We start from the raw sequence: 55,251 nt of genomic DNA, 5'->3' as shown, positions 1-55,251 counted from the left end.
ATGTGCACGCCCGGCGCCATCCAGCGCCAGCGCAACGCTTTCCAGCTGTTGCCGAAGTAGGGCTGCAGCGGGCGCGGCAGTGCGTCCGCATTGCGACGGCTGGAGGCAGGCGCATCGTCTGCGCGCAAGGGGGCAGCGGGCAACGGCTGCTCCAACCGCGCCAGCATGTCTTCGCGCAGGCGCTCGGCGCGCGGCTGTTCCGGCAGCACCGGCTGCTGCTGCGACAACAGCACGCCGCCCACGTGTTCGGCATCCGCCAGCTGGCGCCGGCACTGGGCGCAAGCTTCCAGATGGGTGTCGGCCACGGCCGCCATTTCCGGCGACAGCGCGCCCGCCGCATGGCTGACCAGGGTGGCAGGGTCGAGATGGTGGCGCGGGCTCATACGGCCTCCTGCACGCCCGACTGCAGGCGCAGGAAGGCACGTCGGATGGAGGATTTCACCGTGCCCAGCGGCATGCCCAACTCGTCGGCGATCTGCTGGTGGGACTTGGCTTCGAAATAGGACATACGGATCAGGCGGGCTTGGGTGGCGGACAGGCGCTCGATGCGCTCATTGAGGTCGGCATGGGCGGCGAAGCTCTCCGCGGAGGAGAACGCGGGGTTGTCGGTTTCGGCTTCGAACTCCAGCGGTTCCAGATCCACGGCGATCCACTGGTTCTCGCGGCGCAGTCGGTCGATGTGCAGGTTGCGGGCGATCCGGAACAGCCACGTGGACAGCGTGCTGCGCCCCGCGTCGTAGCTGTCGGCGCGCTGCCACAGCCGCAGCAGGGCTTCCTGCGCCAGCTCTTCGGCCACCGCTTCGCGAACGCCCAGGCCACGCAGGTACAGGCGCACCCGCGGGGCAAAGTGATCGTAGATCCGCATGAAGCAGGCTTGGTCGCGGCGGCGCGCGACCGCCTGCATCTGCCCGGACCAGTAGCCCGGTTCCCCGGGGCTTGTTTCGACGATGGACATGGCTCTGGCCGCCTCGAAGGGCGACAGGGTTCCGGGGCTGGGGTCGGGACGCATGGTAGGGCAAACACCGCCTGCGGGGAGGGACGCGGCCTTTACGCAGGTGGCGGGGGATCGGATGCATCGGGGCGGTGCGTCGTCCTGCATCCAATCCCCTTCTCACTGCGTATTGCCTGCTGACCGACACGGAAGCCCCGCGATGCCCCAGGAGCCGCTCCCCCTTTCCCCTCCGCCCGCTAGCGCCCCTGTGCGCGCCGTCGGGCGCAGTCTCCTGCAATGGTTCGACAGCGCCGCCGCCGCGGCCGCTGCCAACGACGCTGAGGCAGACCGGGTGGACTGGCTTCGGGTGGTGCCGTTCGTGCTGCTGCACCTGGGTTGCCTGGGCGTGCTGTGGGTGGGCACCTCGCCGGTCGCCGTGCTGGTGGCGGTGCTGCTGTACGCGGTGCGCATGTTCGCCATCACCGGCTTCTATCACCGCTATTTCTCGCATCGCGCTTTTCGCACTTCACGCCCGCTGCAGTTCGTGTTCGCCCTGATCGGCGCCGCCAGCGTGCAGCGCGGACCGCTGTGGTGGGCGGCACATCATCGCCACCACCACCGCCATGCAGACGCGCCGGAAGACGTGCACTCTCCACGCCACGGGTTCTGGCGCAGCCACATGGGCTGGTTCCTGACCCGGCGCGCGTTCGCCACCGACCTCAGCCGGGTGCCCGACCTGGCCCGGTTCCCCGAGCTGCGCTGGCTGGACCGCTATGACGTGGCGGTGCCTGCTGCGATGGCGCTGGGCCTGTACGTGCTGGGCGCGCTGCTGGAGCGGTTTGCGCCGACGCTGGGCACCAGTGGGCCGCAGTTGCTGGTGTGGGGCTTCTTCGTGTCCACGGTGGTGCTGTTCCACGCCACCGTCACCATCAATTCGCTGTCGCACCGCTTCGGCCGCCGCCGCTTCCCCACCGGCGACGACAGCCGCAACAACCTGTGGCTGGCGCTGCTGACCTTCGGCGAGGGCTGGCACAACAACCACCACTTCTATTCCAGCAGCGCGCGGCAGGGTTTCCGCTGGTGGGAGATCGACCTGACCTGGTACGGCTTGCGGCTAATGGCGCTGCTGGGGCTGGTGCGCGACCTCAAGCCTGTGCCCGAGTGGGTGCTGGCGAAGGCGGAGCACTGAGATGCGGATCGCCGTTGTCGGTTCCGGCATCGCCGGCCTGGCCAGTGCCTGGCTGCTGTCGCAGGCGCACGAGGTGGTGCTGTTCGAGGCCAACGACTATCTCGGCGGGCACACCCACACCCACGCCGTCGAGCAGGCCGGGCGTCCGTATCGGGTGGATACCGGCTTCATCGTCCACAACCCCGCGCACTACCCGCTGCTGACCCGGCTGTTCGACACGCTCGGCGTTGCAACGCAGCCCACCACGATGAGTTTTTCAGTGCACGGCGGGCGCACCGGCGTGGAATACAACGCGACCACGCTGGACACCCTGTTCTGCCAGCGCCGCAACCTGCTGTCGCCGCGCTTCCTGGGCATGGTGCGCGACCTGTTCCGCTTCTACCGGCAGGCGCCGTCACTGTTACAGGGTGAAGGTCCCGGCCCAGGCATCGGCGACTGGCTGGACGACAACGGTTACGGCGCGGCATTCCGGGACGACCATCTGGTGCCGATGGCCTCGGCGCTGTGGTCGTCCCCGCCCGAGCAGATCTTGCAGTTCCCGGCGCGCTACCTGGTGCAGTTCATGGCCAACCACCAGATGCTGCAGGTCAGCGGCCGCCCGGAGTGGCGGGTGGTGCGCGGTGGCTCTTCCACCTATGTCGATGCGCTGCGTGCGCGCTGGCAGGTGCAGGAACGTCTGCGTTGTCCCGTACGTTCGGTGCGCCGCGATGACTACGGCGTGGTGGTGGAGAGCGCGATGGGCAGCGAGCGCTTCGACGACATCGTGTTGGCCTGCCACAGCGACCAGGCGCTGGCGCTGCTGGCGGACGCCAGCGCCAACGAGCGCGATGTGCTGGGCGCGATCGCCTACCAGCGCAACGATGTGGTGCTGCATACCGATGCCAGCCTGCTGCCGCGCAACCGCAAGGCGTGGGCGGCGTGGAACGCCTTCATGCCCGGCAACCCCGAGGCGCCCTGCACCGTCAGCTACTGCATGAATCTGCTGCAGGGGCTGCACTCGCCCGAACCCTTCGTGGTCACCTTGAACCGCAGCGAGGCGATTAACCCCGACAAGGTGCTGCGCCGTCTGCGCTATCACCACCCGGTTTACAACGCGGCATCGGTGGCGGCGCAGCAGCGCAAGCACAGCATCCAGGGCCACAACCACACCTGGTTTGCCGGCGCGTACTGGGGCTGGGGCTTCCACGAGGACGGCATCCGCAGCGCGGTGGATGTGGCGACCGCACTGGGCGTGGCGTGGCCGCCGGACGCCGCGGCATGAGCGCGCCGCTGCACAGCGCCATCTACGAAGGCGTGGTCCGGCATCGCCGCAGCGCGCCGCAGCCGCATGCGTTCCGCTACCGCATGGCACAGCTCTACCTCGACCTGGACGAGATCGACACCGTATTCCGCGGCCGCTGGCTGTGGTCGGCCGGGCGGCGCAACTTCGCCGAATTCCGCCGCGCCGATTTCCTGGGCCCGCCGGAGCGCCCGCTCAAGGAAGCCGTGAAGGACCGCATCGAAGCGGCCATCGGCGAGCGCCCGGCAGGCCCGGTACGCCTGCTGACCCACCTGCGCTATGCCGGCATGGTGTTCAACCCGGTCAGCTTCTATTACTGCTTCGAGGACGACGGCGAAACCCTGCACAGCATCGTCGCCGAGATCACCAACACGCCCTGGCTGGAGCGGCATGCCTATGTGCTGCCGGTCGCCGCGGCCGGGGGCAGCGGGCGGATGTTGCGCTGGGACTTCGACAAGACCTTCCACGTCTCTCCGTTCCTTGACATGCAGCGCCGCTACGACTGGCGCTTCACCGTGCCGGCCGATGCGCTGCACGTGAACATGGCGGTGCTGGGCGAAACAGGCCGCGAGTTCGACGCCCACCTGCAGCTGCAGCGACGCCCGCTCGATACCGCCTCGCTGGCGCGCGTGCTGTGGCGCTATCCGCTGATGACCACGCAGATCGTCGGCGCCATCTACTGGCACGCGCTGCGCCTTTGGCTCAAGCGCACCCCTATCCACGACCATCCCCGAATCTCAGGAGGCCGTTCTTGAACGCCATCGTCCAGACCGCACCTGCCAACACGTTTGGCGCTTTCGACCGCTTCCTGCGCCAGCGCCTGCTGCAGCGGCTGGCCGGGTTCGGCCACGGCCATCTGCAGGTCCGCGACGCGCTGGGCAGCGTGGAATTCGGCCGCGCCGGCGACGGCCCCGCCGTGACCCTCGAGGTGCTGGACCCGGGCTTCTATCGCGCGCTTGCCGGCAACGGCAGCGTGGGCGCCGGTGAGGCCTACATGGACGGCCTGTGGCGCTGCAGTGATCTGGTCGGGCTGGTGCAGCTGCTGGTGCGCAACCGCGACCTGCTGGACGGTATGGAAACCGGCAGCGCCCGGCTGGGCGGGCTGGCGATGCAGGCACTGCACGCCCTGCGCCGCAACACCCGCGCCGGCAGCCGGCGCAACATCGCCGCGCACTACGACCTCGGCAACGACTTCTTCCGCCTGTTCCTGTCCGCGGACCTGATGTATTCCTCGGCGTACTGGGCGGGTGACGACGACACGCTGGAAGCGGCCTCCAACCGCAAGCTGGACCTGATCTGCCGCAAGCTGGCGTTGGGACCGGCCGACCATGTGCTGGAAATCGGCACCGGCTGGGGTGGCTTCGCCGTGCACGCCGCGCAGCATTACGGCTGCCGCGTCACCACTACCACCATCTCGCGCGAACAGCACGACCTTGCCGCGGCGCGGATCCAGCAGGCCGGACTGGGCGAGCGCGTCACCCTGCTGCAGTCCGACTATCGCGATCTTGATGGCCAGTACGAGAAGCTGGTGTCGATCGAAATGATCGAGGCGGTGGGCGCGGACTTCCAGGACAGTTACTTCGCGCAGATCGGCCGGCTGCTGACGCCGGACGGGCTGGCGCTGGTGCAGGCGATCACCATTGAGGACCACCGCTACGAGCAGGCGCTGCAGTCGGTGGACTTCATCAAGCGCCACGTGTTCCCCGGCTGCTTCATTCCCTCGGTCAGCGCGATGCTGGCGTCGAAGACCCGCAGCAGCGACCTCGCACTGGTGGCGCTGGAGGATTTCGGCCTGTCCTATGCGCGCACCCTGCATGCCTGGCGCGAGCGCTTCCTGGGCCAGCTGGCTGCGGTGCGGGCGCAGGGCTTCGATGATCGCTTCATCCGCCTGTGGGAGTTCTACCTGGCCTACTGCGAAGGCGGGTTCCGCGAGCGTTCCATCGGCGTGTCGCATTTGTTGATGGCCAAGCCTGGCTGGCGACCGGCCGCTGCGGCGAGTCGGCTGGAGGGGGACGCATGACGTTCTGGCTGACATTGGCGGGCTACCAGGCCACCTGGTTTGCGGCGGTGATCGGCGCCGGGCACGGGCTGTGGTGGCCGGGTGTGGCGGCCGCCGCGCTGTTCGCGCTGTGGCGGCTGTCCGTGTCGCCGCAGCGGGTGCTGGAGACGCGGCTGCTGGTGGCGGCGCTGGCGATCGGCCTGGTGCTGGAAAACCTGTGGGTCCGCAGTGGGTTGCTGGACTACGCAGCAGCGTGGCCGTGGGCCGGTTCGCCGGCCTGGATCCTGGCGCTGTGGTGGGCGTTCGCACTGACCCTCGTGCCGCTCTTGGGCTATCTGCACCGGCGCCTGTGGCTGGCCGCGGTGCTGGGTGCGATCGGCGGCCCGCTGGCCTACCTCGGCGCCGCCCAGGGCTGGGACGTGGTGCAGTTCGCCAGCCCGCAGTGGCACAGTCTGCTGGCATTGGCGGCCGGTTGGGCGATGGCGATGCCGCTGCTGGCCTGGCTGGCCCGGCGCGGCCTGCAGGCGAACCTGCAGGGAGGCGTGGCATGAACCTGCCGCAGCAACTGTCGTGGATCTGGCTGCTGGCCGCAGTGCTGATGGTGCTGGGCTGGCAGTGGCAGCGCCGGCGCGACAACGCCGGCATCGTCGACGTGCTGTGGTCCGCCGGGCTTGCCGGTGCGGCACTGCTGTTGGCGTTCACCGGCAACGGTACGTCCAACGCGCGCCTGCTGGTCGGCGTACTGGCCACCGCCTGGGCGTTGCGTCTGGCACTTCACCTGTGGGCCCGCGTGCGCAGCGAAGCCGAGGATGGCCGCTACCGCGCCCTGCGCGAACACTGGCAGGGCAGCCAGGCGAAATTTTTCGGCTTCTTCCAGTTCCAGGCGCTGCTGGTGGTGCTGTTCTCGCTGCCACTGGCGGTGGTCGCCTCGAATCGGAACCTGGCGGCTTGGCAGCTGGCCGTCGCCATCGCCATCTGGGCCGTATCGGTGGCCGGTGAGTCGCTGGCGGATGCGCAGCTGGCGCGCTTCCGTGCCAATCCCGCCAACCGTGGCAAGACCTGCCGCAGCGGCTTGTGGCGCTATTCGCGCCATCCCAACTACTTCTTCGAATGGCTGCACTGGTGCGCCTACGCGGTGGCCGCGATCGGCGCGCCGATGGCGTGGCTCGGTTTGCTGGGGCCGGTGGTGATGTACCTGTTCCTGCGCTACATCAGCGGCATCCCCTTTACCGAACAGCAGGCGCTGCGCAGCCGCGGCGACGACTACCGCGCCTACCAGCGCAGCACGCCGATGCTGTTCCCGTGGTTCCCGAAATCCTGACCTTGCAACAAGGAGCGCGCGCATGACCACCGCCACCCTGGACGCCAACCAATTGTCACGAGACGTCCCCGCACCCGGCCTGCTGGGGCTGGCGGAGCGCGGCCTGCTGCCCGACGCCGCCATCCGCGCCGGCATCCGCCGGCTGTGCGCGCTGCGCCTTGAGGAGGAGCGCGCTAGCGGCGTCGAAGGCCAGTCTGCGCGCCGGCAGGCACTGCTGGAGCTGCTGCGCCACAGCCCGCTAGCCATCGAAACCGAGGCTGCCAACGCACAGCACTACGAGCTGCCCCCGGCATTCTTCACCCATTGCCTGGGCCCGCGCCTGAAGTACTCCAGTTGCTACTACCCGCGTGGCGACGAAACCCTGGCCCAGGCCGAGGAGGCGATGCTGGCGCTGTACTGCGAACGCGCCGGGCTGGCCGACGGCCAGGACATCCTGGAGCTGGGCTGCGGCTGGGGCTCGCTGACCCTGTGGATGGCGCAGCGCTACCCGAACGCCCGCATCACCGCGGTGTCCAACTCCAACGGCCAGCGCGGCTTCATCGAAGCGCGCTGCCGCGAGTTGGGCCTTTCCAACGTGCAGGTGCTGACCCGCGACGTGAACACCCTCGCCCTGCCCGCCGCCGGCTTCGACCGCTGCGTCTCGGTGGAGATGTTCGAGCACATGCGCAACTACGACAGCCTGCTGGGCCGCATCGGCAGCTGGCTGCGCCCGGGCGGGCGGCTGTTCGTGCACATCTTCGTCCATCGCACCCTGCTGTATCCGTTCGAAACGCAGGGCGAGGACAACTGGATGGGCCGGCATTTCTTCACCGGCGGCCTGATGCCGGCGGCCGACACCCTGCTGCATTTCCAGGGCGCGCTGGCGATCCGCCAGCAGTGGCTGCTGGAGGGCAGCCACTACGAGAAGACCGCCAACCACTGGCTGCAACAGCAGGACGCGCACCGCGACCTGGTGATGGCGATCCTGCGCGAGGCCTACGGCGACGCCGCCGGCCTGTGGTTCCAGCGCTGGCGCATGTTCTGGATGGCCTGCGCCGAGCTGTTCGGCTACGCCGACGGCCAGGAGTGGATGGTGTCGCACTACCTGTTTGAGCGTCCCTGACCGGAGTACCACCATGCGCCTGCGACTGCCTGCACGACAGTGGTGGTTATCGGCCGCGCTGCTGTTCATCGGCAGCGTGGTGGCCAACCTGCCCGCCATCCGCCCGGTTCCCCACGTGAATCTCGCCCGCTTCATGGGTACCTGGTACCTGGTGGGCGGGATCCCCACCCGCTTTGAGCGCGATGCGTGGAATGCGGTGGAAACCTACACGCTGCGCCGCGACGGCAGCATCCGTACCACCCTGACTTTCAACCATGGCGGCGCCGACGGTCCGCGCAAGCACATCGAGGCGCCGGCACGGGTGCGCCCCGGCACCGGCAACGCGGTCTGGGACGTGCGCGTGTTCGGGCCGATGAAGGCGCAGTACGTGGTGGCCTGGCTGCGCGACGACTACAGCCTGATGGTGGTGGCCCGCGATGCCCGCGACTATGCGTGGGTGTTCGCCCGCTCGCCCGACGTGGCGGACGCGGAGCTGGAACGCGCGCGCCAGCGCCTGCGCGGACTGGGCTATGACCTGTCGAAATGGCGCACGGTGCCGCATTCCGCCACCACCTTCGCGGACAACCGCTGACGGCGGCAGGCATTCCACGCCAGATCAGTAACCCCCGCAAACCGCGCGCACCTGTGTATCCAGTGCGCTGAGCTGGTCATAGCTGCGCTTCAGGCCGAGGCGCTGCAGCGAGGCTTCGCGCTTGGCTTTGCCGATGCGGCAACGCTGGCTGGCGGTGGCGCTGCTCGCGCGCACGATGCGATTCCCGCCGCTGCCGTTCGAGTAGCGACGCGGCTGCCGGCGCGATACCGCGGGCGCAGGCCCGGAGCGTACCGTCACCGGCTCCGGCTGGTATTCCACCACCCGGTCCAGCCGCTGCCGTGCCGCGCAGGGTTGCGACTGGTAGCTCACCGCGCCGTCGCGGCCGACGCAGCGGTACAGGCTCTCCGCCTGCGCGTGCGGCAGCAGGACACACAGCAGGCCGATCAGCAGCAGCAGGCGCATGGCGTGGCTCCACGGGGCGATGCGGGCAGCCTCTTGCAACCGCGTTGCCCGGCCAATCGCCGAAGGGCGCGCGCACGGGTCGGTGAATGCCGCATCCCGGCGACGGACTTCCCGCTTGCCTACGGCAGGCCGCGTCGCCGCGTCAACGCAACCGGTCAGGACGCCAGGTCGTCCAGGATCGGACAGGTCGGCCGGTCGTCGCCGTGGCAGCGCCGCGCCAGCGTTTCCAGGGTGCGCTGCATGGCCTGCAGTTCACGGATCTTCTCGCCCAGCTCGGCGGCGTGCGTGCGCGCCAGCTGCTTGACCTCGGCGCTGGCGCGGCGGGGATCGTCCCACAGCGCCAGCAGCGCCTCGATCTGCTTGACCGCAAACCCCAGCGAGCGCGCGCGCTTGATGAAGCGCAGCCGGTGCAGGTCGGCCTGGTTGTACAGGCGATAGTTGGCGAAGGTGCGCGCCGCCGGCGCGATCAGCCCGATGCTTTCGTAGTGGCGGATCATCTTGGCCGACACGCCGGTTTGCGCCGCAGCCTGGCCGATGTTGTGCAGGCCCGCCTCCAGCGCATCGGCCAGCTCGGGGCGAACGGGTTTGGAGGCCATGTCGTGCTCCTTGGGGATCAGTCGCGCGCCCGCGGCGACCAGCGCCGCAGCAGCAATGCATTGGTCACCACGCTGACGCTGGACAGCGCCATCGCCGCGCCGGCGATCATCGGGTCCAGCAGGCCCAGCGCCGCCAGCGGAATACCGATGACGTTGTAGATGAAGGCCCAGAACAGGTTCTGGTGGATCTTGCGCACGCTGCGGCGGGAGATGTCGATGGCGTCGGCCACCAGCCGCGGGTCCGGCCGCATCAGGGTGATGCCGGCGGCATGCATCGCCACGTCGGTGCCGCTGCCCATCGCGAACCCTACCGTCGCCGCGGCCAGCGCCGGTGCGTCGTTGAGGCCATCGCCCACCATGCCCACCGGGCCCTGTTCCGCCAGCTGTCGGATGGCCTCCACCTTGTCGGCCGGCAGCAGCTCCGCGCGCACCTCGTCGTCGGCCAGCCCCAACTGGGCACCCACCGCGCGGGCGGCGGCGCGGTTGTCGCCGGACAGCATCAGCGGGCGGATGCCCATCGCGTGCAGCGCGTCGATGGCCTCCGCCGACTGCGGGCGCAGCGCGTCGCCGAAGGCCAGCAGGCCCAGCAGGCGCCATTCGCCGCCGGTTTCCCGGGCCAGCCACGACTGCGTCTGCCCGGCGTTCGATGCCGCATCCGCCTGCGCCTGTGCGGGCGACAGGTCGATGCCCAATTCGCCCATCCAGCGGGCATGCCCCAGCACCACGCGGGACCGCCCCGCCCGGCCTTCGACGCCGCGGCCGGTGACCGCCGCAATGTCGGTGACCTCGGCCGTCGCGATGCCGCGCTCGCTGGCGGCGGCGAGCACCGCCTTCGCCAGCGGGTGTTCGCTGCCCTGCTGCAGGCCCGCGGCCAGCGCCAGCAGCGCCGCCTCCTCACCGTCCAGCGCGTGCAGCTGCATCAGCGCGGGCTTGCCCATGGTCAGCGTGCCGGTCTTGTCGAAGGCCACGCTGCGCAGCTGGCGGGTGGTTTCCAGCGCTTCCACGTCCTTCACCAAAATGCCGGCGCGTGCGGCCACGCCCGTGCCGGCCATCACCGCGGCCGGCGTCGCCAGTCCCAGCGCGCACGGGCAGGCGATCACCAGCACCGCCACCGCATTGAGCAGCGCCTGCGCCCAGTCGCCCTTGGCAATGCCCCAGCCCAGCAGGGTGACCAGCGCGATGGCGATGACCACCGGCACGAATACCGCGCTGACCCGGTCCACGATGCGCTGGATCGGCGCCTTCTTCGCCTGTGCGTCCTCCACCAGCCGCACGATCCGCGCCAGCACCGATTCGGTACCCACCGCGGTGGTGCGCACCAGCAGCCGGCCCTCGCCGTTCACCGCGCCGCCGGTGACGGCATCGCCGGGCGCCTTCGGCACCGGCAGCGACTCGCCGGTGAGCAGGGATTCATCGCCGTGGCTGCGACCTTCCATCACCACGCCGTCCACCGGCACGCGCTCGCCGGGGCGGATCACCACCACGTCGTCCACCGCCACCTCGGCCAGCGCCAGTTCCACCTCCGCGCCATCGCGCAGCACCCGCGCGGTGGCCGGCCGCAGCGCCTGCAGGGCGCGGATGGCGTCGCTGGCCTGGCGCTTGGCGCGCTCCTCCAGCCACTTGCCCAGCAGGATCAGGGTGATGACCACGGCCGAGGATTCGAAATACAGCGCCGGCGCGTGGTGCTGCGACCCGGCCGCCAGCAGCTGGAACAGGCTTAGGCCGTAGGCCGCGCTGGTACCCAGCGCCACCAGCTGGTCCATGTTGCCGCTGCGCGCCCGCAGCGCGGCGAACCCGGCGCGGTAGAAGCGCGCGCCCAGCCAGAACTGCACCGGCGTGGCCAGCAGCCACTGCACCCAGCCCGGCAACTGCCAGTGCACCCCCAGCGGCATCAGCAGCATCGGCAATACCAGCGGCAGCGATAGCGCCCCGGCCAGCAGCACATGCCGCAACTCCTTCGACATGCCGGCAGCCGGCGCCCCCTGCGTCGCCTCCTCGCGCACCCGGTAGCCGGCATTCACCACCGCTGCCTGCAGCGCCGACACCGGCGTGCTGGCCAGATGCCGCACCTGCGCGGTTTCGGTGGCCAGGTTCACGCTGGCGGACAGCACGCCCGGCACCTTGCCCAATGCCTTTTCCACCCGCCCCACGCAGGACGCGCAGGTCATGCCCTCGATGGCCAGGTGCGTCTCATCGGCGGCCACGCCGTAGCCGGCGCGCTCCACCGCCTGCACCAGCTGCGCCAGCGGCAGGCCTGGTGCGCTCACCGAGGCCACCTCGGTGGCCAGGTTCACCGACGCCTCTTCCACCCCGTCCAGCTTGCGCAGCGCCTTCTCCACCCGGCCCGCGCAGCTGGCGCAGGTCATCCCGGTGATGCCCAGCTGGATTGTGGAGTCGGTAGTCATGACGGCCTCGCTGCGATGATGTCCGCGGCCAGCTTCCACCTTCCCAACATGGGAAGGTCAAGCGCGCAGCCTAGGCTTGACCTTGCCACCGTGGCAAGGCCGACACTGCCCGCTTCCACCACACCGGGAGACATCCATGCTGTTCAAGGTCGAAAACATGAGCTGCCAGCATTGCGTCAACGCCGTCACCCGCGCCCTGCAGGCGCTGGACCCCGCCGCGCAGGTGCGCGTGGACCTGGCCAGGGGCGAAGTGGAAGCCAGCGGCGCCTTCAGCGCCGACGCCGCCATCGCCGCGCTGGCGGAAGAGGACTACCCGGCGCAGCGCCTCGACGCCTGAGCCTTACGCGGGGAGCGGCCGGCAACGCCTCCCGCCCTCGCCCGCTTCATGGTCAGCACACCGTCCGCCGGCACATTGCCCGCCTGCAAGACAGGAGACATAGATGACGCCGAAGACCCTGAAAACGGTATCGCTGGTAGTGGCCGCGCTTGGCCTGGCGCTGCTGGTGATGATGGTCACCACCGAAGGCGAACCGGGGGCGTTGCCGCTGGGGCTGGTGTTGCTGGGGGCGATTGGCTACGGGGGTGCGCGATGGCGGGCGCGCGCTCGATCCGTGGTATCGGAAACTCGACGTTGATCGCGAGTGCCGCGCACCTAGCGCCATATGCCCAAAGGAAGATTGTGATCAGGGGTGGGCGCGACATACTCCCCGTTAGTGCATGCAGGGTGGCTGCGTGCAACGTCAGGCGCATCCTCCGCCCACATCAGGAGCAGGCCATGCCAAGCACCCACATTGCCATTCACGAATATGGAAATACGACGAGGAGCTACGTCATTCCGGCCGGCGTGGTGGCCTCGGGCAGCATCTGGGAGGACTGCCTGAACGCGATTTCCGCGTCCGGTTTTCGTCCGGCGCAGTGGCCGGGGCAGACCATACGCCGCCCGAATGCATGGTCGAATCCTGCCAACAATGTGGGGAATGCCGCGGCATCGCAGGCGTTCGTGGAGAGCGTCAAGAAGAATCCCCACGTGCATGGCGGCGTTGGCGTGAACCACAGGGCTGCCATCGGCTGTCGATTGACGCCGCAGGTCGTCCCTGCCGGTTCGACGTATCAGTTCATGAAAATCTATATTGGACAATTCAGTTGATGCCCGAAAGCCGCGCGATGGTCAGGAAGCCGCCTGACGTTTGATCCGGGCCGTGCCCACGCAACGCGGGCAGACCGATGCGGGGCGCTGGCGGCGGCACCGCCCCATGCCGAAAGACACTCCCCACCCCGCCCTGGCCTGCCGAGAATCCAGCGTTGGCAGCGCGATCAGCGCTGCGGGGAGAGACAGATGCAACGACGCGAATTCCTGGCGCTGTCCGGCTTCGGCCTGGCCGGGCTGATGCTGCCGCACGCGCGGCTGATCGCCGCCGAGCAGCTGCTGGCGCCGGCCGATGCGGCGCGCAACAAGGCGCTGGCGGATGCGGTGCTGGCGCAGGCGCGGGCGGGCGGGGCCAGTTATTGCGACGTGCGGATCGGGCGCTATCTCAACCAGGCCATCCAGACCCGCGAGGACCGGGTGTTGAACGTGAGCAACAGCGAATCGTCCGGGGTCGGCATCCGGGTGATCGTGGATGGTGCGTGGGGCTTTGCCGCCACCCATCGGCAGACTGCCGACGGCGTGCGCGAGACGGTGGCGCGGGCGCTGGCGGTGGCGCGGGCCAATGCGCGGTTGCGCGAGCAGCCGGTGCAGCTGGCGCCGCAGGCCGGCGTGGGTGAAGTGCGCTGGCAGACGCCGATCCGCAAGAACGCGATGGCGGTGCCGGTCAAGGACAAGACCGCGCTGCTGCTGGCGGTGAACGCCGCTGCGCGCAATGCCGGCGCCGACTTCATCAATTCGCAGCTGTTCCTGGTCAACGAACAGAAGTACTTCGCGTCCAGCGACGGTTCGTGGATCGACCAGGACGTGCACCGCATCTGGCTGCCGTTCACCGTCACCGCCATCGACAAGGCCAGCGGCAAGTTCCGCACCCGCAACGGGCTGTCCTCGCCGATGGGCATGGGCTGGGAGTTCCTGGATGGCGATGCCGCCGGCAGGTTCCAGCTGCCCGGCGGCGTGGTCGGCTACGGCCACTCCTACGATCCGGTGGAGGACGCCATCGCCGCGGCGAAGCAGGCGCGGGCCAAGCTCAAGGCGCCGTCTGTCAAACCCGGCAAGTACGACCTGGTGCTGGATCCGTCCAACCTGTTCCTGACCATCCACGAGAACGTCGGCCACCCGCTGGAGCTGGACCGCGTGCTGGGCTACGAGGCCAACTACGCCGGCACCAGCTTCGCCACCCTGGACAAGCGCGAGGCCGGCTTCCGCTGGGGCAGCGACATCGTCAACTTCACCGCCGACAAGACCGAGCCCTACAGCCTGGGCGCGGTGGGCTACGACGACGAGGGCGTGAAGACGCGCAAATGGGATCTGGTGAAGGACGGCGTGCTGGTCAATTACCAGGCCACCCGCGACGAGGTGCACATCCTCGGCGAGGACGCTTCGCACGGCTGCAGCTATGCCGATTCGTGGAAGAGCGTGCAGTTCCAGCGCATGGCCAACGTGTCGCTGGCGCCGGGCAAGGCGCCGCTGACCCCGGCGCAGATGGTCAAGGACGTGGAGGACGGCCTCTACATCCACGGCCGCGGCTCCTACTCCATCGACCAGCAGCGCTACAACGCGCAGTTCGGCGGCCAGCTGTACTACCGCATCCGCAACGGCGAGATCAAAGAGATGGTGGAGGACGCCGCCTACCAAATCCGCACGCCGGAATTCTGGAACGCCTGCAGCGCGATCTGCGATGCGCGCGACTTCCGCCTGGGCGGTTCGTTCTTCGACGGCAAGGGCCAACCCAGCCAGGTCTCGGCGGTGTCGCACGGTGCCGCCACTGCCCGCTTCGACGGCATCAACATCATCAACACGGCGCGCAGCCTGGGTTGAACCGGGGGCCGTGCCAAAAGTCATTTGCGCGGCCCGCGCCCGGCCCGCAAGAATCGGCTTGGATCCATCCTCCCCCTCGCCGCACCGCCCATCCCGTTTCCACCAGGAGAGCTGCCTTGCAACGACGTGAATTCCTCGCCCTGTCAGGGCTAGCCGCTGGTGGCCTGCTGCTGCCCTCGTTGTTCGGCAATGCGATTGCGGCGGAACAGCTGCTGATCCCGCTGGACCCGGCGCTGAAGAAACGACTGGCCGACGTCGCCTTGACCGCAGCCAGGCAAGCGGGCGCCAGCTATTGCGACGTGCGCATCGGCCGCTACCTGCGCCAGTTCGTGATCACCCGCGAGGACAAGGTGCAGAACGTGGTGAACACCGAGTCCACCGGTGCCGGCATCCGTGTGATCGTCAACGGCGCCTGGGGTTTCGCCGCCACCAACACGCTGACCGCCGAGGGCGTGGCCGCGGCCGCACGCCAGGCCGCCGCGATCGCCAGCGCCAACAGCAAGACCCAGAGTGCCCCGGTGCAGCTGGCCAAGGCGCCCGGGTTTGGCGAGGTGTCGTGGAAAACGCCCATCAAGAAGAACGCGATGGAGGTGCCGGTCAAGGACAAGGTCGATCTGCTGCTGGGCGTCAATGCCGCCGCGATCAACGCTGGCGCCGATTTCGTCAACTCGATGATGTTCCTGGTCAACGAGCAGAAGTACTTCGCCAGCACCGACGGTTCCTATATCGACCAGGACGTCCACCGCATCTGGCTGCCCATGACGGTCACCGCCATCGACAAGACCAGCGGCAAGTTCCGCACCCGCGAAGGCCTGTCCTCGCCGATGGGCCTGGGTTACGAATATCTGGACGGCGACGCAGGGCAGAAATTCACCACGCCCAACGGCGTGGTGAACTACGGTCTGTCCTACGACATGAAGGAGGACGCGATCGCCGCGGCACGGCAGGCGCGCGCCAAGCTGACCGCGCCTTCGGTCAAACCCGGCAAGTACGACCTGGTGCTGGACCCATCGCACACCTGGCTGACCATCCACGAGTCCGTGGGCCATCCGCTGGAGCTGGACCGCGTGCTGGGCTACGAGGCCAATTACGCCGGCACCAGCTTCGCCACCCTGGACAAGCGCACGCAGCGCTTCCAGTACGGCAGCGAGCTGGTCAACATCTTCGCCGACAAGATCCAGCCCGGCAGCCTGGGCGCGGTGGGCTTCGACGACGAGGGTGTCAAGACCAAGCGTTGGGACCTGATCCAGGCCGGCAAGCTGGTGGACTACCAGACCATCCGCGACCAGGCGCACATCCTCGGCAAGACGGAATCCGACGGCTGCTGTTACGCCGATTCCTGGAGCAGCGTGCAGTTCCAGCGCATGGCCAACGTCTCGCTGGCCGCCGGCAAGGCCAAGCTGTCCGTGGCGGACATGGTGAAGGACGTCGAGAACGGCATCTACATCATCGGCGACGGCTCGTTCTCGATCGACCAGCAGCGCTACAACGCGCAGTTCGGCGGCCAGCTGTTCTATGAGATCAAGAACGGCAAGATCTCCCGCCAGATCGAAGACGTGGCCTACCAGATCCGCACACCGGAATTCTGGAACGCCTGCGCCGCCGTTTGCGACGAGAGCGACTACCGTCTGGGCGGCTCTTTCTTCGACGGCAAGGGGCAGCCCGGCCAGGTGTCCGCGGTCTCGCATGGATCCTCCACCGCGCGCTTCAACGGCATCAACGTCATCAATACCGCCCGCAGCCTGGGATGAAACCGATGCAGCCGGGCCTTCCCGGCTGCACCGGATCGTAGGCCCTGCCAAACAACGAAGAGCTGCGGAGCAAACTCCGCTCCATCAGGAGAACATCCCACATGAGCATCCTTACCGAAGCGCAAGCCAAGGCCATCCTGGACAAGGTCATCGCGCTGTCCACCGCCGACGAATGCACCGCCTCGCTGACCGGTTCCGTCGACGGCAACATCCGCTTCGCCCTGAACAACGTCTCCACCAGCGGTATCGTCAGCAACACCGATCTGGCCGTGCAGGTGGCGTTCGGCAAGCGCGTCGGCGTCGCGACGATCAACGAGTTCGATGACGGCGCACTGGAGCGCGTGGTTCGCCGCGCCGAAGACCTCGCCCGACTGGCGCCGGAAAATCCCGAGTTCATGCCGGCCGTCGAAAAGCAGACCTACACGCCCAGCGCCACCTTCAGCGAATCCACTGCTGCCATCACCCCCGAATTCCGCGCCCAAGTCGCTGCCGACTCGATCGCTCCCTGCAAGGCGGAGAAGCTGATCGCGGCCGGCTTCCTGGAAGACGGGCAGAGCTTCGTCGCCTTTGCCAACAGCAAGGGCAATTTCGGCTACCAGAAGGCCACCGGCTTCAACTACACCTGCACCGTGCGCACCGAAGACGGACGCGGTTCCGGCTGGGTCGGCCGCAACCTCAAGGACGCCAGTGCGTTCAAGGCCGAAAGTGACATCCGCATCGCCATGCGCAAGGCCAGTGAATCGGCGGAGGCCAAGGCCCTGGAGCCCGGCAAGTACACGGTGATCCTGGAGCCGGCCGCGGCTGCAGGCCTGATCAGCTTCATGATGAATTTCTTCGACGCGCGCCAGGCCGACGAAGGCCGCAGCTTCATGTCCAAGAAGGGCGGCGGCAACAAGCTGGGCGAGCAGGTCTACGACCCGCGCGTGAACATCAGCGCCGACCCGTGGCACCCGGGCGCCGAAGTGATGCCGTGGGATGGCGAAGGCCTGCCGCGCGAGAAGATGGCCATCGTCGAGAACGGCAAGGTGGTCAACCTGGAGTATTCGCGCTACTGGGCGCAGAAGCAGGGCAAGCGCGCGGTCGGTTCGCCGGGCAACCTGCTGATGTCCGGCGGCACCAAGTCCACGGCGGAACTGGTCGCCGGCACCCAGAAGGGCATCCTGGTCACCCGCACCTGGTACATCCGCATGGTGGATCCGCAGACCGTGCTGCTCACCGGCCTGACCCGCGATGGCACGTTCTACATCGAGAACGGCCAGATCAAGCACCCGGTGAAGAACTTCCGCTTCAACGAGTCGCCGGTGATCATGCTCAACAACATCGACGAGCTGGGCAAGCCGGTGCGCGTGGCCGGCGACGAATCCAGCTTCGTGATGATGATCCCGCCGATGCGACTGCGCGACTTCACCTTCACCTCACTGTCGGATGCGGTCTGATCCGGGCCATGCCATGACCCGCGCCGGGTTCCTGCGGCTGCTGCTGGGTGCAGCCGCGGGGGCCCTGGTGCCGCCGGTGTTCGCCCAGTCCGGCCGCTACGATTTCTGGTTCACCCGCCTGAAGTACGACTCCGGCGACTGGGACGTGGACGCACGGATGCCGTCCAACCTGATCACCTCGCTGATCGACTACACCTCGCTGCGGGTGGACCCGAAGGAGCACGTGGTCGAACTGGCCGACCCGAAGATGCTGCAGGCGCCGTTCTGCTATCTCGCCGGGCACAAGCTGGTGGAGTTCAACCCGGCCGAGCGGCGCAATTTCGAGCGCTACCTGCGAAACGGCGGCTTCGTGTTCGTGGACGACTGCAACCACGACATCGACGGGCTGTTCGCCAAGTCCTTCGAGGCGCAGATGGCGTCGATCTTCGGCAAGGCCGCGCTGAAGAAGCTGCCCAATGCGCATCCGCTGTACTCGAGCTTCTTCATGTTCCCGGAAGGCCCGCCGGCCACCGGCTTCGAGCTCAACGGCTGGGGCGACGACCTGGTCCACGACTACCTGAAGGGCCTCGAGTTCAACGGCCGCCTGGGCCTGCTCTACAGCAACAAGGACTACGGCTGCGAGTGGGACTACGACTGGCGCAACAAGCGCTTCCTGGCCGAAGACAACACCCGCTTCGGCGTCAACATCGTGATGTATGCCCTGCTGTCCTGAACCGGAAACCGACATGACCCTTGCCGCAAGCGAAGCCAGCCTCCAGCAGCAGTTCCAGCGCCTCGAACGGCTGCGCGGGGCCATCGGCCAGGCCGTGGTGGGTCAGCAGGCGGTGGTCGAACAACTGCTGATCGGCCTGCTGGCCTCCGGCCACTGCCTGCTGGAAGGCGTTCCCGGCCTCGGCAAGACCCTGCTGGTGCGCTCGCTGGGACAGGCGCTGGCGCTGCAGTTCCGGCGCGTGCAGTTCACCCCGGACCTGATGCCCAGCGACATCCTCGGCACCGAGCTGCTGGAGGAAGACCACGGCACCGGCCGGCGCGCGTTCCGCTTCCAGCAGGGCCCCGTGTTCACCAACCTGCTGCTGGCCGACGAACTCAACCGCACCCCGCCCAAGACGCAGGCCGCGCTGCTGGAGGCGATGGCCGAACGCACCGTCAGCTATGCCGGCACCACCTACCCGCTGCCGGCGCCGTTCTTCGTGCTGGCCACGCAGAACCCGCTGGAACAGGCCGGCACCTATCCGCTGCCGGAGGCGCAGCTGGACCGCTTCCTGCTGCACGTGAAGGTGGACTACCCGGACGCCGCCGAGGAGCGCGCGATCATCGCCCAGACCACCGGCAGCGCCAGCGCGCAGGTGCCGATGGTGATGGAGGGCAGCGAGGTGCTGGCGCTGCAGGCGCTGGTGCGCGAGGTGCACGTGGGCGACGACTTGCTGGACTGGATCACCCGGCTGGTGCGCGCCAGCCGCCCACGCGATCCCGGCGCGCCGGAGGACGTGCGCAAGTACGTGCGCTGGGGCGCAGGTCCGCGCGCCGGGCAGTCGCTGGTGCTGGCCTCGAAGGCACGGGCGCTGCTGCACGGCCGCCTGGCCGCCACCCGCGACGACGTGATCGCGCTGGCCGCGCCGGTGATGCGCCATCGCCTGCTGCTCTCGTTCGTGGCCGAAGCGGAGCAGAAGTCCGCCGACGACGTGGTCGCCCTGCTGCTGCGCGACGTGCCCTACGCCGCCTGACCGCCTTCGATGGTCGCGCCGCTGATTCCCCCCGACCTCCGCAGCCGGCTGCAGTGCCTGCGCCTGCAGGCGCGGCGTGCGCGTGGCGACCGCGGCATCGGTGCACACCGCAGCCCCAGCCGCGGCGCCGGGCTGGAGTTCGCGCAGTACCGCGGCTACGAGCCGGGCGACGAACCGCGCCAGATCGACTGGAAGCTGTACGCCCGCGCCGACCGCTTCTTCGTCCGCGAGGCCGAACGCGAAAGCCCGCTGACCGTGTGGCTGCTGCTGGACGCCAGCGCCTCGATGGCGCAGGCCGACCAGACCAATCCCGAATGGCGCCGACTGGACGCTGCGAAATCGCTGGCTGCCTGCATCGCCGAACTCGCGCTGGCGCAGGGTGACCGCTTCGGCCTGGTGGTGCTGGCCGCAGACGGCCTGCAGCTGCTGCCGCCCGGCCACGGCCCGCGCGGGCGCGACCGCCTGTGGCTGGCGCTGCACGCGGTGCAGGCGCGCGGCGGTTTTCCGCAGGGCGACCGCCTCAACCCGTTGTGGGAACGGATCGGCAGCGATGACCTGGTCGTGCTCCTCAGCGACGGTTTCGACGAAGGCGCGGTGGCGCTGGCCGAAACGCTGGCCAAGGCCGGCCGCGAGGTGCTGTTCCTGCAGCTGCTGACTGCGGAAGAGCGCGACTTCCCGTTCACCGATGGCCACCTGTTCCGCGACCCCGAAACCGGTGAACAGCTGCCCGGCGACGGCCGCCTGCTGCGCGAGGATTATCTGCGCCGCTTCGCCGAGGCCCAGCGCCAGCTGGATGCGCGCCTCGACGCCGCCGGCATCGTCCACGCCCGCCACGTGCTGGACGAGCCGCTGGACCAGCCGCTGCGGCAGCTGTTCGCGTCGGGGCGGCCGTGAGCCTGTCCCTGCTGCTGCCCGCCGCGCTGGCGGCACTGGCCAGCCTGCTGCTGCCGCTGCTGCTGCACTTGGCGCGGCGCGACAACGTGCGCCCGCTGGACTTCGCCGCGCTGCGCTGGCTGCGCGCCCGCCCGCGTCCGCGCCGGCGGCTGCGCTTCGACGAATGGCCGCTGTTGCTGCTGCGCCTGCTGTTGCTCGCGCTGCTGGCGCTGTGGCTGGCGCGGCCGGTGCTGCACGGCGCACCCGACCTGCGCCCGATGGTGGCGGTGATGCCGGGCGTGCCGGCTTCCGCGCTGTCCGCGCAGCAGCTGCCGGAAAACGCGCGTCGCCACTGGCTGGCGCAAGGGCTGCCAGCGCTCGATGCGCCACCGCCCGCCACGCCGCAGCCCATCGCCAGCCTGCTGCGAGAACTGGATGCCGACCTGCCGGCCGGCGTGCCGCTGGTGGTGCTGGCCACCGCCCGTTTTGACGGCGCGGATGGGCGCGTTCCGCAGCTGTCGCGCGAATTGGATTGGCGGGTCGTCGATGCGATGCCGGCCGCATCGAAACCGGCCACCGGACAGTCGCCGCCGACGCTTTACCTGCATGCCGATGCCGGGCACACCGCAGCGCTGCGCCCGCTGCGCGCTGCGGCGCGTGCGTGGCAAGTGGAGGTATTCGATCTCGCCGCCGGGGCCACGCCTCCCGCCACTAGCGCCATCGCCGCATGGCTGTCTTCGACACCGATGCCGAGCGCGCTGCGCGATTGGATCGCGCGCGGCGGCAGCGTACTGCTCGCGCACGACGCGCCGCTGCCTGCCAACACCGCGCTGCCTGCCAACACCGCGCTGGCGCCGGCCCTGCGCGACGCCGCCGGCACACCGCTGCTGGAAAGCGGCAGCCTCGGTCGCGGGCGCCTGCTGCGCTTCCGCCAGCCGCTGCGCCCGGCGGACCTGCCGCTGCTGCTGGAAGCCGAGTTCCCGCAGCGCCTGCGCGAGGCGCTTGCGCCGCCGATGCAGCCGCCCGCCCGCGCCGATGCCCGCGCCTTCGCGCCCACCACCGGCGCCCGCGCGCAGCCAACGGCGCCGCGCGACCTACAGCTGTGGCTGGCCTTGCTGATCGCGCTGCTGTTCGCCATCGAACGCTGGCTGGCCACCGCCCGCCGCCGCGGAGCCAATGCATGAGTGCCGACGCGCTGCCGCATGCAGCCTGGCGCGCCGCACGGCTTCGCGCGCTCGCCATTCTTGCCGCGTTCGCGTTGCCGTGGTTGGTTGCACTGGCGGCGTGTGCGCAGCGTTTCGGCGGACGCACGTCGGCGCTGCTTGCAGTCGGCATCGGCCTGTTGCTGCTGGGTTTCATCGCTGTCGTGCAATGGCGGCATCGCGACGTGCGCTGGCTGCTGCGTGCGCTCAACGCGCGCAGCGACATGGAAGACAGCGCCGACCTGCTGGCCGCCCCGCCCGCAGGCGGCGCGCTGCGGCAGCTGCAGCGGCAGCGCCTGCAGCAGCGGCTGGCGGCACGGCCTGCGGACCTGCGCCTTGGCTGGCCATGGCCGCGGCTGGCGGCATCGACGCTGGCGGCTGCATTGCTGCTGGCAAGCGCCCTGCTGTGGCCGCCGCCGGCGGCGGAAGTGTCGGACGGCGTCGTGCCGGCCACTCCGGCCGCGCGCTCACCTCTGCGCCTGACATTCAGCCAGCTGCAGCTCATTTCCCCGCGCTATACCGGCCTGCCGACGCGCCGGGTCAGCGCACTGTCGGCCTCCGCGCCGCAGGGCACGCAGCTGCGCTGGACGCTGGCATTCAACGGCACGCCGGATCGCGTCGCGCTGATCTTCCTCGATGGTCGGCGCCTGCCACTGCAACCGCGTGACGGCGGCTGGCAGGCCGATCTGCGGCTGGATGCCTCGGCGCTCTACCGCATCGAACTCGACGGCCGCCTGCAGGACGCCGGCAAGCCGTACCGCCTGGATGCCCTGCCCGACCGCCCGCCGCAGCTCAAGGTGCTGGCGCCGGATCGCAGCCTGAGCATCGCGCCGCCCGGGCAGCCCGGCTGGGAGCTGGCCTTCGAGGTGGAGGACGACTACGGCGTCGCCACGCAGGCCACGCTGCAGCTCACGCTGGCACAGGGCAGCGGCGAGGACATCACCTTCCGCGAACTCAGTCTGCCGCTGCAGGGGCAAGGCGCGTCGCTGCGCCGCCGCTTCAGCCATCGCGTGGCGCTGGCCGCGCTGGGCCTGCAGGCAGGCGACGACCTGATCGCCCGACTGGTGGCGCGGGACAACCGCGGCCCGCAGCCGCAGCTCGTGCGCAGCCCCGCGCTGATCCTGCGCCTGCAGGCCGCCGCCAGCGAGGAGCCCAGCGGCATCGAAGGCGTGGTCAAGCGCGTCCTGCCCGCGTACTTCCGCAGCCAGCGGCAGATCATCCTCGACGCCGAAGCGCTGCTGAAGCAGAGGCCCAAGCTCGCCGCCGAGCGCTACCTGCAGAAGTCCGATGCGCTCGGCGTGGACCAGCGCATCCTGCGCCTGCGCTACGGTCAGTTCCTCGGCGAGGAGGCCGAAGACGGCCCGACGTTGCCCACCGCCGATGCGAGCGGACACGACGCGGAGGATGGCGGCGACCATGCCGGCCACGACCATCCGGCGCCGGCGCCCGCCACCACCTTCGGCCAGGACGTCGACCTGCTGGAAACCTACGGCCACACCCACGACCACGCCGACGCCGCCACCCTGCTCGACCCGCAGACCCGCGCCACCCTGAAGCTGGCGCTGGACCAGATGTGGCAGTCGGAACTGCAGCTGCGCCAGGGCCATCCCGAGCGAGCGCTGCCGTTCGCTTACAAGGCGCTGGGCTACATCAAGCAGGTGCAGCAGGCCGAACGCATCTATCTGGCGCGGGTGGGCCCGCAGCTGCCGCCCATCGACGAGGGCCGCCGCCTCGGCGGCAAGCGCGAAGGACTGGCACCGCGCCCGGACCCGCTGCGCGCCGCGCCGCCGAACGATGCCGACATCGCGGCGCTGTGGCAACAGCTGGACGCCGCGCCGGCGCGCGCGGTGCCCACGCAGTCGCTGGCCGCGCTGCAGGCGGGGTTGCGCCGGCACGGCCAGCGCGCCGCCGATCCGCTGGCACTGCAGGCCGCGCTGGACGCGCTGCAGCGCGACCCCGCCTGCGCCGCGTGCCGCGACCACCTGCGCGCCCTGCTGTGGCCGCTGCTGCCGACGCCGCCGGCAGCGGTCGCGCGCCGGCCGGCGCCGGACGCGCAAGGGCAGCGCTATCTCGATGCGCTGGATGCGGAGGCGAAGCGATGACCGCGGCCACAGCCGAAATCCTCACCGCTGGCGTGCTGGCGCTGGCCGTGCTGCTGGCCTGCACGCGGTTGCTGCACGGCCACCTGCGCCGGGATCGCACGCAGCATGCGCCGCGCTGGAAGCTGCCGCTGCTGCTGATGGCCCAGCCGCTGCTGGCGGCGCTGCTGTTCTTCGGCCTGTTCCCCCCGGCGCGGCCGATCGCTGCTGGGGTGATGACCGTCTATACCGCCGGCGCGAATCCCGCTGCGGCCGATGCCGGCACGCTGCGCATCGCGCTGCCGGAAGCGCCAGCGAACACCGACGCGGAGCCCGCGCCTGATATCGCCACCGCCCTGCGCCGCCATCCCGGCGTCCGCAGCCTGCGCATCGTCGGCAGCGGGCTGGACGTGCGCGACCTGGATGCCGCCGGCGGCCTTCCGCTGCGCTTCCATCCCGCATCGCGTCCGATCGGAATTGCTGGCGTGCAGGCGCCGACGACGGTTGCGCCAGGCAATGCCTTCCGCGTGCGCGGCCGGGTTGCCGGCATCGAGGCCGGCACGCTTGAACTGCTGGACCCCGCCGCGCGTGTCATCGCACGCACGCCCGCCTCTGCAGACGGCAGTTTCGCCCTGCAGGGCGTGGCGCGCAGCGTCGGCGCGTTCTCTTTCCAGCTGCGCCTGCGCGATGCGAGGGGCCAGGTCCGCGACAGCCTGCCGCTGCCGCTGCAGGTCATCGCGCCCGCCGCGCCGCGGCTGCTGGTGCTGGCCGGCGCGCCCGATCCCGAACTGAAGTACCTGCGCCGCTGGGCGCTGGATGCCGGCGTCGGCCTGCACACGCAGGTCAGCGTCGGTGCCGGGCTGGTGCTGGGCGATGCGCCGCTGGCGCTGGACGATGCCAGCCTGCGACGGTTCGACGCGGTGCTGCTGGACACCCGCAGCCTGCAGGCACTGGGCGATGCCGAACTGCGCGCGCTCACCCGCGCCGTCCGCGACGGTTTGGGCCTGCTGCTGCGGCTGGATGCGCCGCTGTCGCCGGCGATGCGTTCCCGCCTGCGCGGTTGGGGTTATGTGGTGGATGCGGGTGCGCGCAACACATCCGTGCAACTGGCGAACACGTCCCAGCGAACCGCTGGCGAGACCGCCCTGCCGGGCCTGGGCCGAACCGTGGCGGCCGTGCAGGCCGGCGATGCATTGCCGCTGCTGCGCGACGTGCAGGCGCAGCCGCTGGCGTGGTGGCGTCCACTGGGGCGCGGCCGGGTCGGGCTGGTGGCACTGACCGACAGCTACCGGCTGCCACTGGCCGGCCACGCCGCTGTGCATGCGCGCCTGTGGAGCGACCTGCTGGCGGGCATCGTCCGCTCAACTACTGCTGCCACGCCGGCACCGCCTGCCGGCCCGATCTGGGCAGGCCAGCGTGCGCTGCTGTGCGGCGTCGATGAGGCCGCTGCGGTGATCGCCCCCGACGGCAGCCGCACGGCGCTGGCCATCGATCCGTCCAGCGGCGTGCGTCGCTGCGCCGCGTTCTGGCCGCGCATCCCCGGCTGGCACCGGTTGCAGGCCCGCAGCACGCAAACCGCATTCGCGGTGCTGCCCGCCGGCGCGGGACTGGCCTGGCAGGCGCAGCGGCGCTTCGATGCCACCATGGCGCTTGCCGCGCAATCGCCCACCGTGCAGGCAACGCGTTCCGCGACCACGCAGCGCGGCGCGACGTGGCCGTGGCTGGCCGGGTGGCTGATGCTGGCAGTACTGGCGTGGTGGCTGGAACGGCGGCGCGCATCGCCGCAGGCGCGGTGACTCAGCGCTTCTTGCGCACGTACAGCACCAGCGCGTGGTCGGCGATCTCGTAGCCGTGCTCGGCGGCGATCTTCTGCTGCAGCTGCTCGATCTCGTCGCTGTGGAACTCGATCACCTTGCCGCTATCCAAATCGACCATGTGGTCGTGGTGTTCGCCGCGGTCCAGTTCGTAGACGGCGGTACCGCCCTCGAAGTTGTGCTTGAGCACCAGTCCGGCCGACTCGAACTGGGTCAACACGCGGTAGATGGTGGCCAGGCCGATTTCCTCGGACTCCGCCAGCAGCTGGCGGTAGATGTCCTCGGCGGTCATGTGCCGCGGCTTGGCGTGCTCCAGCAGTTCCAGGATGCGCAGCCGCGGATGGGTGACCTTGAGCCCGACCTTGCGAAGATCCTGCGACATCGACATCTCTCCGTGAATCAATCCAGTGCCGCATGCCGGCATGTGAACGCAGCCGTCGCGCCAAGCGCGAACGCGGATTGGGCGGGTCGATGCGGCGTGCCGGGAGTGTATCATCGGCACTTCCGCCACTGCCCCGCCCTGCCGATGCGCAAGCTGCTCCTTCTTCTCCTTGCAACCCTGCTGGTCAGCGGCTGCGGCCTGCTGTACCGCCAGCCGGTGTTCCAGGGCAATCTGCTCGACAAGGGCGCCGTCGATCAGCTGCAGGCGGGCATGGACCGGCAGCAGGTGATGGTGCTGCTGGGCACGCCGTCGATCCGCGACCCGTTCCACCACGACCGCTGGGACTACGTTGCCAGCCAGCGCATCGGCCGCACTGGCGCGCCGGAGGTGAAGACGATGACGCTGTGGTTCGAGAACGGCCAGCTGTCGCGTTGGGAAGGCGAGTATTTCCCGGAGCAGGATTCCGAGCTGTCGCGCAACGCGATCCGCTACTTCGGCCCGAACCTGGCCAAGGACAAGAACAAGCGCCGCCGCTGAGGCGGCGTCAACTGCGCTGGTGCCCGCGTGGCGCCGCGCTCCCGGCGCGCCGTCTGCGCGCCTGCTTGGGATCGCACCGCAGGGCGCGCAGAAGTTCGATCCGGTCGCCTGCATGCAAGCGCGCGTGCAGCGTCGCCGTCTGCCCGAACACCGCCAGCGCGACGAACTCGCCTTCCAGCCGCCAGCCGGCCGCCTCCAGCGCATCGCCGACGCAGGCACCCACCGCCAATTCCAGGTCAATGTGCTCGGCGCGGTGCGGCCAGGCGCGCAGCAGCTGCACGCGCATCAGTCTTGCCTCTTGTCCGCCTCGCGCACGAAGTCGTCCACCATGCGGTCGGCCAGTCCCTGCATGCCCAGCTGCAGCGCCGGTGCCAGCAGCCGGTTCTGCGGCTCGAAGTCGAGCCGCAGCGTGACCTTGCAAGCGGACTCGTCCAGCGCATGGAACTCCCAGCGCCCCTGCAGGCGCCGGAACGGCCCGTCGCGCAGCGCCATGTCGATGTGGTGCGGCGGGCTGAGCAGGTTCTCGGTGGTGAACCAGGTATGGAAGCCGCCGACGCCCAGATCCAGCCGCGCCAGCAGGCGGCCTTCGTCCTGTTCCAGCAACAGCGCCTGCCGGCACCACTCGAACCGGCGCGGATAGGCGGCAACATCATTGACCAACGAGAACATCCGCGACGCGGAATGTTCGACCAGGGCGCTGCGCAGAATGACGGGCATCGAAAGATCCGGGCCGGGCGGACGCACGCGGCGCGTCCGGATCGGCGAGAATGACGGGATGAGCAAGAAGAACGGCAAGGATAAGCCAAACGGCGGCGGCACCATCGCCCTCAACAAGCGCGCGCGTCACGAATACAGCTTCGAACAGAAGTTCGAAGCCGGTCTGTCGCTGCAGGGCTGGGAGCTGAAGGCGATCCGCGCCGGCCGCGCCAACATCGGCGACGCCTATGCGGTGGTGCTGCAGGGCGAGCTGTTCCTGATCGGCGCGCAGATCACCCCGCTGATCCAGGCCTCCACCCACGTCATCGCCAACGATCGCCGCACCCGCAAGCTGCTGCTGCACCGGCACGAGATCGACATGCTGATGGGCCGCATCCAGCGCGACGGCTTCACCATGGTGCCAACAGCGCTGTACTGGAAGGGCAACAAGGTGAAGGTCGAACTGGCGCTGGCCAAGGGCAAGCAGACCCATGACAAGCGCGAAGCCAGCAAGGAGCGCGACTGGAACCGCGAGAAGCAGCGCGTGATGCGCCGGCACAACAAGGACGCCTGAGCCGCGCGCCGCGGGGCGCGCGCATCAATGCGCGCCGGTTCACGCGAAGAAAACGCACAAACGAAAACGGCCGCCACTGGGGCGACCGCTTGCGTGTGTTGCGACGTTTACCGATTCCGAAGGTGGCGTCCCCACGGGGATTCGAACCCCGGTCGCTACCGTGAAAGGGTAATGTCCTAGGCCTCTAGACGATGGGGACAGAACCGGAAACGCTTTGAAACGTGGTGGAGCCAGGCGGGATCGAACCGCCGACCTCCTGCATGCCATGCAGGCGCTCTCCCAGCTGAGCTATGGCCCCACGGGGCTGGAAAGACGCGCATTCTGGGGGTGAAATCGGGAACCGTCAAGCGTTTTCTCAATAAATTTTCAGCACGTCTTCATCGGCGTGCAGCGTGGCCACGCCGTGCCCGCGTTCGGCGAGGTATTGCAGCCATTTGCCGAGGAATGTGTTCATGCGCAGGCGATGATCGAGGATGCGCTGCGGTGGCGGATACATGCCGATCACGTCCTGCCAGCGGCTGCCGGCATAGCAGTGCGTGGCTTCCACCTGGCGCGCATCGCGGTACAGGCGCAGGCTCGCCGACGGATCGGCCATGCCGGTCTGCGGATCGATGAGGCCATAGCTCATGCGCAGCTCGCTGGTGTAGGCGTGCCGCTCCATCACTTCCAGCCGCACGTCGAGGCCGTCACCGATCGCAGAGACATATGTGCCGCAGCCGAGGTCGGCCACTTCGAACAGCCGCTGCAGGCGCGCATGGTTCTCCGAATACAGGCCCATCAGCCAGCCGAAGCGGCTGATGGCGGGAACGCGGGCGCGGCGTGCAAGTGCGGTGGTCATGGATCGATCGTACACGCGCGCCGACGCGTGCGGCAGGATTGACGCGGGCATCGCGCGGGCGGAGGCTGATGGAGTTTCCCGCGCCCTGAAAACCGCTCAGTACATCTCGCGGTTGATGCCCAGGTGCTTCATCACCCGGCTGGCGATTTCCTCGATCGAGGCATTGGTGGTGCTGAGCAGTTCGATACCCTCGCGGCGCAGCATCGTCTCCGCCTGCGCGACTTCGCGACGGCAGGTGTCCAGCTGCGCATAGCGCGAATCCGGCCGCCGCTCCTGGCGGATCTGGTGCAGCCGCATCGGGTCGATGGTCAGCCCGAACAGTTTGCCGCGGTACTGGCGCAGCCTGGCCGGCAGGCGCTCGCCTTCCAGGTCTTCGGGCGTCAGCGGATAGTTGGCCGCCTTGACCCCGTGTTGCAGCGCCAGGTACACGCAGGTGGGCGTCTTGCCGGCGCGCGAGACCGCGACCAGGATCACGTCGGCATCCGAGTAGTCCGGCTTGACCCCATCGTCGTGGGTCAGCGCGTAGTTCATCGCGTTGATGCGCTGGTGGTAGATCGCGAAATCCACGATCCCGTGCGCGCGGCCGATCTGCGCCTCGCGGCTATGCCCCAGCTCCTGTTCCAGTGGCGCGATGAACGGCGCGAACACGTCCAGCATCAGCGCCCCGCTTTCGGCGAGCAGATGGTTGAGGTTGGGGTCGACGCAGGAATTGACCACGATCGGCCGCAGCCCCCGCGCCTCGCCGGCGGTACGGATGCGCTCGGCGGCCTCCACGGCCTTCTCCGGCGTGTCCACGAACGGCAGGCGGTCGCTGGAGAAACGCACCCCGCTGAACTGCGTCAGCAGGCTGTGGCCGATGGTTTCGGCGGTGATGCCGGTGCCATCGGAGACATAGAACACGGGACGAACGGCTTCCATCGGGATTCCTCGGGGGCGCTCGGGGTAAAATAACGGACTTCCGCGCGCCTGCGCCGCCACGCCCCCACGGAGCCACTCTTGAGCACCCCCGCCTCGACCAGCAACGTCCTCTGGTTGCACGACCTGCGCCTGTCCGACCTCGCCCAGGTGGGCGGCAAGAATTCCTCGCTCGGCGAAATGATCGGCCAGCTGGCCGAGCTGGGCGTCTCGGTGCCGGGCGGCTTCGCCACCACCGCCGATGCGTTCAAGGACCTCATCGCCCACAACGACCTGCATGCGCGTATCTACGACAAGCTGGCGACGGTCGATGTGGAAGACGTGCCGGCGCTGACCCGCGCCGGTGCCGAGATTCGCGGCTGGGTGATCGACGCACCGCTGCAGCCGCAGCTGGATGCCGATATCCGCAGCGCCTACGCGCAGCTGTGCGCGGATGCGGGCAGCGAGGACATCGCGGTTGCGGTGCGCTCCTCCGCCACCGCCGAGGACCTGCCGGATGCGAGCTTTGCAGGCCAGCAGGAAACCTTCCTCAACGTGACCGGCGCCGATGACGTGGTGCGCAAGGTCAAGGAAGTCTTCGCCAGCCTTTACAACGACCGCGCCATCGCCTACCGCGTGCACCACGGCTTCGCCCACGAGGACGTGTTCCTGTCCGCCGGCATCCAGCTGATGGTGCGTTCCGACGTCGGCGCGTCCGGCGTGCTGTTCACCCTCGACACCGAATCCGGCTTCCGCGACGTGGTGTTCGTCACCGCCAGCTATGGCCTTGGCGAGATGGTCGTGCAGGGCGCGGTCAACCCGGACGAGTTCTACGTCTACAAGCCCACGCTGCAGGCCGGCAAGCCGGCGATCCTGCGCCGCTCGCTGGGCAGCAAGCAGCTGCGCATGGTCTATTCCGATGCGCCGGGCGAGCGCGTGCGCACCGAGGACACGCCAGCCGATCTGCGCGGCAGGTTCTCGATCAGCGACGCCGACGTGCAGGAGCTGTCGAAGCAGGCGCTGGTCATCGAGCAGCACTACGGCCGGCCGATGGACATCGAATGGGGCAAGGACGGCCACACCGGCAAGCTGTACATCCTGCAGGCGCGACCGGAGACGGTGAAGTCGCGCGCGAGTGCCACCCAGATCGAGCGCTACACCCTGGGCGGTCGCGGCAAGGTGCTGTCGGAAGGCCGCGCCATCGGCCACAAGATCGGCAGCGGCACCGCGCGCGTGGTGCGCTCGCTGGACGACATGAACCGGGTGCAGCCCGGCGACGTGCTGATCGCCGACATGACCGACCCCGACTGGGAGCCGGTGATGAAGCGCAGCGCCGCCATCGTCACCAACCGCGGCGGCCGCACCTGCCACGCGGCGATCATCGCGCGCGAGCTGGGCGTGCCGGCGGTGGTCGGCACCGGCGATGCGCTGGATTCGATCCGCGATGGCGACATCGTCACCGTCAGCTGCGCCGAGGGCGACACCGGCTTCATCTATCAGGGCGCCCTGCCCTTCGAGCGCACCACCACCGACCTCGGCAACATGCCGCCGGCGCCGCTGAAGATCATGATGAACGTGGCCAACCCGGACCGCGCCTTCGACTTCGGCCAGCTGCCCAATGCGGGCATCGGCCTGGCCCGTCTGGAGATGATCATCGCCAGCCACATCGGCGTGCATCCCAAGGCACTGCTGGAATACGCCAGCCAGGACGCCGACACCAAGGCGAAGATCGACGCCCGCATCGCCGGCTACGAAGGCCCGGTGGAGTTCTACATCGAGCGCCTGAAGGAAGGCATCGCGACGATCGCGGCATCGGTGTATCCGAAGCCGGTGATCGTGCGCCTGTCGGACTTCAAGTCCAACGAATACGCCAACCTGCTCGGCGGCTCGAAGTACGAACCGCACGAGGAAAACCCGATGATCGGGTTCCGCGGCGCCTCGCGCTACATCGACCCGAGCTTCAAGGACGCCTTCGCGCTGGAGTGCGTAGCGGTCAAGCGCGTGCGCGAAGCGATGGGCCTGGACAATGTCTGGGTGATGATCCCGTTCGTGCGCACCCTGGACGAAGGCCGCAAGGTGGTCGAGGTGCTGCGCGAGAACGGCCTGGTGCAGGGCGAGAATGATCTGAAGATCATCATGATGTGCGAGGTACCGTCGAACGCGCTGCTGGCCGACGAGTTCCTGGAGATCTTCGATGGCTTCAGCATCGGCTCCAACGACATGACCCAGCTGACCCTGGGCCTGGACCGCGATAGCGCCATCGTTGCCGGCCTGTTCGACGAGCGCGACCCGGCGGTGAAGAAGATGCTTTCGATGGCGATCAAGTCGGCACGGGCCAAGGGCAAGTACGTCGGCATCTGCGGCCAGGGGCCCAGCGACCATCCGGACCTGGCCCTGTGGCTGATGGAACAGGGCATCGAATCGGTGTCGCTGAACCCGGACACCGTGGTCGATACCTGGCTGGCGCTGGCCAAGGCCAAGCACTGACGCGGGCGGCTTGACCTTGCCCCCTGGGCAAGGTCGATACTGCGCGCATTCCGTCCAGACCCACTTCAGCGACCAGATTCCCGCATGAAACCGCTGCGCCACCGCCTGCGTCTGCGCATCGCGATCTTCGCGATGCTGGCGCTGCTGTGGTCGCAGACGGCCTTGGCCTGGCATGCGGCGCAGTGGAGCTGCCGTTGGCGGTCGCGCAGGTGATGCCGATGGCGGGCCACGGCAGCAACTGCCACGAAGCGCCGCCGCCGGCTGATGACGGCGCAGGCCTGTGTGCGGCGCATTGCGACCAGGACGTGCCCAGCCCTGACACCGCGCGGGTGCCCGCGTTGCCGGCGCTGCCCGCGCTGGTGCCCGCCTTCGTTTCCGCGTTGACCCCGCGCGAGCCGGCAACGCTGCGTCGGGCGGATTCGCCGCCCACTGTTCCCTGGCACCGACCGACTGCGCATCCCGCGGCGCTGCTGCTGATCTGATCGCCGATCCCCGCTTTCGGCGGTGATGCCCCGCGCATCGTCGTCGTCCTGCCGCGTGCACCCTCGCGCCGCGGCTCCACGGGTTTGATCGAGGTCGAACATGCGATTCCCATTCCCTGCAGGCAGGCGCTGGCTGGCGTTGCCCTGCCTGCTGCTTGCCTTCTCCACGCCGGCCCGCCCGGCCGACGACACCCCACCCGGCGCCGACGTGGCCTCTGTTCGCGCCTGGCTGCTGCAGCACAACCCCGAGCTGCGCGCCCGCGAAGCGGAGACCGAGGCCGCGCGCGCGCAGGCCGTCGCCGCCGGCAGCCTGCCCAATCCCAGTGTCGGCATCTCGCTGCAGGGCATCTCTCCGGATCATCCCAGCCTGCTGCCGGCCAATGTCGGCGGCACCAGCTACCAGCTGCGCCAGCGGATTCCGCTGTGGGGCAAGCGCGCGCTGGCGCACGGGATCGCCGAACGCACTGCCGACGCCATCGGCGCCGGCCGCGAGGCCGCGGCGCTGGAGCTGCTGGCGCAGGCCGAAGCCGCCTACGTGCGCTACTGGCATGCCGGGCAAGCGCTGCGGCTGGTCGATGAGCAGATCACCCTGCTGCAATCGCTGGAGGAAATCGCCGGCGTGCGCTACGCGCTGGGCATGGTGCCGCAGCAGGACGCCATCCGCGCGCAGGTGCAGACCACGCGCCTGCGCGGTGAGCGCATCGCGCTGGAGGAAACCGGCAACGAGGCCGGCATTTTGCTCAACCTGCTATTGGGCCGCCGCGCCGATGCACCACTCGCACCCGCGCTGCAGGCACCGCAGCTGGCGGTGGCCAGTGCCAGCCTGGGCGATGCGCTGGCCCGGCTCGACAAGGGCAGCCACCCTGCCCTGCAAGCCGCGCAGGCGCAGGTGGAGGCGGCGCAGGACAGCCTGCGCCTGCGCCAGCGCGAACGCTGGCCGGACATCTCGATGGGAGTCGGCGCGATGCAGCGCGGCCACCGCATCGACGGCTATGAGCTGATGCTGGAGGTGGAGCTGCCGCTGCAGCGGCGCGCACTGGCGGCGCGCGAACGCGAAGCGCGGCGACTGGAAGATGCGGCGCTGGCGCGCGCCGATGCACAGCAGACGTCGCTGGGCGGGCAACTGGGCATCGCCTGGGCGCAGTGGCGCAGCGCGCAGCGCCAGCGCGCCCTGCTGGGTTCCACCCGCATCCCGCAGGCGGAGGCCAACTACCGCTCCGCGCTGGCCAGCTACCAGGTCGGCGAGGTGGATTTCAACGCCCTGCTCGACGCGCTGACCGACTGGCAGGACGCCAGGCTCGCAAACCTCGATGCCACCCGCGACGAACTGCTAGGCGCCGCCGGCGTGCGCGCCCTCGAAGGAGACACCCCATGAAGCGTTCCCACGGCATCCTGATCGCCACCGGCCTGATCGTCGCGCTGGCTGGCGGCATCGCACTGGGGCGGCTGACAACGCCCGCCGCAGCCACTAGCGCCGCTGCGCCAGCCGCGCGCAAGCCGCTGTACTACCGCAACCCGATGGGCCTGCCCGACACCTCGCCGGTGCCGAAACAGGACGAGATGGGCATGGACTACATCCCGGTGTACGCCGAGGACGAAGCCAATGCCGCGCCCGGCACCGTGGCGCTGTCGCCGGAGAAGATCCAGACCCTCGGCGTGCGCACCGAACCGGTGCGGCGTCAGCCGCTGGCCACCGGCCTGCAGGCCAGCGGCACGATCGCCGTCGACGAAACCCGCCAGCACGTGATCGCCCCGCGCTTCGACGGCTGGGTGGAAACCCTGCAGGCCAACCAGACCGGCATGGCGGTCAAGCGCGGGCAGACGCTGGCGACGGTGTACAGCCCGCAGCTGCTGGCGGCGCAAGAAGACTACCGCGTGGCCGACGCGGCGCTGCGGCAGCTGCGCGGCGGCGACGCCGCCAGCCTGCAGTCGATGCAGCGCCTGCGCGACGCCGCCAAACGGCGCCTGCTGAACTGGGGCATCAGCGCCGGCCAACTGGAGCACATCGCCCATCTGCCGCCGGGCAACCTTGCCCTCACCGCGCCAGCCAGCGGCGTGATCGTGGAAAAGCCCGTCGTGCAGGGCGCGCGCTTCGTCGCCGGCGACACCCTCCTGCGGCTGGCCGACCTGTCCACGGTGTGGGTGACGGTGAACGTGCCGGCAGCGCAGATCGGCCAAGTGCGGCTGGGCCAGCCCGCTCGGTTCACCACGCCTGCGTTGGCCGGGCAGACGTTCGACGGCCAGGTGGGCTTCCTGCAGCCCGTGTTGGATGCCGCCACGCGTACGCTGGCAGTGCGGGTGGCGCTGCCGAACCCGGACGGCCGGCTGCGGCCGGGCCTGTTCGGAACGGTGGCGCTGGCCGGCGACGATGGCCGCGAGGGGCTGACCATTCCGCGTTCGGCATTGATCGATTCCGGCCAGCGTCAGATCGCGCTGGTCGAAGTGGCGACGGGCCGCTTCGCGCCGCGGCAGATCAGCATCGGCCAGCGCAACGGCGACCGCATCGAAGTGCTGGATGGCCTGCGCGAAGGCGAACGCGTGGTGGTGGAAGGCAACTTCCTGATCGACGCCGAAAGCAACCTGCGCGCCGCCCTGCAGGACATGACGCCGGAGCAGGCGGCGGCGCATGCCGGGCACGACATGGGCAGCCACGACATGTCCGCGGCATCGAAAGCGGAATCCGACCCGCACGCCGGTCACGCGATGCCCGCAACGGCAGCGCCGAAGCCTGCCGCGGCCGATCCGCACGCGGGCCACGTGATGCCCGCCGCGCCCAGGCCCGATCCGCATGCCGGCCATGCGATGCCCGACCAGCCGAAGGCCGACCCGCACGCCGGCCACGGCATGTCCGACATGGAGCACTGACATGCTGACCCGGATCATCGAATGGTCGGCGCGGCACGTGTTCCTGGTGCTGGCACTGGCGCTGGCGCTCACCGCCGGTGGCGTCCATGCGCTGCTGCACACGCCGCTGGACGCGCAGCCGGACCTGTCCGACGTGCAGGTCATCGTCTATACCGAAGCGCCCGGACAGGCGCCGCAGGTGGTGGAAGACCAGATCACCTACCCGCTGACCACCGCGATGCTGGCGGTGCCGGACGCGAAGGTGGTGCGCGGGTTCTCCTATTTCGGCTCGTCGTTCGTGTACGTGATCTTCGAGGACGGCACCGACATCTATTGGGCGCGCTCGCGGGTGCTGGAATACCTCAACTCCGCCGGCCGCCAGCTGCCCGCCGGGGTCACCCCCACGCTGGGGCCGGACGCCACTGGCGTCGGCTGGGTGTACCAGTACGTGCTGGAGAGCAAGCGCCATTCGCTGGACCAGCTGCGCGCGCTGCAGGACTGGTTCGTGCGCTATCCGCTCACCGCCGCGCACGGGGTAGCCGAAGTGGCAAGCATCGGCGGCTTCGTGCGCCAGTATTCGGTGACCGTGGACCCGGTGAAGCTGCGCGAATACGGCATCCCGCTGCAGCGCGTGGGCGAGGTGATCGCAGCAAGCAACCGCGATGTCGGTGGGCGTTCGCTGGAATTGGCCGAAACCGAATACATGCTGCGCGGCCGCGGCTACCTGCGCGGTATCGGCGACATCGAGGAACTGGTGGTGAAGGCCGACGGCGGCGTGCCGGTGCTGGTGCGCGACATCGCCAATGTCGAGCTGGTGCCGGACGAACGTCGCGGCATCGCCGAACTCGATGGCGAAGGCGAGGCGGTGGGCGGGATAGCGATTGCCCGCTACGGCGAGAACGCGCGCGCAGTCATCGTCTCGGTGAAGGAAAAGCTGCAGGAGATCCAGTCCGGCCTGCCGGAAGGCGTCAGCATCCGCAGCGTGTACGACCGCTCGCAGCTGATCGACCGCGCCATTGCCACCCTGCGCACCACGCTGCTGGAGGAAAGCCTGATCGTGGCGCTGGTCTGCGTGCTGTTCCTGTTCCACGTGCGCAGCGCGATGGTGGCCATCATCATGCTGCCGGTCGGGGTGCTGATCGCCTTCATCGCCATGCGCGCGTTGGGCATGAACTCCAACATCATGAGCCTGGGCGGGATTGCGATCGCCATCGGCGCGATGGTGGATGCCGCCATCGTGATGATCGAGAACGCGCACAAGCACCTGGAGCGCGACGACGGCAGCAAGCCGCGCGCGCGGATCATCGTCGAAGCGTGCCGCGAAGTGGGGCCGGCGCTGTTCTTCAGCCTGCTGATCATCACCGTCTCGTTCCTGCCGGTGTTCGCGCTGGAAGCGCAGGAAGGCCGCCTGTTCAAGCCGCTGGCGTTCACCAAGACCTTCGCGATGGCCGGCGGCGCGCTGCTGTCGGTGACGCTGGTGCCGGTGCTGATGCTGCTGTTCGTGCGCGGGCGGATCGTGCCCGAGCGCAAGAACCCGGTGAACCGCCTGCTGATCGCGCTGTACCGGCCGGTGATCCACGGGGTGCTGAGGCACCGCGCGCTCACCCTCGGCGTGGCCGGACTGGTGCTGCTGGCCTCACTGTGGCCGGCATCCAGACTTGGCAGCGAGTTCATGCCCACGCTCAACGAAGGCACCCTGCTGTACATGCCCACCACCCTGCCCGGCCTGTCGGTCACGCAGGCGCAGAAGCTGCTGCAGCAGCAGGACCGCATCATCAAGTCGTTCCCGGAGGTGGAATCGGTGTTCGGCAAGGCCGGCCGCGCAATGACTGCCACCGACCCGGCGCCCCTGGAGATGTTCGAAACCACCATTAACCTCAAGCCGGAAGGTCAGTGGCGCGACGGCATGACGGTGGACAAGCTGATCGCGGAAATGGACAAGGCGCTGCAGTTCCCGGGCGTGGCCAACTCGTGGACGATGCCGATCAAAGCGCGCACCGACATGCTCTCCACCGGCATCCGCACGCCGGTGGGGATCAAGGTGTTCGGCAACAGCCAGAGCCAGCTGGAGCAGGTCTCGCGCGCAATCGAATCCGCGGTGCGCAAGGTGCCCGGCACCACCAGCGCCTACGCCGAGCGCCTCACCGGCGGCTACTACCTCGACATCGCGCCGCAGCTTCCGCAGCTGGCCCGCTACGGGCTGTCGGTGGGCGACGTGCAGGACGTGGTCGCCAGCGCGCTGGGCGGGCAGCTGGTGACGACCACGGTGGAGGGCCGCGAACGCTTCGGGGTCATCGTGCGCTACCCGCGCGAACTGCGCGACACGCCCGAAGAAATCGCAACGCAGGTACTGGTGGCCACGCCGGCCGGCGCGCAGGTGCCGCTGGGCGAACTGGCCAGGCTCGAGATCCGCAAGGGCGCGCCGTCGATCCGCACCGAGAACGCGCAGCTGGCGGCCTACATCTACGTCGATACCCGCGACAGCGACCTCGGCGCCTACGTGCGGCGCGCGCAGCAGGCGGTGGCGGAAGCGGTGCGCCTGCCGCCCGGTACTTACGTGAGCTGGAGCGGCCAGTACGAATACATGCAGCGGGCCAAGGCGCGCATGCAGGTGGTGGTGCCGGTGACGCTGGCGCTGATCTTCCTGCTGCTCTATCTCAACTTCCGGCGCATCACCGAATCCCTGATCGTGATGCTGTCGGTGCCGTTCGCGCTGGTTGGCGGGGTCTGGCTGCTATGGCTGCTGGACTACCAGCTCAGCGTGGCGGTTGCGGTGGGCTTCATCGCGCTGGCCGGCGTGGCCGCGGAAACCGGCGTGGTCATGCTGCTCTACCTCGACCATGCGCTGGAAGACATCAGGGCGCGCTGCGCGGCGGAAGGCCGGACGTTTTCCGCCGCCGACCTGCAGCGCGCCATCGTCAGCGGCGCGGTGGAACGGGTGCGGCCGAAGATGATGACGGTGGTGGCGATCATGGCCGGCCTGCTGCCGATCATGTGGAGCCACGGCAGCGGCTCCGAGGTGATGCGCCGGATCGCCGCACCGATGGTGGGCGGGATGGTGTCGTCCACCGTGCTGACGCTGGTGGTGATCCCGGTGATCTATGCGCTGGTGAAGCAGCGCGGCGCAGCGCCGGCCAACTGACCACGCCGGCAGGCCGCGGGGCACGCTGATCGTGCCTTTGCGGCCTGCGCGTTATCCTGCCGGGCCGTATCGCAGCCGCGGCACGGATGCACATTCAACATCGGAGCCATGATGCAGCCCAGCATTCCCGCCGCCACTCCGCAACACGACCAGGCCGCCCAGCTGGCGCGCGAACTGCGCGGCATCGACTGGCTGCAGCTGCTCGAGACCTGGGGACTGCGGCTGCTGGCGGCGCTGGCGATCTTCATGGTTGGCCGCTGGCTGGCGCGGCGGATGAGCACCGGCCTCGGGCGCGCGCTCGGGCGCGCCAACGTGGACGGCACGCTGAGCGGCTTCCTCGGCAACATCGCCTACGCGGTGATGCTGGTGCTGGTGATCATGACCGCGCTGGCCGCCATCGGCATCCCCACCACCTCGATGTTCGCCGTGCTGGGCGCGGCGGGCCTGGCGGTGGGCCTGGCGCTGAAGGATTCGCTGTCCAATATCGCCTCCGGGGTGATGCTGATCGTGCTGCGTCCTTTCCGCGCCGGCGACCACGTGGTGATCGCCGGGCAGGAAGGCACGGTGATGGAAATCCGCGTGTTCCAGACCCGGCTGCGCGCGTTCGACCACCGCGTGGTGATCCTGCCCAACAGCGAGATCACCACTGCGCCCATCGTCAACCACTCGCAGCTGCCGCAACGCCGCTTCGACATCACCGTGGGGGTGGGCTACGACGACGACCTGCACAAGGCCCGCGGCGTGCTGCTGCAGATCGCCGCCAGCCACCCGAAAGTGCTCAAGGACCCGGCGCCGGTGGTGCAGGTGGTGAACCTTGGCGAAAGCAGCGTTGACCTGACCCTGTTCGCGTTCGCCCGCAACGAAGACTACGGTGACGCGCGCAGCGGCGTCATCGAGGCGATCCGCAACGAACTGATCGGCAACGGCCTGAACATCCCCTACCCGCAGCGCGACCTGCACGTCTACCATCGCGACGCCGACGGCCGGCCAATCGCCGACATCCTGCTGCGCGGCATTGCCGATGATGGCGACCGTCCACGCAAGCCGCCCACGCCAACCGCGACCAGCTGAGACCGGGTTGAGACCGGGTTGAGGCAATCAGGCTTGCAGAATCAGCCCGGCGTCAGCCCGGCCAGCGTGCCCATGTAGGCCCGGTAGTGGCGCAGCTCGGCGATCGAGTCGTGCACATCGCTCAACGCGGTGTGCGCGGAGGTTTTCTTCACGCCATCCAGCACCGCCGGCGACCAGCGCCGGGCCAATTCCTTGATCGTGCTGACATCGAGGTTGCGATAGTGGAAATACCGTTCCAGCGCCGGCATCAGCCGATGCAGGAAGCGCCGGTCCTGGCAGATCGAATTGCCGCAGATCGGCGAGGTGTTGGCCGGCACCCATTGCTGCAGGAACGCCAATGTGCGCGCCTCGGCATCGGCCAGCGGCACGCCTTCCTCCAGCACCCGCCGCCACAGCCCGGATCCACCGTGCTGGTTGCGGTTCCAGTCGTCCATCGCCTCCAGCGTGGCCAACGGATGGGCGATGGCCAGTTCCGGGCCTTCCGCCAGCACGTTGAGCTGGCCATCGGTCACCACGGTGGCGATCTCGAGGATGCCATCACGCTCGGTATCGAGCCCGGTCATTTCCAGGTCGATCCAGATAAGGCGGTCTTGGGAGGGATCGGCAGACATGGGCTCGCGCACTTGTGTTGGTGACGGCATGATAGCCGCTTGCCGACGGGACGCCGCATGCTGCAGACCACCGCCAACGCCATTGCCCACCACGCGATCCTGAGCGCGATGCTGGCACCGGCCTTCTTCCTCACCGCCACCGCCGGCCTGCTGGCCTCGGCCAATACCCGGCTGGCCCGGGTCGTGGACAGGCTGCGCGTGCTGATCGCCGGCTGGGAGCACGATGCGTCCGATGCCGGCGAGCGTCGGGAGCAGATCCTTCGTCACCGACAACGCGCGCACCTGGTACTGCGCGCCTGCCGGCTGCTGTACGGCGGGCTTGCCAGCTTCGTCGGCACCAGCCTGGCGCTGGCCGCGGATGCATTGCTGGGATTCAGGATGGGCGCCCTCCCAACCGCCATGGCGGTATTGGGCGTGCTGTTCCTGCTGGCTGCCAGCATCGCGATGTGGCGCGAGGTCAGCCTGGCGGTGAAGAGCTTCGATCTGGAAATCGATTACAGCATGGACAAGCCGCAGCGTGCGGCCGGCGCGCCGCCCACCGGCGACCACTGACACGGCCCGGGCATCAGCCGCTGGCGCCCTTGCCCCGGCGGGCGCGGAAATACGCCGTCAGCATCGGCCCGGAAACCTCCGCCAGCACGCCACCGATCACTTCGACGCGATGGTTGTGGCGGGGATGGGCCAGCAGGTCGAACACGCTGCCGGCGGCGCCGGTCTTGGGATCGAAAGCACCAAACACCACCCGCGCCACCCGTGCATGCACCATCGCCATCGCGCACATCGCGCACGGCTCCAGGGTGACGTACAGCGTGCAGCCGATCAGCCGGTGATTGCCCAGCGCCTGCCCGGCGCGGCGCATCGCCACGATCTCGGCATGCGCGCTGGGATCGCATTCGGCGATGTTGCGGTTCCAGCCCTCGCCGACCAGATTGCCGCCGACATCCACCACCACTGCGCCGACCGGGATCTCGTCGTCCTCATCGCGCGCGCGTTCGGCCAGCGCGAGGGCGTGGCGCATCCACGCGTGGTCGCTGGTGGTGGTCGAATCCGGATCAGTCACGGGCAGACCTCGTTTCGTTCGGGGTTCATGCGGCCGTCCATGACGCGACGTTCCTGCCTTCGGATCGCCCGGCCCGGCCATCCATGGCCTGTCAATGAACCGTTTGCGCACCATGGCGCGCAAACAAGCGGTTCATTCCCATTCGATCATCAACAGGTCTCGCAAGCCCGCGTGGTTAAAGGGATTTGCGATGATCGACATGGGCCTCTACCGTCGCTTTTACCGTCATCCGACAAGAGCTTTGTCTGGTGCGGAAGATGTAGGGATTTGAGGGGCGACGACTCTGGCAACTCCATCGTCAATCACCCTCTAGGATAGCGCAGAAAGCACAGCGGTCTTCCTCCAAGCCTCACTTCGCTGCAACCTTTGGAGCCTCCCGCCCTCCCCTCCTGAACCCACGATCTCCCGCCATGAACGCTTCCAGCATGTGCGGGATCAGAGTCATGGCATCGACCGCCTCGCCATACGTCTGCGCGTACAGCGCGGCGTAGCGGTCGAGGTCGGCTTTCAGGCTGGCCGGGCAAGCGAAGGTCAGCTTGACGCTCTCGGTCTTAGGCAGCGGCCCGAGTCGCAGCGTCTTGGTCGTTCTCATTGCGAAGCTCCCCGATTGAAGAACAGCGGCTGGTAGGGCCGCAGCACCAGATCCCGATTGACGATGATCCGCACCGGCAGGCCCGGCCGCGTGGTCAGCGTCGGCTGGATGTTCATGTTGCGCCGAGTGATCTCCTGGCCGACCTGATTGATGCTGTCCTGCGCGCTGTCGCGCCCCGCGATCACGATGCGATTGCCGTCCTGGCGGCTCTCCGGCGCGGCCAGCTCGGCGCCGACACCCAGCAGCGTCGTCAGCACCGCGCCAGCGACGATGCGATTCCAATGCCAGTCCACATCGTCTTCCAGGCCCGCGTAGCCTGCGGGATCGGTGCCAACAAGGTTGTCGAGCGTCAGCGAGGACGTGTCGGGCAGGATGATCCGGTTCCAGACGACTTGGACACGGCTCTGCCCGTAGCTGACCTGGCTGTTGTAGCGCCCGAGGATGCGCGATCCCTGCGGGATCAGCAGGAATTTGCCAGTGGCCGTGTCAAAGACCGGCTCCGTCACCGTGGCGATCACGTCGCCCGGAAGATCGGACTTGATGCCTGTCACCAGCGCCCCGGCGATCACCGTTCCGGCCATCACCTGATATGGCGATGCCGGCAGCGCCAGATTGCCGGAATTGCGGGTTTCCGTAGAACCACCTTTCAGGAAAACCTCTTTCTGGTCTTGCCGGTTCTGCACGGCGGTCGGGTCGGCGGGCTGGGCCGCCGTCGAGGCCGGTCCGGCGGCCATCGGGTCGAACGCTGCATTGGCGGCGAAGCCCGGCGCGGCGGCGACCCGCGACTGCGCCACGGGAGCGGCCGCCTGCGCACCTGAACGGAAGAACACGGACGAGGCTGCGGCCGCTTCGGCTTCCTTGCGCAGCGCATCGTTCGGATCGTGGCCGGGGGCCGTGTAGGCGGCCGTAACCGGCTGCTGCGATTTCACGATGGCCGGGCCGAGATCGCCCGGCAGCGGCGGCCCGAGTTCGGGCACCTTCGGCAGCTTGGAATAGTCGGACGGTAGGCCGTCCAGCCCTTCAGACTTCGACACACGATCCACGTTGTAAAGCTCGGTCTGTTCGCCTGCGCCGCGCCGATGCGGCTGCAATGACCAGATCGTGGCCCCGAGCACGGCGACCGACAGGCCGCCGGTGAGCATGGCCAGCGTCCGCCGGTTCAGGCGCGTGACCGGGCGCGGCTGGGCGCGCAGCGCAACCGCCTCGGGCGCGACCTTGCCCGCCTGCGGCGTGGCGAGGTCGGGGGTGTCGTCCTGGCTCATGGTCAGTTCCTCCGTGCCACGCCATCCGTGCGCTCGATCCGCACCACGTCGCCCTTGTCACCACCCAGGCGCAGTTCGGCAGCGCCAAAGAGGCGATCCACAATGTAGTACGGCGCGCGGAAGCGGTAATTGACCAGTTGCCCGTCACCTTGCGGCCCAATCACGAACAGCGGCGGCAATTCACCCTGAGCGATACCGGGAGGGAACTGGATATAGACCTTCGCGCCATCATCGAAGGCACGGAGTGGCTTCCAGGGCGGATTGCTGCCGCTGATCGCGTAGCGGAAGCGCAGGTTCTCCAGCGACAAGCCGGAATCCACCGGCGCGGCGGCGCTGGCAGCCTGCGCCTGGCGCTGCAAGGCCAGCACCCGGTCGCGCGGGTATTCCCACGACACCGATGCCATCCACGTTTTTTCCGTCGAAGCCAGCTCCAGCAGGTACGTCCTACGGCTGGTGGTGATAACCAGATTCGTCTTAAGGCCCGAGCGGATCGGCTTGACCAGCACGTTCACGCGCAGGTCGGCACCGCTGCCGCTGGACGTGTCGCCCACGATCCAGCGCACGGTATCGCCGGCGGCCACCGTCACCAGCTCCTCGCCCGGCTGGAGCGAAACCACGGTAACGCGGCCCACGGCCGCATAGACCTGATAGAGCGCGCCATCGGTGAAGGGCCAGACCTGAATCGCATTGACGTAGCCCTCGCGCGTGGGCGCGACGCGCGCCTCGGCATTGGCGCGCGAGACGCGCACCTTCTCGTCTGCAGGCTCCGGCGTAGGCTTGGCGTCCTCGGCTTCGGGCAACGGCTTCAACTGCGCCGGCATCGGGAGCACCTCGGGTACGGCCACCACCTCCACCGGCGCAGGCGGCTCCGGCAGCGGCTGGGCCTGCACCGGCTCATCGAGCGAGATCACGGGCGGCGGTTTACCCTGTGTGGCGCAGCCCGTGGACAGAACAGTCGACGCAAGCAGGATCACCGGCAAAGCGGTTTTACGGAAAAGATCATTCATGGCTTGGCTCCTTCGGAAGAATCCAGTTCGCGGCTCCACGACAGGCCATTGACGTAGATGCCCAGGGGGTTCTTGCGCAGACGTTCTTCGGTGCGCGGCGGCTGGAGCACGATGGACACCACGGCCGTCCACCGCTCCAGGCCCGCCGCGGCACCGTTGACGTAACGGCGTTCCGTCCAGCGCACGTTGAAAGACGTGTCGCTGGCACGCACGACGCTGGTGATCTGCACCGTCACCGATTCCTTACCGATGCGCGCGAACGGATCGTTCACGCGCGCGTAGTCGTTGAGTACGACTGCGCCCTTGTCGGTCGTGTAGTCGTAGGCATCGAGCCAGTTCTGGCGCACGACGATGGGGTCGATGGACAGCGAGCGCACTAGGCCGATAAATCGGCCCAGGTGGTAAGCCGTCTGCGCGTCGCTGGGCTTGTAGGGCGTGGCGGCTTCGCCGACCGCTCGCACCTGGCCCGCGTTGTCCACCTCCACCACATACGGCGTCACGATGGACTGCGCCGAGCGCCATACCAGGCCACCGGCCATCAGCAGCGCGAGCGTGAGACACCCGAAGGCCATCAGCCGCCAGTTCTTCGCCTGCACGCGCGGCGAGCCGATACGTTCGTCCCACACCTGGCCGGCAGCTTGGTATGGCGTGGCAGGCGGCGGCGTGTCGGCGTAGCGCACCTGCGGTTTCTTGAATCGCATGGTCAGTTCTCCTTATGAATCGGAATCGCGCAGGCTCGGCCCCTGGCCGGAGCCGCCACCATCGCCACCGCGCAGCGCGTGGGCAGTGGTGGTCGCGGCATGGGTGAGTTGCTGGCGGCGGTGCAGCCGCTTGGCCCAGGCGGGTTGCTCTGGTGTCTGTGCAGCGGTGCCGCCTGCGGGGGCTTCGCTTGTGGCGGGCTGACCGGCTGACGCACCAGCGTCGCCATTCCAGCCAGCGCGGAACGGCGCAGCCATGCGCTGCCCGGCGGCGGAAGCGCGGGATGCCGCCGCGCGTCCTGCCGACTGCGCGCCGGTCTTGGCGACATTGCCCAGGCCCGCCATTGCACCCTTTGCACCACCGCCTGCGGCGGCGGAACCGGCCTGGAACGCCGATTTCGCGCTGCTGGCTGCCGACGTGGCGGCGCGCGCACCGCTGCCGGCCAGCTTGGCGGCAGCCGGGGCCATGCGCGCCCCGGCCATGACGGCACCACCTACGCCCGTTGCGGCGGCACCGACGGCCACCGCCGTTCCTGCTGCGCCGATAGCAGCGCCGGCCATCGCGCCCGCACCGAGCTGCGGCGCACCGGACACAAGACCCGTGGCGATGCCGGGGCCGAAGATACCCAGCGCCAGCAAAGTGAGCGAGGCCAGCATGATGACCAGCGCATGGTCGATGGACGGCTCGGCGGGATGGACTTGGAACTGCGCGAACAGGCCCGAGCCGATACCAACGATGACGGCCAAGACCAAGACCTTGACGCCGGCGGACACGACGTTGCCCAGCACCTTTTCCGCCAGAAAGCTCGTCTTGTTCCACAGCGCGAACGGCACCAGCACGAAGCCGGCGAGCGTGGTCAGCTTGAACTCGATCAGCGTGATGAATAGCTGGATCGCCAACACGAAGAAGCACAGCACCACGACCAGCCACGCGAGGAACATCACCACGATGGGGTCGAGGTTCACGAACACTTCGGGGAACCCCGCCATATCGCCGATCTGCTTCAAGATCGGCGCCCCTGCGTCGATGCCGGTCTTCGCCAGCCGACCCGGCTGCAAGAAGGTCTCCATCGTGATGGCCGAGCCGGTGGCGGTGATGCCCAGCCCCGCAAACGAGCGAAACACGATGCTGGCCAGCCAATTGAAGTTGTTGAGGATGTAGGCGAAGGCGCCGACGTAGAGCACCTTGCGCAGCAGCTTGGCGATCACGTCCTCGCCCTGGCCGGTGGCGTGGCTCATGGCCCAATACAGCCCGGCGAGAGTCATGTCGATGACGATTAGCGTGGCCGTGAGGAACGCCACTTCGCCCCGCAGCAGCCCGAAACCCGAGTCGATGTAGGTAGCGAAGGTGTTAAGGAACTGGTCGATGATGGTCACGTCATTCATGGCGTGCCCTCCGGTTCGGCGGGAAAGGCTGGCGCCACGCCATCGGCCGGTTCCTTGAAGCTGGGCGGGATCGACGGCAGATCGGACAGCGTCTGGTGTTCATCCAGCCCGGCCCCGCCGGAAACGAAGCGCCGCCGGAAGGCTTCGGCGGCGTCGCGACAAGCGTCCTCGCCCGTGGCCCGCCCGTCGGCTGCGCATTGCGCGCGCAATGCCTTGAGCCGCACGGGATCGACTGCCAAGGCATCGGTAAGGTTGTCGGCCGGCTGCTTGCCGCAAGCGGCCAGCAGCGCGGCAAGCACCGCAACAGACAGGGCGAGGACGCATCGCATGGCGGCCTCCCGTCAGTTGCCGTAAAAGTTCACAGACTGCGGCGTATACGGCGTACCTTCGCCGAGGAAGCGCCGTCGCACCTCGCGGGCACGCTCCGTGGCCGCCGCCTGCCGCGCCAGCTCTAGCGACGCTGCCCGGTCTTGCGTGATCTGGAGCCGCTGGGTCTGAATGGACTGCTTGGCCTGCAAGGCCAACAGTTGGTTCGTGGCTTGCATGGCTTGTAGCGCACCGACGGCAGATTGGCTCTTGCTGACCAGATCCGTCAGAACACCTTCATCGTCATGGAGGTTCTGCGATGCCTGGGCTTGCATCTGCATCGTGGTCTGCAAGCCATTGAGCGTGTTCTTCCAACGCTCCTGCGCATCGCGGTACATCTGGTCGCCGCTGATCGTGGCGGCGTACTGTTCGGGATACAGGCGCGCGAACTCCCGATCCAGATTCGTCACGTCGTAGGCCAAGCCCCTGGCTTGGGCAATCAGCCGTTCGGTCGTCGCCAGGTTAGCGCGCAACTGGCCGACCACGCTGGACGGCAGGCTTGCGAGGTTGCGCGCCTGGTTCATCAGCATCTGCGCTTCGTTCTGGAGCTGGCGAATCTGGTTGTTTATCTGTTCGAGGGTACGGATTGCAGTCAGCGTGTTCTGCACATAGTTGGTCGGATCAAAGACAATGCGCCAGGCCAGTGCTGGTGAAGGAGTCAATGTCGTCAGCGATAGCGCGGCAGCGAGAGAAATGGAAAGCGCACGGATCTTCATTGCGGGTTCTCCTGTGGGTAGTCGGTAGCACGGAGGGAACCCGGCGCAAGGCCGGGGAACGAGGGCAGCAGGTCGGCCGCCCAATCGAGGCCGCGATGGCGCAGCCAAGCGCCCGCGAAGCCAGGCACGCCGGTGTCCGGCGGCAAGCGGCCAAGAACTTGATCAATGGCGCGCTGGTCCTGCGGCGTGGAAGCGCCAGCGAAGGCCAGCGTCGCAGGCCCCAAGTCGAGGTCGAACAGGCGATTGCCGAGGCGGGATTGGTAGTAGTAGTCGCGCTTCGGCTGCGCCGTGGCAACGATCTCGATCTGCCGCCTGTTAAGCCCGAAGCCCTCGTAGATCGTGCGAATCTGCGGCTCGGTCGCCTGCGGGTTCGGTAGAAAGATGCGGCTGGAGCAGCTTTCGACAATCGCGGGCGCGATGCTCGAATCCTTGATGTCGGCAAGGCTCTGTGTGGCGAATATGACACTGACGTTCTTCTTGCGCAGCGTCTTGAGCCACTGGCGGATGCGCGCGGCAAACACCGGGTCATCGAGGAACAGCCACGCTTCATCGAGGATCAGCAGCGTGGGCACACCGTCAAAGCGTTCATCGAAGCGCGCAAAGAGGTAATGCAGCACGGCCATGACGGCGGCCTTGCTGTGCATCAGCTCCTCCATCTCGAAGCACTGCACGCCCGCTGACCCCGCATCGGTGCTTTCCAGCCGGTCGTGGTCGGCGTCCAGCAGCTTGCCGTGGGCGCCGCCGAGCACGTAAGGCGACAGTGCCTGCCGCAGCGCGTTCGATTGCAGCAGCACTGACAGGCCCGTCATCGTGCGCTGCTCCATGGGCGCACCGGCCAGGCTTCCCAGCGCCGACCAGATGGCCGCTTTCTCGTCGGGGCCGGTCGCCACGCCTTCGTGCATCAAGCGGCCTTCGATCCATTCGGCTGACCATGTGCGGTAGCCCGCGCGGTCGATGCGGGCCAAGGGCTGGAAGGCGATTTCGCCATCCGTCCCGAGGTCGTAGTGCTCGCCGCCCAGACCGAGGATCGTGGCGCGCATCGAGCGGCCCATGTCGAACGCGAAGATGCGCGAGCCGCGATAGCGGCGGAACTGCATCGCCAGCGTGGCGAGCAGCACCGATTTGCCCATGCCCGTGGGGCCAGCCACCAGCGTGTGGCCCACGTCGCCGATGTGCGTGACGAGCCGGAAAGGCGTCGCGCCATCGGTGCGCGTGACGATCAGCGGCGGGCCGTCAAGATGGGCATTGCGCTCGGGGCCGGCCCACACCGCCGACACCGGCATCATGTGCGCCAGGTTCAGTGTCGAAAAGATGGGCTGGCGCACGTTCGCGTAGGCGTTGCCAGGGATCGATGACAGCCACGCATCCACGGCGTTGAGCGTTTCGGGGATGGTGACGAAGCCTCGGCCCTGGATGACACGCTCCACCATGCGCAGCTTCTCGTCGGCCACGGCCGGGTCGGCATCAAGCACCGTTACCGTGGCGGTGAGGTAGCCGAAGGCGACTTGATCGCTGCCCAGCTCCTGCAAGGCGGCGTCGGCGTCGGCCGCCTTGTTGCTGGCGTCGGTATCAACCAGCGGGCTTTCCTGCTGGAAGATCGTTTCGCGCAGCAGCGCGATGACGTTCTTGCGCTTGGCGAACCACTGGCGGCGCAGGCGTCCCAACTCCCGTTCCGCTTCGGCTTTGTCGAGGCAGAGAAAGCGCGTGCTCCAGCGGTAAGCAAAGCCGAGCCGGTTGAGGTCGTCCAGAATCCCCGGCCACGTCGATGTCGGGAAGCCCCGCACCGATACCACGCGCAGGTGCTGGTCGCCCAGCATGGGCGCCAGGCCGCCTACCAGCGCAGAATCGGTCAGCAGCGAGTCGATGTGGAACGGCACCTCGGGCACGCCCACGCGGTAACGCCGCGTCGAGATGGTGGAGTGCAGGTAGGTCAGCGTCTGGCTGTCATCGAGCCAGGCGATTTCCGGCATCACGCCATCGAGCAGGTCAAACACGCGATCCGTCTCCGCCACGAAAGCATCGAGCCGGCCGCGCCAGTCCACGCCTTCGGTCGGCCGGTTCTCGTACAGCATCCCCGCCGCGCGGGCGCGCACTTCCTCGGGCGGCAGGTACACCAGCGTCAGGTGATAGCCGCTTTCGAAGTGGTTGCCCGAGTCCTCGAAGGTGGCCCGGCGTTCCTCGTCCACTAGCCACGACAGCGGCTCGGGAAACTCCGAGTGCGGATAGTCGGCGGCGGGCCGGCGCTCTGCCTCAATGAACAGCGCCCAGCCCGAACCCATGCGGCGCAATGCGTTGTTCAACCGCGCCGACGTGGCGATCAGCTCGCCATGCGTCGCGCTGTCGAGGTCAGGCCCGCGAAACCGGGCCGTGCGCTGGAAACTGCCGTCCTTGTTCAAGACGACGCCCGGCGCAACCAATCCAGCCCACGGCAGCCAGTCGGCAAGCAATGCGGGTCGCTGGCGGTATTCGGCAAGGTTCAGCATGGCGGCGTCCCCTCACACGTCCAGCAGCGGGCGGTGCTTGATGTGCCGGGCGAACACGGCCATGAACTGCGGATCGGCGCGCGCGCCCCATACCGCCAGCGAATGGCCGACGATCCAGAGCACCACGCCCGGAATCCACAGTTGCAGCCCCAGCCCGACAGCGGCGGCCAGCGTGCCGTTCGCAATGGCGACCGTTCGCGGTGCGCCGCCCAGCAGGATCGGCTCGGTCAGCGAGCGATGCAGCGGCACCTCGAACCCAGCCGCGAAGATATCCGGGCCGCTCATACGACAGCCCCGCCGGAGAAGCTGAAGAACGACAGGAAGAAGCTAGAAGCCGCGAACGCGATGGACAGGCCGAACACGATCTGGATCAGCTTGCGGAAGCCGCCCGACGTGTCGCCGAAGGCGAGCGCGAGGCCCGTGGCGATGATGATGATGACCGCGACGATGCGCGCCACCGGCCCTTGAATCGACTCCAAGATCGACTGCAACGGCCCTTCCCACGGCATCGAGGAGCCGGCGGCTTGCGCGGTTCTGGCCAGGAACAGCAGCAGCGCGGCCAGCAGTAGCCCTTGCCCCGCAGGGCGGGCGAGACTGCGCAGCCGTGCAAGGCGTAAAGCCGGATTTACGGAAACACGGAAAGCAGGAATGGTCATCTGCGTCATGGCAGTTCTCCAGGTTGGTCAGGGGACGAGGAAGTCGCCGCAGCGGGTGCGGCATCGGGGATCGGCGGCAGCTCGGGAAACGGCGTTTCCAGCGCGTCCGCCAGTTGGTAGCCCACGCCGTCGAAGCCGACGACGCGGGCGATGTTCTCGATGCGGCGCTTGCGCCCGCGCCCGGCGATGTGGATCACCACGTTGACTGCCTCGGCGATCAGCGCACGGGGCGGGTTCACGGCTACTTCGAGAATCAGTTGCTCCAGGCGCAGCAGCGCGCCGAGCGCGGAGCCGGCGTGGATCGTGGCGATGCCGCCGGGGTGGCCCGTGCCCCAGACCTTGATGAGATCCAGCGCCTCGGCGCCGCGCACCTCGCCGACGACGACGCGATCCGGTCGCAGGCGCATGGACGAACGCACCAGCTCGGTCATCGACACTACGCCTTGCTGCGTGCGCAGCGGCACGTGGTCGCGGGCCGCGCATTGCAGTTCCACCGTGTCTTCGAGTACGAGCACGCGGTCGCCCGTGGCGGCGATCTCGGCCAGCAACGCATTGGCGAGCGTGGTCTTGCCGCTGCTGGTGGCGCCGGCGATCAAGACGTTCTGGCGTTCGCGCACAGCGTGCACCAGAAAGCCCGCCTGGGCGCTGGTAATCATTCCGTCGATGACGTACCGCACCAGCGGGATCACGCCGATGGCGCGCTTGCGCAGCGCGAAGGCCGGCCCCGGTGCGGCCGGCGGCAAGATGCCCTCGAAGCGTTCTCCCGTTTCCGGCAACTCGGCCGACAGCAGGGGTTGGCCGCGATGCACCTCCGCACCGACGTGGGCCGCGACAAGGCGAATGATGCGTTCACCATCGGCCTCGGGTAGCTCCACACCCATTGGTGCGCGGCCTGACGAAAGCCGGTCGATCCACAAGGTGCGATCAGGGTTCAGCATTACTTCCACCACGTCCGGGTCTTCCAGCGCCGCGGCGATCAACGGCCCCATGGCCGTGCGCAGCATCTGGATGCGACGGTCGAGCGACGAGGCGCTCATGGACTGCCGAGCGGCGCTCATGACGCACGCTCTTGCGCTTGCGCTTGCGCTTGCGCGGCTGCCGCCGCGTCTTCCATCCGCATTGGGTCGGGATGCAGCTCCTCCACCACGTCGCGCACTAAGCTCCGGCCCCGCAGCAGGTGGCGGCCGAGTTGTTCGATGAACTGCTCGAAGCGCGCTTTGCCCTGGGCGCGGGCGGCCTCCTGATGGGCCTCGGGAACCGGCGTGCTCACGGTCAGGTAGTAGCGGATGAACAGCGCCAGCGTCTCGATGGCGATGTTCTGGTCGCGCTCCATGCGCTCGGCCTGCCGTGACAGGCGATCCAGCCGCTTGGCGATGGCCGCCTCGCGCTGGTCTGCTGCGTCCGGCGACAGCCAGGACGCCAAGGCAGCGGCGACGATGGACGACTTGGACACGCCTTTCTTGGCGGCCAGCTCGTCCAAGCGCTTGGCGTGCTCGGGCTGGATGAACAGATTGAGGCGGTAGTGACTCATAGCTCGATTCCGTCGCTGGGGTCGAGGGAAGCCAGCCGGGCCACGCTCTGCATGGCCGGATCAAGCTGGCGCGGAAGGGGAAGCGGCAGGTCGTCGTCGTCATCGAACAGCGCCAAGTCGGCTGCGGGCGCGGCCAGTTCGGGGTCATAGGCGACGGTTTCGGAAAGCTCGGGCTGACGGCGCGGGCCGCCGTCATCGCTGGCCAAGTTCCCCAGGCCATAGGCGGATGCCGTGGCCGATGCAGCCTGAACGGCAGGAATTGCCAGCCCGCTCCAGTCGTCAGGCCGCGACGGCGGCGCGTCGGCGTACTGCCTGTCCGCAAGCGCAGGCGGCCGCAGCACGCGGTGCTTGAAATTGCTGTCCGCGTAGTAGCGCAGCTTTTTGGCTTTGATCGGCGCCACGCTGGACACCATGACCACAGCCTCGTCGGGCGGAAGCTGCATGACTTCGCCCGGCGTCAACAGCGGGCGGGCCGTCTCCTGGCGCGACACCATCAGGTGCCCCAGCCATGGCGCCAGCCGGTGGCCCGCGTAGTTGCGCTGTGCACGTAGCTCAGTCGCGGTGCCGAGTGTTTCGGAGATACGCTTGGCGGTGCGTTCGTCGTTGGTGGCGAACGTCACGCGCACATGGCAGTTGTCGAGGATCGAATGGTTCTGGCCGTAGGCTTTGTCGATCTGGTTGAGCGACTGCGCGATGAGGAAGCTGCGGATGCCGTAGCCCGCCATGAAAGCCAGCGCCGTCTCGAAGAAGTCCAGGCGCCCCAGTGCCGGAAACTCGTCGAGCATCAGTAGCAGCTTGTGGCGGCGCTCGATGCCGTCGGAGCCGTCGAGCGATTCGGTGAGGCGCCGGCCGATCTGGTTGAGGATCAGGCGGATGAGCGGCTTCGTCCGCGATATGTCCGAAGGCGGCACCACCAGGTACAGCGACACCGGATGCTCGGCCGCGATCAGGTCGGCGATGCGCCAGTCGCAGCGCGACGTGACTTCGGCCACCGTGGGGTCGCGGTACAGGCCGAGGAACGACATGGCGGTGCTCAACACGCCGGAACGCTCGTTGTCGCTTTTGTTCAAGACCTCGCGCGCGGCGGAGGCCACTACCGGATGCGGGCCACCTCCTTCCTCCTTGACGAGGTGCGGCGTGGTCATCATTCGGTGCAAGGTCAGCTCGAAGGGGCTGGCCGGATCGGACAGGAAGTTGGCGACGCCGCGCAGCGTCTTGTCTGCACCCGCGTAGAGCACATGCAGAATGGCTCCGACCAGCAGCGCGTGCGAAGTCTTTTCCCAATGGTTGCGCTTCTCCAGCGCGCCTTCGGGATCGACCAGAATGTCCGCGATGTTCTGCACGTCGCGCACTTCATGCGCGCCGCGCCGAACCTCCAGCAGCGGGTTGTAGGCCGCCGACTTCGCATCGGTCGGGTTGAACAGCAGGCAGTGCGAGAAGCGCGAGCGCCAACCGGCGGTGATCTGCCAGTTTTCGCCCTTGATGTCGTGGATGACGGCCGAGGCTGGCCAGGACAGCAACGTCGGCACCACCAGGCCCACGCCCTTGCCCGAGCGCGTGGGCGCGAAAGTCAGGACGTGTTCCGGGCCTTCATGGCGCAGGTATTGGCGGTCGTGCTGGCCAAGGAACACGCCGGACGGTTGTGTGAGACCCGCCTTGCGAATGTCCTGCGCGTTGGCCCATCGCGCAGAGCCGTAGGTTGTGACCAGGCGCGACTGTCGCGATCGCCAGATCGACATGCCGATAGCGACGACCACCGCGAGCAGGCCGCTGCCGCCCGCGATGGCGCCGCCGGTATCAAACACGCGCGGCGCGTAAGCATCGAAAACGAACCACCACTCAAACAGCTTCCACGGGTGGTAGATCGGCGTGCCAAGAAAATCGAACCAGGGCGAGCCGAGGCGTAGTTGGTAGCCAAGGGCTGCTGCTGTCCATTGTGTGGCACCCCACACACCGGCGATCACGATGCCGAATACCACGGCAATCTGACCGAACAGCACGTTCGTTCCTTGCATGACCTGGCCTCCGATTTCTCCTGCGCTGATTCCTCATGGAAAAAGCGGCACAAAGACGTGCCGTAGGCGTCAGGATCGGTGCCGGGTCAGTGCCGGTCAAAGGCCGTTATGGCAGGAATTGAGGCTAAAAAAGCAGGAGTTCTTGCTGTAGCGAGGGCAATAAATGCGTTGCAACCACGAGCGCATTTCAGCGTGGCGAGGTAACGGACGGATTTTTCCAAAGCGAAGCGAGTGCGCGGGTGACTACCTGGGCTTCTGCTCCGGCCGATCACCGTAGAAACGCCGCTTTGCGGCTTCTGCGGCGCGTCGGCAAAGTTCATCATCGACCTTCGCGCGATCTTCCTTGCACAGGCGTTGAATCTCCTTGATGCGTTCGGGATTGGCTGTAAGCGCGTCTACCGTTTCCGAGAGTTGAGAGGGTCCACATGCAGTCAGTGTGGCAGCCAGCATCAGCAGCATCACCTTATGCATGGTTCCAATCCTTTCATCGGGTGGGTCGGATATTTTTGGCATTGCTCAGATTACCTGCCGAGTCAATGAAGGCCACTCGTTCAATGAACCGGGTCAACATTTCTGGAGTCTCCGCATCACGACGCAGCAGATAGGTTGTCAGCATCGGCGGTTTACCCGCCAAGGGTCGAGCCACAACACCAAGCTCGCGACTGGAGCTGATGTGCGCCGCGCCAGCCAGGCCCAAGGCCAATCCGGCGGAGACCAGAGTCATCATGAGGTCAAAGGTGGAAACGTGCTGGACTATCAGCGGCTCCTGCTCGTGCTTGCGCAGGATGCGCTCGACCTGACGTGCATGGCCTTCGCAGATTGCGGGATCGCCCAACACCAGCGGATAGTGCAGCACTTCCTCCAGCGGAACCTGCCTGAAGGAGAGCACGGGATGGCGAGCAGGTACTGCGACCATCAATTCGTCCTCCCAGGCAGATGTGGCCACGATGCCATCGCCCACATCATCGGCCATCGAAAAACCGGCATCGTATAGGTCATCGTGCAAGCCTTTGATCTGCTGGGCCAGCGGAACCTCGAATAATCGAACCTCGACCTCGGGGTCTTCTTCACGGCACTGCGCAAGCAGCGCCGGCAAGCGTGATGGCGTGATGCCATCGTGACCTGCCCCCACTGAGCCGTACCACTCGAAGCTAGGTAGAGTCCGTCATCCAGAGAGGACGGACATGCGCAAGAGTCGCTTCACCACGGAACAGATCATCGGCTTCATCAAGCAGGCCGAGGCCGGCATGGCGGTATCGGAG

The 55,251-nt window shown here is 68.3% G+C and carries 58 protein-coding genes, 2 tRNA genes and 1 pseudogene (1 of these 61 only partly in view); 32 read left to right on the top strand and 29 right to left on the bottom strand.

The genetic code is table 11. The annotated features are described in order from the left end of the window. Positions 1 to 383 carry the 5' portion of a ChrR family anti-sigma-E factor gene (locus tag G582_RS0109740; protein WP_028839681.1) on the bottom strand. It extends 295 nt beyond the left edge of the window, so only the first 383 of its 678 coding nucleotides appear in the window; the start codon lies at positions 381 to 383; the stop codon falls past the left edge of the window. Continuing rightward, positions 380 to 1,009 carry a sigma-70 family RNA polymerase sigma factor gene (locus G582_RS0109735; RefSeq protein WP_028839680.1) on the bottom strand — a complete coding sequence of 210 codons (630 nt, stop codon included), beginning with the start codon at positions 1,007 to 1,009 and terminating at the stop codon, positions 380 to 382. The genes G582_RS0109740 and G582_RS0109735 overlap by 4 nt, the downstream gene beginning before the upstream one ends. A 142-nt stretch (positions 1,010 to 1,151) precedes the next feature. Here G582_RS0109735 and G582_RS0109730 point away from each other — a divergent pair, with 142 nt between their 5' ends. The 8 genes from G582_RS0109730 to G582_RS0109695 are packed head-to-tail and all read left to right on the top strand — an operon-like array spanning position 1,152 to position 8,392. Next, complete coding sequence (locus G582_RS0109730) at positions 1,152 to 2,120, top strand: acyl-CoA desaturase (protein ID WP_051247099.1); 969 nt, start codon at positions 1,152 to 1,154, stop codon at positions 2,118 to 2,120. Position 2,121: 1 nt separating this feature from the next. After that, positions 2,122 to 3,381, top strand: a complete 1,260-nt coding sequence (locus G582_RS0109725; protein ID WP_028839678.1) for an NAD(P)/FAD-dependent oxidoreductase — start codon at positions 2,122 to 2,124, stop codon at positions 3,379 to 3,381. Continuing rightward, a complete protein-coding gene (locus G582_RS0109720) occupies positions 3,378 to 4,154 on the top strand; it encodes a DUF1365 domain-containing protein (protein WP_028839677.1) in 777 nt (258 codons plus the stop codon). Before G582_RS0109725 ends, G582_RS0109720 begins: the two co-directional genes overlap by 4 nt. Next, positions 4,151 to 5,419 carry an SAM-dependent methyltransferase gene (locus G582_RS0109715; RefSeq protein WP_038053637.1) on the top strand — a complete coding sequence of 423 codons (1,269 nt, stop codon included), beginning with the start codon at positions 4,151 to 4,153 and terminating at the stop codon, positions 5,417 to 5,419. The genes G582_RS0109720 and G582_RS0109715 overlap by 4 nt, the downstream gene beginning before the upstream one ends. Further along, entirely contained in the window at positions 5,416 to 5,949 is a 534-nt protein-coding gene (locus tag G582_RS0109710; protein WP_028839675.1) for a DUF2878 domain-containing protein, read from the top strand. Before G582_RS0109715 ends, G582_RS0109710 begins: the two co-directional genes overlap by 4 nt. Further along, positions 5,946 to 6,719, top strand: coding sequence for a DUF1295 domain-containing protein (locus tag G582_RS0109705; protein WP_028839674.1), 774 nt, complete (start codon positions 5,946 to 5,948; stop codon positions 6,717 to 6,719). The genes G582_RS0109710 and G582_RS0109705 overlap by 4 nt, the downstream gene beginning before the upstream one ends. A gap of 22 nt (positions 6,720 to 6,741) precedes the next feature. Continuing rightward, positions 6,742 to 7,821 carry an SAM-dependent methyltransferase gene (locus G582_RS0109700; protein WP_028839673.1) on the top strand — a complete coding sequence of 360 codons (1,080 nt, stop codon included), beginning with the start codon at positions 6,742 to 6,744 and terminating at the stop codon, positions 7,819 to 7,821. A 13-nt stretch (positions 7,822 to 7,834) separates the two neighbouring features. After that, positions 7,835 to 8,392 (top strand): lipocalin family protein, encoded by a 558-nt coding sequence (locus tag G582_RS0109695; RefSeq protein ID WP_051247097.1) that lies wholly within the window; start codon positions 7,835 to 7,837, stop codon positions 8,390 to 8,392. A gap of 24 nt (positions 8,393 to 8,416) precedes the next feature. Here G582_RS0109695 and G582_RS0109690 read toward each other — a convergent pair whose 3' ends face one another. The 3 genes from G582_RS0109690 to G582_RS0109680 all read right to left on the bottom strand — a co-directional run bounded on the left by G582_RS0109690 (position 8,417) and on the right by G582_RS0109680 (position 11,816). Further along, entirely contained in the window at positions 8,417 to 8,815 is a 399-nt protein-coding gene (locus tag G582_RS0109690) for a DUF4124 domain-containing protein (RefSeq protein WP_028839671.1), read from the bottom strand. Positions 8,816 to 8,970: 155 nt separating this feature from the next. After that, a complete protein-coding gene (gene cueR, locus G582_RS0109685) occupies positions 8,971 to 9,411 on the bottom strand; it encodes a Cu(I)-responsive transcriptional regulator (protein WP_051247095.1) in 441 nt (146 codons plus the stop codon). Between the two features lie 17 nt (positions 9,412 to 9,428). Then, positions 9,429 to 11,816 (bottom strand): heavy metal translocating P-type ATPase, encoded by a 2,388-nt coding sequence (locus G582_RS0109680; protein ID WP_028839669.1) that lies wholly within the window; start codon positions 11,814 to 11,816, stop codon positions 9,429 to 9,431. Positions 11,817 to 11,952: 136 nt separating this feature from the next. Here G582_RS0109680 and G582_RS0109675 point away from each other — a divergent pair, with 136 nt between their 5' ends. The 12 genes from G582_RS0109675 to G582_RS0109620 all read left to right on the top strand — a co-directional run bounded on the left by G582_RS0109675 (position 11,953) and on the right by G582_RS0109620 (position 25,641). Next, positions 11,953 to 12,153, top strand: a complete 201-nt coding sequence (locus G582_RS0109675; RefSeq protein ID WP_028839668.1) for a heavy-metal-associated domain-containing protein — start codon at positions 11,953 to 11,955, stop codon at positions 12,151 to 12,153. A gap of 103 nt (positions 12,154 to 12,256) precedes the next feature. Continuing rightward, complete coding sequence (locus tag G582_RS0109670) at positions 12,257 to 12,451, top strand: hypothetical protein (protein WP_028839667.1); 195 nt, start codon at positions 12,257 to 12,259, stop codon at positions 12,449 to 12,451. 140 nt (positions 12,452 to 12,591) lie between these two features. Continuing rightward, positions 12,592 to 12,963 (top strand): hypothetical protein, encoded by a 372-nt coding sequence (locus G582_RS17940; RefSeq protein WP_156880403.1) that lies wholly within the window; start codon positions 12,592 to 12,594, stop codon positions 12,961 to 12,963. 189 nt (positions 12,964 to 13,152) lie between these two features. Beyond that, complete coding sequence (locus G582_RS0109660) at positions 13,153 to 14,781, top strand: TldD/PmbA family protein (protein ID WP_028839666.1); 1,629 nt, start codon at positions 13,153 to 13,155, stop codon at positions 14,779 to 14,781. A gap of 116 nt (positions 14,782 to 14,897) precedes the next feature. Further along, positions 14,898 to 16,532, top strand: coding sequence for a TldD/PmbA family protein (locus G582_RS0109655; protein WP_028839665.1), 1,635 nt, complete (start codon positions 14,898 to 14,900; stop codon positions 16,530 to 16,532). A gap of 101 nt (positions 16,533 to 16,633) precedes the next feature. Then, complete coding sequence (locus G582_RS0109650; RefSeq protein ID WP_028839664.1) at positions 16,634 to 17,968, top strand: TldD/PmbA family protein; 1,335 nt, start codon at positions 16,634 to 16,636, stop codon at positions 17,966 to 17,968. A 13-nt stretch (positions 17,969 to 17,981) separates the two neighbouring features. Continuing rightward, positions 17,982 to 18,680, top strand: coding sequence for a DUF4159 domain-containing protein (locus tag G582_RS0109645; protein ID WP_028839663.1), 699 nt, complete (start codon positions 17,982 to 17,984; stop codon positions 18,678 to 18,680). Between the two features lie 13 nt (positions 18,681 to 18,693). Next, positions 18,694 to 19,692, top strand: coding sequence for an AAA family ATPase (locus G582_RS0109640; protein ID WP_028839662.1), 999 nt, complete (start codon positions 18,694 to 18,696; stop codon positions 19,690 to 19,692). A gap of 9 nt (positions 19,693 to 19,701) precedes the next feature. After that, entirely contained in the window at positions 19,702 to 20,586 is an 885-nt protein-coding gene (locus tag G582_RS0109635) for a DUF58 domain-containing protein (protein ID WP_028839661.1), read from the top strand. Next, on the top strand, positions 20,583 to 21,749 hold the full coding sequence (locus tag G582_RS0109630; protein WP_028839660.1) for a BatA domain-containing protein: 1,167 nt from the start codon (positions 20,583 to 20,585) through the stop codon (positions 21,747 to 21,749). The genes G582_RS0109635 and G582_RS0109630 overlap by 4 nt, the downstream gene beginning before the upstream one ends. Continuing rightward, on the top strand, positions 21,746 to 23,869 hold the full coding sequence (locus tag G582_RS0109625) for a hypothetical protein (protein WP_028839659.1): 2,124 nt from the start codon (positions 21,746 to 21,748) through the stop codon (positions 23,867 to 23,869). The genes G582_RS0109630 and G582_RS0109625 overlap by 4 nt, the downstream gene beginning before the upstream one ends. Then, positions 23,866 to 25,641: a hypothetical protein gene (locus tag G582_RS0109620; RefSeq protein WP_028839658.1), complete on the top strand. Its 1,776-nt coding sequence runs from the start codon at positions 23,866 to 23,868 to the stop codon at positions 25,639 to 25,641. Before G582_RS0109625 ends, G582_RS0109620 begins: the two co-directional genes overlap by 4 nt. A gap of 1 nt (position 25,642) precedes the next feature. Here G582_RS0109620 and fur read toward each other — a convergent pair whose 3' ends face one another. Continuing rightward, the gene (gene fur / locus G582_RS0109615; protein WP_038053660.1) at positions 25,643 to 26,041 is read right to left on the bottom strand and encodes a ferric iron uptake transcriptional regulator; all 399 of its coding nucleotides are present in this window, start codon (positions 26,039 to 26,041) and stop codon (positions 25,643 to 25,645) included. Between the two features lie 144 nt (positions 26,042 to 26,185). Between fur and G582_RS0109610 the strand changes: the two genes are divergently transcribed. Continuing rightward, entirely contained in the window at positions 26,186 to 26,578 is a 393-nt protein-coding gene (locus tag G582_RS0109610; RefSeq protein WP_028839656.1) for an outer membrane protein assembly factor BamE, read from the top strand. A gap of 7 nt (positions 26,579 to 26,585) precedes the next feature. On the opposite strand, the gene G582_RS0109605 is transcribed toward G582_RS0109610, so the two are convergent. After that, positions 26,586 to 26,864 (bottom strand): RnfH family protein, encoded by a 279-nt coding sequence (locus G582_RS0109605; RefSeq protein ID WP_028839655.1) that lies wholly within the window; start codon positions 26,862 to 26,864, stop codon positions 26,586 to 26,588. Further along, a complete protein-coding gene (locus G582_RS0109600) occupies positions 26,864 to 27,295 on the bottom strand; it encodes a type II toxin-antitoxin system RatA family toxin (protein WP_028839654.1) in 432 nt (143 codons plus the stop codon). The genes G582_RS0109605 and G582_RS0109600 overlap by 1 nt, the downstream gene beginning before the upstream one ends. A 58-nt stretch (positions 27,296 to 27,353) precedes the next feature. Here G582_RS0109600 and smpB point away from each other — a divergent pair, with 58 nt between their 5' ends. Then, a complete protein-coding gene (gene smpB, locus G582_RS0109595; protein ID WP_028839653.1) occupies positions 27,354 to 27,848 on the top strand; it encodes an SsrA-binding protein SmpB in 495 nt (164 codons plus the stop codon). Positions 27,849 to 27,971: 123 nt separating this feature from the next. On the opposite strand, the gene G582_RS0109590 is transcribed toward smpB, so the two are convergent. The 4 genes from G582_RS0109590 to ppsR all read right to left on the bottom strand — a co-directional run bounded on the left by G582_RS0109590 (position 27,972) and on the right by ppsR (position 29,604). Beyond that, positions 27,972 to 28,047 (bottom strand) — tRNA-Glu (locus tag G582_RS0109590). Between the two features lie 23 nt (positions 28,048 to 28,070). Next, a tRNA-Ala gene (locus G582_RS0109585) sits at positions 28,071 to 28,146 on the bottom strand. Between the two features lie 57 nt (positions 28,147 to 28,203). Continuing rightward, complete coding sequence (locus G582_RS0109580) at positions 28,204 to 28,686, bottom strand: DUF1249 domain-containing protein (RefSeq protein WP_028839652.1); 483 nt, start codon at positions 28,684 to 28,686, stop codon at positions 28,204 to 28,206. Between the two features lie 96 nt (positions 28,687 to 28,782). Next, positions 28,783 to 29,604 carry a posphoenolpyruvate synthetase regulatory kinase/phosphorylase PpsR gene (gene ppsR / locus G582_RS0109575; protein WP_028839651.1) on the bottom strand — a complete coding sequence of 274 codons (822 nt, stop codon included), beginning with the start codon at positions 29,602 to 29,604 and terminating at the stop codon, positions 28,783 to 28,785. 78 nt (positions 29,605 to 29,682) lie between these two features. On the opposite strand from ppsR, the gene ppsA reads away from it, so the two are divergent. The 7 genes from ppsA to G582_RS0109540 all read left to right on the top strand — a co-directional run bounded on the left by ppsA (position 29,683) and on the right by G582_RS0109540 (position 39,606). Next, a complete protein-coding gene (gene ppsA / locus G582_RS0109570) occupies positions 29,683 to 32,067 on the top strand; it encodes a phosphoenolpyruvate synthase (protein ID WP_038053632.1) in 2,385 nt (794 codons plus the stop codon). An 84-nt stretch (positions 32,068 to 32,151) separates the two neighbouring features. Beyond that, a complete protein-coding gene (locus tag G582_RS18555) occupies positions 32,152 to 32,280 on the top strand; it encodes a hypothetical protein (protein ID WP_282705141.1) in 129 nt (42 codons plus the stop codon). Next, positions 32,262 to 32,549, top strand: coding sequence for a hypothetical protein (locus G582_RS0109560; protein ID WP_028839649.1), 288 nt, complete (start codon positions 32,262 to 32,264; stop codon positions 32,547 to 32,549). The genes G582_RS18555 and G582_RS0109560 overlap by 19 nt, the downstream gene beginning before the upstream one ends. A 100-nt stretch (positions 32,550 to 32,649) precedes the next feature. Further along, on the top strand, positions 32,650 to 33,924 hold the full coding sequence (locus tag G582_RS16180) for a TolC family protein (protein WP_083961135.1): 1,275 nt from the start codon (positions 32,650 to 32,652) through the stop codon (positions 33,922 to 33,924). Further along, a complete protein-coding gene (locus G582_RS16175) occupies positions 33,921 to 35,414 on the top strand; it encodes an efflux RND transporter periplasmic adaptor subunit (protein WP_051247090.1) in 1,494 nt (497 codons plus the stop codon). The genes G582_RS16180 and G582_RS16175 overlap by 4 nt, the downstream gene beginning before the upstream one ends. Before the next feature lies 1 nt (position 35,415). Continuing rightward, positions 35,416 to 38,535: an efflux RND transporter permease subunit gene (locus G582_RS0109545; RefSeq protein ID WP_028839648.1), complete on the top strand. Its 3,120-nt coding sequence runs from the start codon at positions 35,416 to 35,418 to the stop codon at positions 38,533 to 38,535. A 108-nt stretch (positions 38,536 to 38,643) separates the two neighbouring features. Beyond that, positions 38,644 to 39,606 carry a mechanosensitive ion channel family protein gene (locus G582_RS0109540; RefSeq protein ID WP_156880401.1) on the top strand — a complete coding sequence of 321 codons (963 nt, stop codon included), beginning with the start codon at positions 38,644 to 38,646 and terminating at the stop codon, positions 39,604 to 39,606. A gap of 41 nt (positions 39,607 to 39,647) precedes the next feature. On the opposite strand, the gene orn is transcribed toward G582_RS0109540, so the two are convergent. Next, positions 39,648 to 40,217 (bottom strand): oligoribonuclease, encoded by a 570-nt coding sequence (gene orn, locus G582_RS0109535; protein ID WP_028839646.1) that lies wholly within the window; start codon positions 40,215 to 40,217, stop codon positions 39,648 to 39,650. Between the two features lie 57 nt (positions 40,218 to 40,274). Between orn and G582_RS16170 the strand changes: the two genes are divergently transcribed. After that, complete coding sequence (locus G582_RS16170; RefSeq protein WP_051247088.1) at positions 40,275 to 40,769, top strand: DUF2721 domain-containing protein; 495 nt, start codon at positions 40,275 to 40,277, stop codon at positions 40,767 to 40,769. A gap of 13 nt (positions 40,770 to 40,782) precedes the next feature. Here the strand turns inward: G582_RS16170 and tadA are convergent, their stop codons facing one another. Next, positions 40,783 to 41,277, bottom strand: a complete 495-nt coding sequence (gene tadA, locus G582_RS16165) for a tRNA adenosine(34) deaminase TadA (protein ID WP_425476547.1) — start codon at positions 41,275 to 41,277, stop codon at positions 40,783 to 40,785. Between the two features lie 94 nt (positions 41,278 to 41,371). On the opposite strand from tadA, the gene G582_RS17935 reads away from it, so the two are divergent. After that, on the top strand, positions 41,372 to 41,548 hold the full coding sequence (locus tag G582_RS17935) for a hypothetical protein (RefSeq protein ID WP_156880399.1): 177 nt from the start codon (positions 41,372 to 41,374) through the stop codon (positions 41,546 to 41,548). A 78-nt stretch (positions 41,549 to 41,626) separates the two neighbouring features. Here the strand turns inward: G582_RS17935 and G582_RS0109520 are convergent, their stop codons facing one another. The 15 genes and pseudogenes from G582_RS0109520 to G582_RS16160 all read right to left on the bottom strand — a co-directional run. Then, positions 41,627 to 41,869 (bottom strand): DUF2274 domain-containing protein, encoded by a 243-nt coding sequence (locus G582_RS0109520; RefSeq protein WP_028839645.1) that lies wholly within the window; start codon positions 41,867 to 41,869, stop codon positions 41,627 to 41,629. Further along, positions 41,866 to 43,131 carry a TraB/TrbI/VirB10 family type IV secretion system protein gene (locus G582_RS0109515; RefSeq protein WP_004358713.1) on the bottom strand — a complete coding sequence of 422 codons (1,266 nt, stop codon included), beginning with the start codon at positions 43,129 to 43,131 and terminating at the stop codon, positions 41,866 to 41,868. The genes G582_RS0109520 and G582_RS0109515 overlap by 4 nt, the downstream gene beginning before the upstream one ends. Before the next feature lie 2 nt (positions 43,132 to 43,133). After that, a complete protein-coding gene (gene trbG, locus G582_RS0109510) occupies positions 43,134 to 44,138 on the bottom strand; it encodes a P-type conjugative transfer protein TrbG (RefSeq protein ID WP_028839644.1) in 1,005 nt (334 codons plus the stop codon). Then, complete coding sequence (gene trbF / locus G582_RS0109505) at positions 44,135 to 44,839, bottom strand: conjugal transfer protein TrbF (RefSeq protein WP_004358717.1); 705 nt, start codon at positions 44,837 to 44,839, stop codon at positions 44,135 to 44,137. The genes trbG and trbF overlap by 4 nt, the downstream gene beginning before the upstream one ends. 12 nt (positions 44,840 to 44,851) lie before the next feature. Continuing rightward, positions 44,852 to 46,222, bottom strand: a complete 1,371-nt coding sequence (trbL, locus tag G582_RS0109500; protein ID WP_004358719.1) for a P-type conjugative transfer protein TrbL — start codon at positions 46,220 to 46,222, stop codon at positions 44,852 to 44,854. Next, positions 46,219 to 46,521, bottom strand: a complete 303-nt coding sequence (locus tag G582_RS0109495; protein ID WP_425476546.1) for a hypothetical protein — start codon at positions 46,519 to 46,521, stop codon at positions 46,219 to 46,221. The genes trbL and G582_RS0109495 overlap by 4 nt, the downstream gene beginning before the upstream one ends. A 42-nt stretch (positions 46,522 to 46,563) precedes the next feature. Next, complete coding sequence (gene trbJ / locus G582_RS0109490; protein WP_004358722.1) at positions 46,564 to 47,304, bottom strand: P-type conjugative transfer protein TrbJ; 741 nt, start codon at positions 47,302 to 47,304, stop codon at positions 46,564 to 46,566. Next, positions 47,301 to 49,787: a conjugal transfer protein TrbE gene (gene trbE, locus G582_RS0109485; protein ID WP_028839643.1), complete on the bottom strand. Its 2,487-nt coding sequence runs from the start codon at positions 49,785 to 49,787 to the stop codon at positions 47,301 to 47,303. Before trbE ends, trbJ begins: the two co-directional genes overlap by 4 nt. Before the next feature lie 12 nt (positions 49,788 to 49,799). Beyond that, the gene (locus G582_RS0109480; protein WP_028839642.1) at positions 49,800 to 50,072 is read right to left on the bottom strand and encodes a VirB3 family type IV secretion system protein; all 273 of its coding nucleotides are present in this window, start codon (positions 50,070 to 50,072) and stop codon (positions 49,800 to 49,802) included. After that, positions 50,069 to 50,452 carry a TrbC/VirB2 family type IV secretion system protein gene (locus tag G582_RS0109475; RefSeq protein ID WP_004358728.1) on the bottom strand — a complete coding sequence of 128 codons (384 nt, stop codon included), beginning with the start codon at positions 50,450 to 50,452 and terminating at the stop codon, positions 50,069 to 50,071. The genes G582_RS0109480 and G582_RS0109475 overlap by 4 nt, the downstream gene beginning before the upstream one ends. Next, positions 50,449 to 51,447, bottom strand: coding sequence for a P-type conjugative transfer ATPase TrbB (gene trbB, locus G582_RS0109470; protein ID WP_425476548.1), 999 nt, complete (start codon positions 51,445 to 51,447; stop codon positions 50,449 to 50,451). Before trbB ends, G582_RS0109475 begins: the two co-directional genes overlap by 4 nt. A gap of 50 nt (positions 51,448 to 51,497) precedes the next feature. Then, entirely contained in the window at positions 51,498 to 51,974 is a 477-nt protein-coding gene (locus G582_RS0109465) for a ribbon-helix-helix protein, CopG family (RefSeq protein WP_028839640.1), read from the bottom strand. Then, on the bottom strand, positions 51,971 to 53,989 hold the full coding sequence (locus tag G582_RS0109460; protein WP_028839639.1) for a conjugal transfer protein TraG: 2,019 nt from the start codon (positions 53,987 to 53,989) through the stop codon (positions 51,971 to 51,973). Before G582_RS0109460 ends, G582_RS0109465 begins: the two co-directional genes overlap by 4 nt. Before the next feature lie 243 nt (positions 53,990 to 54,232). Next, positions 54,233 to 54,460: an EexN family lipoprotein gene (locus G582_RS17550; protein WP_083881277.1), complete on the bottom strand. Its 228-nt coding sequence runs from the start codon at positions 54,458 to 54,460 to the stop codon at positions 54,233 to 54,235. Between the two features lie 13 nt (positions 54,461 to 54,473). Beyond that, positions 54,474 to 55,106 (bottom strand): annotated as a pseudogene (locus G582_RS16160) (LysR family substrate-binding domain-containing protein); the annotation flags it as partial. Between the two features lie 67 nt (positions 55,107 to 55,173). Between G582_RS16160 and G582_RS18615 the strand changes: the two are divergent. After that, positions 55,174 to 55,251: transposase (locus tag G582_RS18615; protein WP_038053625.1), on the top strand; the 78-nt coding region annotated here is incomplete at its 3' end.

The organism is Thermomonas fusca DSM 15424 (genome assembly GCF_000423885.1).
GTDB lineage: Bacteria > Pseudomonadota > Gammaproteobacteria > Xanthomonadales > Xanthomonadaceae > Thermomonas > Thermomonas fusca.
The sequence above is the reverse complement of the archived record's forward strand: the minus strand, read 5'-3'. Positions and strand labels throughout refer to the sequence as shown.

Coding starts and splice junctions, on each gene's coding strand:
- G582_RS0109735 (WP_028839680.1), bottom strand. CDS start 1,009: ATGCGTCCCGACCCCAGCCCCGGAACCCTGTCGCCCTTCGAGGCGGCC.
- G582_RS0109730 (WP_051247099.1), top strand. CDS start 1,152: ATGCCCCAGGAGCCGCTCCCCCTTTCCCCTCCGCCCGCTAGCGCCCCT.
- G582_RS0109725 (WP_028839678.1), top strand. CDS start 2,122: ATGCGGATCGCCGTTGTCGGTTCCGGCATCGCCGGCCTGGCCAGTGCC.
- G582_RS0109720 (WP_028839677.1), top strand. CDS start 3,378: ATGAGCGCGCCGCTGCACAGCGCCATCTACGAAGGCGTGGTCCGGCAT.
- G582_RS0109710 (WP_028839675.1), top strand. CDS start 5,416: ATGACGTTCTGGCTGACATTGGCGGGCTACCAGGCCACCTGGTTTGCG.
- G582_RS0109705 (WP_028839674.1), top strand. CDS start 5,946: ATGAACCTGCCGCAGCAACTGTCGTGGATCTGGCTGCTGGCCGCAGTG.
- G582_RS0109700 (WP_028839673.1), top strand. CDS start 6,742: ATGACCACCGCCACCCTGGACGCCAACCAATTGTCACGAGACGTCCCC.
- G582_RS0109695 (WP_051247097.1), top strand. CDS start 7,835: ATGCGCCTGCGACTGCCTGCACGACAGTGGTGGTTATCGGCCGCGCTG.
- G582_RS0109690 (WP_028839671.1), bottom strand. CDS start 8,815: ATGCGCCTGCTGCTGCTGATCGGCCTGCTGTGTGTCCTGCTGCCGCAC.
- cueR (WP_051247095.1), bottom strand. CDS start 9,411: ATGGCCTCCAAACCCGTTCGCCCCGAGCTGGCCGATGCGCTGGAGGCG.
- G582_RS0109680 (WP_028839669.1), bottom strand. CDS start 11,816: ATGACTACCGACTCCACAATCCAGCTGGGCATCACCGGGATGACCTGC.
- G582_RS0109675 (WP_028839668.1), top strand. CDS start 11,953: ATGCTGTTCAAGGTCGAAAACATGAGCTGCCAGCATTGCGTCAACGCC.
- G582_RS0109670 (WP_028839667.1), top strand. CDS start 12,257: ATGACGCCGAAGACCCTGAAAACGGTATCGCTGGTAGTGGCCGCGCTT.
- G582_RS17940 (WP_156880403.1), top strand. CDS start 12,592: ATGCCAAGCACCCACATTGCCATTCACGAATATGGAAATACGACGAGG.
- G582_RS0109660 (WP_028839666.1), top strand. CDS start 13,153: ATGCAACGACGCGAATTCCTGGCGCTGTCCGGCTTCGGCCTGGCCGGG.
- G582_RS0109650 (WP_028839664.1), top strand. CDS start 16,634: ATGAGCATCCTTACCGAAGCGCAAGCCAAGGCCATCCTGGACAAGGTC.
- G582_RS0109645 (WP_028839663.1), top strand. CDS start 17,982: ATGACCCGCGCCGGGTTCCTGCGGCTGCTGCTGGGTGCAGCCGCGGGG.
- G582_RS0109640 (WP_028839662.1), top strand. CDS start 18,694: ATGACCCTTGCCGCAAGCGAAGCCAGCCTCCAGCAGCAGTTCCAGCGC.
- G582_RS0109635 (WP_028839661.1), top strand. CDS start 19,702: ATGGTCGCGCCGCTGATTCCCCCCGACCTCCGCAGCCGGCTGCAGTGC.
- G582_RS0109625 (WP_028839659.1), top strand. CDS start 21,746: ATGAGTGCCGACGCGCTGCCGCATGCAGCCTGGCGCGCCGCACGGCTT.
- G582_RS0109620 (WP_028839658.1), top strand. CDS start 23,866: ATGACCGCGGCCACAGCCGAAATCCTCACCGCTGGCGTGCTGGCGCTG.
- fur (WP_038053660.1), bottom strand. CDS start 26,041: ATGTCGCAGGATCTTCGCAAGGTCGGGCTCAAGGTCACCCATCCGCGG.
- G582_RS0109610 (WP_028839656.1), top strand. CDS start 26,186: ATGCGCAAGCTGCTCCTTCTTCTCCTTGCAACCCTGCTGGTCAGCGGC.
- G582_RS0109605 (WP_028839655.1), bottom strand. CDS start 26,864: ATGCGCGTGCAGCTGCTGCGCGCCTGGCCGCACCGCGCCGAGCACATT.
- G582_RS0109600 (WP_028839654.1), bottom strand. CDS start 27,295: ATGCCCGTCATTCTGCGCAGCGCCCTGGTCGAACATTCCGCGTCGCGG.
- smpB (WP_028839653.1), top strand. CDS start 27,354: ATGAGCAAGAAGAACGGCAAGGATAAGCCAAACGGCGGCGGCACCATC.
- G582_RS0109580 (WP_028839652.1), bottom strand. CDS start 28,686: ATGACCACCGCACTTGCACGCCGCGCCCGCGTTCCCGCCATCAGCCGC.
- ppsR (WP_028839651.1), bottom strand. CDS start 29,604: ATGGAAGCCGTTCGTCCCGTGTTCTATGTCTCCGATGGCACCGGCATC.
- G582_RS18555 (WP_282705141.1), top strand. CDS start 32,152: ATGAAACCGCTGCGCCACCGCCTGCGTCTGCGCATCGCGATCTTCGCG.
- G582_RS16180 (WP_083961135.1), top strand. CDS start 32,650: ATGCGATTCCCATTCCCTGCAGGCAGGCGCTGGCTGGCGTTGCCCTGC.
- G582_RS16175 (WP_051247090.1), top strand. CDS start 33,921: ATGAAGCGTTCCCACGGCATCCTGATCGCCACCGGCCTGATCGTCGCG.
- G582_RS0109545 (WP_028839648.1), top strand. CDS start 35,416: ATGCTGACCCGGATCATCGAATGGTCGGCGCGGCACGTGTTCCTGGTG.
- G582_RS0109540 (WP_156880401.1), top strand. CDS start 38,644: ATGATGCAGCCCAGCATTCCCGCCGCCACTCCGCAACACGACCAGGCC.
- orn (WP_028839646.1), bottom strand. CDS start 40,217: ATGTCTGCCGATCCCTCCCAAGACCGCCTTATCTGGATCGACCTGGAA.
- G582_RS16170 (WP_051247088.1), top strand. CDS start 40,275: ATGCTGCAGACCACCGCCAACGCCATTGCCCACCACGCGATCCTGAGC.
- G582_RS17935 (WP_156880399.1), top strand. CDS start 41,372: ATGAACCGTTTGCGCACCATGGCGCGCAAACAAGCGGTTCATTCCCAT.
- G582_RS0109520 (WP_028839645.1), bottom strand. CDS start 41,869: ATGAGAACGACCAAGACGCTGCGACTCGGGCCGCTGCCTAAGACCGAG.
- G582_RS0109515 (WP_004358713.1), bottom strand. CDS start 43,131: ATGAGCCAGGACGACACCCCCGACCTCGCCACGCCGCAGGCGGGCAAG.
- trbG (WP_028839644.1), bottom strand. CDS start 44,138: ATGAATGATCTTTTCCGTAAAACCGCTTTGCCGGTGATCCTGCTTGCG.
- trbF (WP_004358717.1), bottom strand. CDS start 44,839: ATGCGATTCAAGAAACCGCAGGTGCGCTACGCCGACACGCCGCCGCCT.
- trbL (WP_004358719.1), bottom strand. CDS start 46,222: ATGAATGACGTGACCATCATCGACCAGTTCCTTAACACCTTCGCTACC.
- trbJ (WP_004358722.1), bottom strand. CDS start 47,304: ATGAAGATCCGTGCGCTTTCCATTTCTCTCGCTGCCGCGCTATCGCTG.
- trbE (WP_028839643.1), bottom strand. CDS start 49,787: ATGCTGAACCTTGCCGAATACCGCCAGCGACCCGCATTGCTTGCCGAC.
- G582_RS0109480 (WP_028839642.1), bottom strand. CDS start 50,072: ATGAGCGGCCCGGATATCTTCGCGGCTGGGTTCGAGGTGCCGCTGCAT.
- G582_RS0109475 (WP_004358728.1), bottom strand. CDS start 50,452: ATGACGCAGATGACCATTCCTGCTTTCCGTGTTTCCGTAAATCCGGCT.
- trbB (WP_425476548.1), bottom strand. CDS start 51,447: ATGCTGCGCACGGCCATGGGGCCGTTGATCGCCGCGGCGCTGGAAGAC.
- G582_RS0109465 (WP_028839640.1), bottom strand. CDS start 51,974: ATGAGTCACTACCGCCTCAATCTGTTCATCCAGCCCGAGCACGCCAAG.
- G582_RS0109460 (WP_028839639.1), bottom strand. CDS start 53,989: ATGCAAGGAACGAACGTGCTGTTCGGTCAGATTGCCGTGGTATTCGGC.
- G582_RS17550 (WP_083881277.1), bottom strand. CDS start 54,460: ATGCATAAGGTGATGCTGCTGATGCTGGCTGCCACACTGACTGCATGT.